General features: G+C 33.2%; 40 protein-coding genes, 1 tRNA gene and 1 pseudogene (1 of these 42 cut by a window edge). 10 read left to right on the forward strand and 32 right to left on the reverse strand.

What is annotated here, in order from left to right:
* The 4 genes from kdpA to FEM21_RS06155 form a co-directional block, all read right to left on the reverse strand.
* Nucleotides 1–150: the start of a potassium-transporting ATPase subunit KdpA gene (gene kdpA, locus FEM21_RS06145; RefSeq protein ID WP_035658906.1), read on the reverse strand. 1572 nt of this gene lie to the left of the window's left edge; 150 of the gene's 1722 nt are visible here — the first part of the coding sequence; the start codon lies at nucleotides 148–150; the stop codon falls past the left edge of the window.
* A 21-nt stretch (nucleotides 151–171) separates the two neighbouring features.
* Nucleotides 172–249 carry a K(+)-transporting ATPase subunit F gene (kdpF, locus tag FEM21_RS16385; RefSeq protein WP_081824654.1) on the reverse strand — a complete coding sequence of 26 codons (78 nt, stop codon included), beginning with the start codon at nucleotides 247–249 and terminating at the stop codon, nucleotides 172–174.
* A gap of 107 nt (nucleotides 250–356) precedes the next feature.
* Nucleotides 357–638 carry a DUF7674 family protein gene (locus FEM21_RS06150; RefSeq protein ID WP_035658907.1) on the reverse strand — a complete coding sequence of 94 codons (282 nt, stop codon included), beginning with the start codon at nucleotides 636–638 and terminating at the stop codon, nucleotides 357–359.
* A gap of 161 nt (nucleotides 639–799) precedes the next feature.
* Nucleotides 800–2143, reverse strand: a complete 1344-nt coding sequence (locus FEM21_RS06155; protein WP_201448276.1) for a sigma-54-dependent transcriptional regulator — start codon at nucleotides 2141–2143, stop codon at nucleotides 800–802.
* 237 nt (nucleotides 2144–2380) lie between these two features.
* Here FEM21_RS06155 and FEM21_RS16390 point away from each other — a divergent pair.
* Nucleotides 2381–2796 (forward strand): annotated as a pseudogene (locus FEM21_RS16390) (transposase); the annotation flags it as partial.
* Nucleotides 2797–2876: 80 nt separating this feature from the next.
* A complete protein-coding gene (locus FEM21_RS06160; RefSeq protein WP_051627504.1) occupies nucleotides 2877–3113 on the forward strand; it encodes a DUF6922 domain-containing protein in 237 nt (78 codons plus the stop codon).
* Nucleotides 3114–3425: 312 nt separating this feature from the next.
* On the opposite strand, the gene FEM21_RS06165 is transcribed toward FEM21_RS06160, so the two are convergent.
* The 3 genes from FEM21_RS06165 to FEM21_RS06175 all read right to left on the reverse strand — a co-directional run bounded on the left by FEM21_RS06165 (nucleotide 3426) and on the right by FEM21_RS06175 (nucleotide 5561).
* A tRNA-Ser gene (locus FEM21_RS06165) sits at nucleotides 3426–3510 on the reverse strand.
* 260 nt (nucleotides 3511–3770) lie between these two features.
* Complete coding sequence (locus tag FEM21_RS06170) at nucleotides 3771–4538, reverse strand: SDR family NAD(P)-dependent oxidoreductase (RefSeq protein ID WP_035658909.1); 768 nt, start codon at nucleotides 4536–4538, stop codon at nucleotides 3771–3773.
* Nucleotides 4539–4631: 93 nt separating this feature from the next.
* On the reverse strand, nucleotides 4632–5561 hold the full coding sequence (locus tag FEM21_RS06175) for a helix-turn-helix domain-containing protein (RefSeq protein WP_035658910.1): 930 nt from the start codon (nucleotides 5559–5561) through the stop codon (nucleotides 4632–4634).
* A gap of 262 nt (nucleotides 5562–5823) precedes the next feature.
* Between FEM21_RS06175 and FEM21_RS06180 the strand changes: the two genes are divergently transcribed.
* The 5 genes from FEM21_RS06180 to FEM21_RS06200 are packed head-to-tail and all read left to right on the forward strand — an operon-like array spanning nucleotide 5824 to nucleotide 12402.
* Nucleotides 5824–7038 carry a hybrid sensor histidine kinase/response regulator gene (locus FEM21_RS06180; protein ID WP_035658912.1) on the forward strand — a complete coding sequence of 405 codons (1215 nt, stop codon included), beginning with the start codon at nucleotides 5824–5826 and terminating at the stop codon, nucleotides 7036–7038.
* Between the two features lie 21 nt (nucleotides 7039–7059).
* Nucleotides 7060–10632 carry a response regulator gene (locus tag FEM21_RS06185; protein WP_035658914.1) on the forward strand — a complete coding sequence of 1191 codons (3573 nt, stop codon included), beginning with the start codon at nucleotides 7060–7062 and terminating at the stop codon, nucleotides 10630–10632.
* Between the two features lie 17 nt (nucleotides 10633–10649).
* Entirely contained in the window at nucleotides 10650–11015 is a 366-nt protein-coding gene (locus tag FEM21_RS06190) for a response regulator (RefSeq protein ID WP_035658915.1), read from the forward strand.
* Between the two features lie 8 nt (nucleotides 11016–11023).
* Nucleotides 11024–11833: a CheR family methyltransferase gene (locus FEM21_RS06195; RefSeq protein ID WP_035658917.1), complete on the forward strand. Its 810-nt coding sequence runs from the start codon at nucleotides 11024–11026 to the stop codon at nucleotides 11831–11833.
* A complete protein-coding gene (locus FEM21_RS06200) occupies nucleotides 11815–12402 on the forward strand; it encodes a chemotaxis protein CheB (protein WP_035658918.1) in 588 nt (195 codons plus the stop codon). Before FEM21_RS06195 ends, FEM21_RS06200 begins: the two co-directional genes overlap by 19 nt.
* Nucleotides 12403–13153: 751 nt before the next feature.
* On the opposite strand, the gene FEM21_RS06205 is transcribed toward FEM21_RS06200, so the two are convergent.
* From FEM21_RS06205 to FEM21_RS06215, 3 genes are all read right to left on the reverse strand, one after another.
* Nucleotides 13154–13723: a YciE/YciF ferroxidase family protein gene (locus FEM21_RS06205; RefSeq protein ID WP_035658920.1), complete on the reverse strand. Its 570-nt coding sequence runs from the start codon at nucleotides 13721–13723 to the stop codon at nucleotides 13154–13156.
* An 18-nt stretch (nucleotides 13724–13741) separates the two neighbouring features.
* Nucleotides 13742–15886 (reverse strand): catalase, encoded by a 2145-nt coding sequence (locus FEM21_RS06210; RefSeq protein ID WP_035658921.1) that lies wholly within the window; start codon nucleotides 15884–15886, stop codon nucleotides 13742–13744.
* A 317-nt stretch (nucleotides 15887–16203) separates the two neighbouring features.
* A complete protein-coding gene (locus tag FEM21_RS06215; RefSeq protein WP_236353544.1) occupies nucleotides 16204–17241 on the reverse strand; it encodes an alcohol dehydrogenase catalytic domain-containing protein in 1038 nt (345 codons plus the stop codon).
* A 217-nt stretch (nucleotides 17242–17458) separates the two neighbouring features.
* Between FEM21_RS06215 and FEM21_RS06220 the strand changes: the two genes are divergently transcribed.
* The 3 genes from FEM21_RS06220 to ku all read left to right on the forward strand — a co-directional run bounded on the left by FEM21_RS06220 (nucleotide 17459) and on the right by ku (nucleotide 20697).
* Complete coding sequence (locus FEM21_RS06220) at nucleotides 17459–19039, forward strand: FAD-dependent oxidoreductase (RefSeq protein ID WP_051627505.1); 1581 nt, start codon at nucleotides 17459–17461, stop codon at nucleotides 19037–19039.
* Nucleotides 19040–19045: 6 nt separating this feature from the next.
* Nucleotides 19046–19804, forward strand: coding sequence for an SDR family oxidoreductase (locus tag FEM21_RS16485; protein WP_035658922.1), 759 nt, complete (start codon nucleotides 19046–19048; stop codon nucleotides 19802–19804).
* A gap of 122 nt (nucleotides 19805–19926) precedes the next feature.
* Nucleotides 19927–20697: a non-homologous end joining protein Ku gene (ku, locus tag FEM21_RS06230; RefSeq protein WP_035658923.1), complete on the forward strand. Its 771-nt coding sequence runs from the start codon at nucleotides 19927–19929 to the stop codon at nucleotides 20695–20697.
* Here ku and ligD read toward each other — a convergent pair.
* From ligD to FEM21_RS06345, 22 genes are all read right to left on the reverse strand, one after another.
* Nucleotides 20694–23240, reverse strand: coding sequence for a DNA ligase D (gene ligD / locus FEM21_RS06235; RefSeq protein WP_035658924.1), 2547 nt, complete (start codon nucleotides 23238–23240; stop codon nucleotides 20694–20696). The two genes, ku and ligD, sit on opposite strands and share 4 nt — an antisense overlap.
* A gap of 17 nt (nucleotides 23241–23257) precedes the next feature.
* The gene (locus FEM21_RS06240) at nucleotides 23258–23701 is read right to left on the reverse strand and encodes a hypothetical protein (RefSeq protein ID WP_035658926.1); all 444 of its coding nucleotides are present in this window, start codon (nucleotides 23699–23701) and stop codon (nucleotides 23258–23260) included.
* Between the two features lie 112 nt (nucleotides 23702–23813).
* Nucleotides 23814–24623 (reverse strand): mechanosensitive ion channel family protein, encoded by an 810-nt coding sequence (locus FEM21_RS06245; RefSeq protein WP_035658928.1) that lies wholly within the window; start codon nucleotides 24621–24623, stop codon nucleotides 23814–23816.
* Between the two features lie 1021 nt (nucleotides 24624–25644).
* The gene (gene nagB / locus FEM21_RS06255) at nucleotides 25645–27585 is read right to left on the reverse strand and encodes a glucosamine-6-phosphate deaminase (RefSeq protein WP_262486549.1); all 1941 of its coding nucleotides are present in this window, start codon (nucleotides 27583–27585) and stop codon (nucleotides 25645–25647) included.
* Between the two features lie 26 nt (nucleotides 27586–27611).
* Nucleotides 27612–28994 (reverse strand): sugar MFS transporter, encoded by a 1383-nt coding sequence (locus FEM21_RS06260; protein ID WP_035658930.1) that lies wholly within the window; start codon nucleotides 28992–28994, stop codon nucleotides 27612–27614.
* Between the two features lie 43 nt (nucleotides 28995–29037).
* Nucleotides 29038–29826: a gluconate 5-dehydrogenase gene (locus tag FEM21_RS06265; RefSeq protein ID WP_035658932.1), complete on the reverse strand. Its 789-nt coding sequence runs from the start codon at nucleotides 29824–29826 to the stop codon at nucleotides 29038–29040.
* A gap of 444 nt (nucleotides 29827–30270) precedes the next feature.
* Entirely contained in the window at nucleotides 30271–31398 is a 1128-nt protein-coding gene (locus tag FEM21_RS06270) for a DUF4861 family protein (protein ID WP_035658933.1), read from the reverse strand.
* A gap of 167 nt (nucleotides 31399–31565) precedes the next feature.
* Nucleotides 31566–35636 carry a hybrid sensor histidine kinase/response regulator transcription factor gene (locus FEM21_RS06275; protein ID WP_035659001.1) on the reverse strand — a complete coding sequence of 1357 codons (4071 nt, stop codon included), beginning with the start codon at nucleotides 35634–35636 and terminating at the stop codon, nucleotides 31566–31568.
* A 360-nt stretch (nucleotides 35637–35996) separates the two neighbouring features.
* A complete protein-coding gene (locus FEM21_RS06280; RefSeq protein WP_035658934.1) occupies nucleotides 35997–38957 on the reverse strand; it encodes a polysaccharide lyase family 8 super-sandwich domain-containing protein in 2961 nt (986 codons plus the stop codon).
* 55 nt (nucleotides 38958–39012) lie between these two features.
* Nucleotides 39013–40338, reverse strand: coding sequence for a sulfatase-like hydrolase/transferase (locus FEM21_RS06285; protein WP_035658935.1), 1326 nt, complete (start codon nucleotides 40336–40338; stop codon nucleotides 39013–39015).
* A gap of 112 nt (nucleotides 40339–40450) precedes the next feature.
* On the reverse strand, nucleotides 40451–41671 hold the full coding sequence (locus FEM21_RS06290; protein ID WP_051627513.1) for a glycoside hydrolase family 88 protein: 1221 nt from the start codon (nucleotides 41669–41671) through the stop codon (nucleotides 40451–40453).
* A gap of 226 nt (nucleotides 41672–41897) precedes the next feature.
* The gene (locus FEM21_RS06295) at nucleotides 41898–45086 is read right to left on the reverse strand and encodes a chondroitinase family polysaccharide lyase (RefSeq protein ID WP_051627506.1); all 3189 of its coding nucleotides are present in this window, start codon (nucleotides 45084–45086) and stop codon (nucleotides 41898–41900) included.
* Nucleotides 45087–45155: 69 nt separating this feature from the next.
* Complete coding sequence (locus FEM21_RS06300; RefSeq protein ID WP_035658936.1) at nucleotides 45156–45518, reverse strand: L-rhamnose mutarotase; 363 nt, start codon at nucleotides 45516–45518, stop codon at nucleotides 45156–45158.
* Nucleotides 45519–45603: 85 nt separating this feature from the next.
* A complete protein-coding gene (locus FEM21_RS06305; protein ID WP_081824652.1) occupies nucleotides 45604–48366 on the reverse strand; it encodes a DUF4962 domain-containing protein in 2763 nt (920 codons plus the stop codon).
* Between the two features lie 56 nt (nucleotides 48367–48422).
* Nucleotides 48423–48929, reverse strand: coding sequence for a DUF6250 domain-containing protein (locus FEM21_RS06310; RefSeq protein ID WP_160171308.1), 507 nt, complete (start codon nucleotides 48927–48929; stop codon nucleotides 48423–48425).
* Nucleotides 48930–49124: 195 nt separating this feature from the next.
* Entirely contained in the window at nucleotides 49125–49979 is an 855-nt protein-coding gene (locus FEM21_RS16165; protein WP_051627508.1) for a DUF1961 family protein, read from the reverse strand.
* 15 nt (nucleotides 49980–49994) lie between these two features.
* Nucleotides 49995–51083 carry a polysaccharide lyase gene (locus tag FEM21_RS06320; protein WP_081824653.1) on the reverse strand — a complete coding sequence of 363 codons (1089 nt, stop codon included), beginning with the start codon at nucleotides 51081–51083 and terminating at the stop codon, nucleotides 49995–49997.
* A gap of 44 nt (nucleotides 51084–51127) precedes the next feature.
* Nucleotides 51128–52513 carry a sulfatase family protein gene (locus tag FEM21_RS06325; protein WP_035658939.1) on the reverse strand — a complete coding sequence of 462 codons (1386 nt, stop codon included), beginning with the start codon at nucleotides 52511–52513 and terminating at the stop codon, nucleotides 51128–51130.
* A 130-nt stretch (nucleotides 52514–52643) separates the two neighbouring features.
* A complete protein-coding gene (locus FEM21_RS06330) occupies nucleotides 52644–53585 on the reverse strand; it encodes an ROK family protein (protein WP_035658940.1) in 942 nt (313 codons plus the stop codon).
* 345 nt (nucleotides 53586–53930) lie between these two features.
* Nucleotides 53931–54269, reverse strand: coding sequence for a hypothetical protein (locus FEM21_RS06335; protein ID WP_035658941.1), 339 nt, complete (start codon nucleotides 54267–54269; stop codon nucleotides 53931–53933).
* Between the two features lie 34 nt (nucleotides 54270–54303).
* A complete protein-coding gene (locus tag FEM21_RS06340) occupies nucleotides 54304–55746 on the reverse strand; it encodes an alpha-L-fucosidase (protein WP_035658942.1) in 1443 nt (480 codons plus the stop codon).
* 21 nt (nucleotides 55747–55767) lie between these two features.
* Nucleotides 55768–57654 carry a RagB/SusD family nutrient uptake outer membrane protein gene (locus FEM21_RS06345; protein ID WP_035658944.1) on the reverse strand — a complete coding sequence of 629 codons (1887 nt, stop codon included), beginning with the start codon at nucleotides 57652–57654 and terminating at the stop codon, nucleotides 55768–55770.
* Between the last annotated feature and the right edge of the window lie 17 nt (nucleotides 57655–57671).

Raw genomic sequence — 57671 nt, forward strand, 5'->3', positions numbered from 1 at the left:
TTTAAAAATAAATTTTTCAATTGGATTGAAAATGGGATCAAAAAGTGTTTTATCTCCCAAATAAACTTTGGCAATATATTTTCCTATTGGAATAGCCAAAACTATCGAAATGATAAAAATACTGATGACACCAAATAATTCTGTGTTCATAGTTTAATTTTTGAGAGTTTATTAAAATTTTTCAGGCTTAATTAAAACATAAACCAGATACACGAAAACTGCAAGAGCGATAATAAATAGTGCTGTCATGATTTAGATTTTTTCAAAGAATTCGACCGATTTAAAACAAATGCCAAATAGCAAAACTGCTAATGCGAGTAAAAGAATAGTGACTATCATAATTATTAAGATTGAAGTTAAACTCCTGATGGGTTGATGTGTTTGATATATTCTTTGTGTAATGTTTGAGGAAAAAGATTAGAAATACTGCAATTGCGTATTGTAATAAAAGTGGATACAGAGAATAGATAAATGTTAGTTATTACATTTTTAGTTTCGGCATTTCCAGTAATGAGCAGTTGTTCTGCAATGCCAAGACATTTCTTTACGCGAATGATATTGCCTTTACGGATTAAGCTTTTGGTAATCTCTGCAAATTGTACTGCTTTTGCACAAGAAGATTTGACCTGATTTTTCATAAGAATGATTTTTTATGTTCTTCATCGCTTATGCCAAAACACATTCCAAGAAAAATAAAAAATCGTAAAGTATTGTTTCTTATAGCTTTATTATTTCCGTGCCAAAAAAGGGCATAAAAAAAGCCTATCATAATGATAGGCTTTTCTCAAAATAGTATGTTTTATTGAATATGGCATTCGTCTAATTTCCGATAAAGTGTTGCAATACCTATTTCAAGTAATCGTGCTGCTTCGGCTTTGTTTCCTTTGGTATAATTTAAAACTTTTTGAATATGAAGTTTCTCGATACTTTGCATAGAAAAAGCAGATAATGTCTTATTCATATTATTTTGCTGGTGCTGAATTTCATAAGGTAGAACATCTTCAGTCAAAATTTCAGCATTGGCTAAAATTACGGAACGTTCAATAACATTTTTTAATTCCCTGACATTTCCTGGCCAATGATAGGTTTCCAGTTTTTGAAGAAAATCAGCTGTAATTTGTAATTGTTTTTTATTAGTTTTATCCGAAAACTGTTTGACAAAATAAGTAGTCAACGGCGAAATATCCTTTGGCCTTTCTCGTAAAGACGGAATTTTTATCTCAAAAATATTCAGTCTGAAATACAAATCCGAACGAAAAGTATGATTGTCACTTTCTGTTTTTAAATCTCTATTGGTGGCAGCAATTAGTCTGAAATTTGACTTTTTTGGTGTTGTATCACCTACAGGAATGTATTCGTTGGTTTCTAATACCCGTAATAATTTTGCTTGCAAATTGATGGGCATTTCGCCGATTTCATCCAAAAATAAAGTACCGCCATTTGCTTCTTCTATAAATCCCTTTTTGTCTTTTAAAGCTCCAGTAAAAGCACCTTGTTTGTGTCCGAACAGTTCACTTTCCAGAATTTCTTTACTGAATGTACTGCAATTCAATGCTACGAATGATTTCCCGACACGGTTGCTGTTTTCGTGAATGGCTTGTGCAAAAACTTCTTTTCCAGTTCCTGTTTCTCCGGTTAATAAAACAGTAGAATCGGTTTTGGCTACTTTTTTAGCCAAATCAATAACTTGTTCCAATGCTTTGGATTTTCCGATTATGGAATCAAAAGAATATTTATCGGAAATACGTTTTTCTAATTTTTGCACTTTTTTCTGAAGTTCTGATTTTTCTAATGCTTTGTAAAGTAGGGGAATGATTTTATCATTATCATCGCCTTTGACGATATAATCGAAAGCACCGTTTTTCATTGCCTGAACACCATCAGATATTTTTCCGAAAGCAGTTAGCAAAATCACTTCGACCAATGGAAAATGACTTTTTATTTTTTCGAGAAAATCAACACCGTTTCCATCAGGTAATTTTACATCACATAAAACCACATCAATTTCATTCTGTTCTAATTTCTTGAAACCTGATTTTAAGTCCCCAGCTTCCAATACTTCAAAACCTTCCGATTTTACAATTCGTGCTAAAAGTCCACGAAGTTTTTCTTCGTCGTCAATGATAAGGATGTTTTTCAAAATTATTTTTTGTCAAATATTCAGATTACAAATTTAAATCTTTTTAATTCTGTAAAATAGCATTCTACGAAGTTAAATGTATTTAGACGCAATTTTTAATTGCCTGATCATAATGGAGTAAATGTTGGTTAATTTCCCAATTACTAGAATTAGATTTAAAAGATTTATAATCTCCAGTACTATCAAATGATGTATTTTAATTTTTGGAGTTAGACTTGTAAAATATGAAATATTAATTGTTTTATTGTAGATAGTATGCCGCTAGAAATATGCAAATTATCTCGTTCATCAAGAAGTAAAATCTGTAAAGAATCATCTTTGAATTACCCAGATAAAGGCTATTGTGCTACGCAGTCAAAACATTATTATGGTTATAAATTACACGCTGTGTGTTCATTTAGAGGAGTGATTAAAAGTCTTGATATCACACCTGCTTCAGTACATGATATACATTATTTGAAAGATATTAAACACCAAAATTAAGAACTGTACATTATTGGGAGATAGAGGCTATCTGTCATCAGAACTACAACTCAATCTCTTTGAGAGTTGTCAAATAAGTACTGTCAAAAATAACTGATGCAACTGTAATTCAATATATCAATAAATTTATCTTTGACAGGAATATCAAAAATATTAAAACTAGCATCATTTAAAATACACAACCGGTTAACTAAATAAAGAATATTGAGTAAACAAATCGGTTTATTTTTGTAAAATAAAATTTAATTTACAGATGGAAGAGAGTAAACTTGATAAAATTAAATCTAGGACATTCTTTATTGATTTACCTACATTGAGACCTGTATTGTTTTGGGATACTAAAAAAAGTACAATTGATTGGGAGAAACATAAAAAAGCCATTATTAAAAGAGTTTTTGAACGAGGAAACGAAATGAAGAAAAAAGAAATTATTCGTTTTTATGGATCTGAAATGGTTGATATGATATTAAAAAAATCTATTTCAAAATAGTAAATAATCGAATTTATAGAAATTATTCATTTAGAATACTTACCAATAATTGCTTGCGAGCTAAATTAAATAATACAAAATTAGGTAAAAAAACTAATAGATTTCCAGAGTATTAAATTTGAGAATTTTAAAAAATAGGGTCACTATGGATATACGTATGTTTTGAAAATTAGAAGAATAGAGTTAAGATATGTCTATAATTCTCAGTATTTAAAGGGAATTTGGGATTATTTTAATTTAGGTTCTAGAGTTTTAGGGACTGTCTAAAAAGGTTGAAACCCCCTAGTGTTTACTAGGGGGGGGCAAATTCAGCGGAGAAAGAGGGATTCGAACCCCCGGACCTGTTACAGTCAACAGTTTTCAAGACTGCCGCATTCGACCGCTCTGCCATTTCTCCAGTATGTTGCTATCGTTTTGTGATTGCGAGTGCAAATATAAGAGGTTTTTCGAGATAAAAAAATATTTTAATGATTTACAAAAGCTTTTATTATTTATAAATAACTTTAAAAGTTTGAATCCAATTTTAACTTGCTGGAAATTAAGTAATATTAGAATTGAGAATAAAGAGACTTTTCTTCAAAATATTTCTTATCAATTGTAGAAAATACCCAAGTGACAGAAAATATTTTCTGTCATTTGGGTATTTTTACTTAAAAATTAAATTTTGAATCCGCCAGAAACTTCAATTCTCTGGGCATTTATCCATTTTGAATTTTCAGTGCATAAAAATGCAACGACTGATCCAATATCATCTGCTAAACCAACTCTTCCTAAAGCAGTTTGAGAAGCTATTAACTGATTCATATCTGAATTGTCTCTTACAAAACCTCCTCCAAAATCAGTTTCAATGGCACCAGGAGCTACTGAGTTCACTCTTATTTTTCTAACTCCAAGTTCTAATGCCTGATATCTTGTTAGTGAGTCAATGGCAGCTTTCATTGCTCCGTAAGCCGAATATCCAGCAAATGAAAACCGGGCTAAGCCAGATGAAGTGTTTACAATACTGCTGCCATCATCCAAAAGAGGTAGTAATGTTTGAGTTAAAAAATAAGGACCTTTAAAATGGATATTGGTCATTGCATCTAATGCTTCTTCTGACGTCGTTTCGAAAGGAGAATTTATACCAACACCTGCATTATTTACCAGTGCATCTAATTTTTTTCCATCAAAATGAGAATCTAATATCGTTTTGATTTCTGTTTTAAAATTTTCAAAACCTGAAGTTGTTGCAATATCTAATTGTATCGAAAAAGCTTTTTTACCAATGTTGTTAATTTGGGATACTACATTCTCGGCATCTTCTTTTTTAGTTTGATAAGTAATAATGACATCAAAACCTTTTTTTGCTAATTGTAAAGCTGAATCTTTTCCAAGTCCACGGCTTCCACCTGTTACTAAAGCTATTTTGTTTGTTGTATTTGACATTTTTATATTGTTTTAAATTACAATACAAAGTTGCAACCAAATCAAATCATCTTATTTGCAATTTTCAAATCAATATTTGCAAATATCAAATAATTATTCTCTGAAGAGTAGAGGAGAATATCCAGTATGTTTTTTAAAGAAATTTGAAAAATGAGCTACTTCATCAAACCCTAATGAGTAGGCTATTTCAGAAACATTCCAGTTAGTTTGTTTTAAAAGTATTTTTGCTTCCTGATTAATTCTGCTCGAAATAATATCAGTTGTTGTTCTTCCTATAGTTTCTTTTAGCACTTTGTTTAAATGATTGACATGAATGTTTAATACATCCGAATAATCTTTTGGTGTTTTGAGTAATAATAATTGAGTAGTGTTTTCTACAGGAAATTGCCTTTCCAGTAATTCTATGAATAAAGAAGTGATTCTGGTTGATGCGGTTTTAATATTTTCGGTAGGAGTTATGGGGTTTAATTTTTGTCCAAAATGAATAAGTTCCATCAAATAATTTCTAAGCAAATCATATTTATATTCATATTCAGAATTGATTTCCAAGTGCATTTTTTCAAAAACACCTAGAATTTGTCCGTATTGTTCTTTTGAAATTTGGAAAACAAAATCACTTTGGTTAGAAAAAATAGCTAAAGTGTTAATATCAAAACCAGTTTTAGAAAATGGTAAAAAATCTTTTGTAAATACACAAAAATGGCCTTGCTGTTTGGTGCTGATAGGAGTATAGCGATAAGGAATTTTTGGAGTTGCAAATAAAACTCCAAATTCTTTTATCTGAATAGTTTTTCCGGCGTATTCGACTAGATTTTCTCCTGAAATTAAGCTGACTTTGTAGTATGTCCTTCTGTTGTATGGCATTTCAGGCTTTCCCTTACAGGCACTATACATATTTTCGATATTAAAAACATTAAAATGTCCAATGTCTTTATTTAAGTTTTCAGACAGAAAATTATCTAAATCAGGACATGTTTCTTTGAAAATGTCTTCATAGAATTCTTTAACGGTAATTGCGTTCATAAATTTGTAAAATTCAAATATAATTAAAATCGAAAAGTGAATTTGATGAAGTTTAATAGTTTTATAATATTCCCAGTTAAGTATTGGGAAGTATAATGGGAATTTTGTAAGTTTTTGATATTCAATTAAGGGGATTAATTAATATTTTTTAATAGCTTTGGAAAATAACAATCCCATTAACTTAAGAATAGTTTTTAACGAATAATTTTCGGAATGAATTTCATAATAAAACAATTAATTCGTCCGTATTACCCAACATCAAATGATATTAATTGTAGACGATATTAGAGCAAATATTATTGCGCTAAAAAAAACGCTTGAGTTCCATAATATTGATGTAGATACTGCAGAATCGGGAGAAGAGGCATTAAAAAAAATTTTAAAAACAGATTACTGTCTTATTATAATGGATGTCCAGATGCCAGGTCTCGATGGCTTTGAGGTTGTTAAAATTTTATCAGGAAATAAAAAAACCAAAGATATTCCCGTCATTTTTCTCTCGGCTATAAATATCGAAAAAAAATATATTTTTAAAGGATATGAAACCGGTGCAGTAGATTATATAACTAAACCTGTTGACACTGATTTACTGATTTTAAAAGTAAAAACCTTTTTAAAAATTTATGAGCAGCAAAATGAATTAAAAGTAATGAAAGAATTGCTCTCTAAAGAAATTAAGATTCGTAAAGAAGCGCAGGAAAATTTAGAAATTAAAATTGCTGAAAGAACTAAAGAATTAGTTTTAAAAAATGAAGCATTAGAGTTCAGTAATCATGAATTACAACAATTTTCGTGGGTTGTATCGCATGATTTGAATGAACCTCTCAGGAAAATTCAAGTTTTTATGGGAATAATAAAAGAGCTTTATTTAGTAGATGATGATAAAGCAACCTTTTATATCAATCGCACGATTAAAAGTGCAGGAAGAATGCAAACTTTAATTACTGATTTATTAGAGTATTCCAGATTATCATCTAAAGTAATTCCCGAAAAAACAGATTTAAACATTGTTATCCAGGAAGTAATTTCAGATTTTGACTATTTGATAGAGCAAAAAAATGCAATCGTTACAGTAGATGAATTGCCTGTAATGGATAGTATATCCAGTCAGTTAAGACAGGTTTTTCAAAATCTGATAGGAAATTCACTTAAATTTTCAGGAAAGGTCGAAACTCCTCAAATTCACATTAGTTCCCAATTTATAAAAACAAAAGATTTTGATGCAGAGACAGATCCCGATGGACAATTTTGTAGAATTACAGTTACCGACAACGGAATTGGTTTTGATGAAGTGTATCTGGATAGAATTTTTGTGATTTTCCAAAGTTTAAATGACCGTCAGGTTTATGAAGGAACAGGAATAGGTTTAGCCATTTCGAAAAAAATAATTGAGAATCACAACGGAATGATTACAGCAAAAAGTCAGTTAGGTAAAGGTGCAAGTTTTATTATGATTTTACCAATAAATATTCAATAATTAATTATCACAATATCGTTTATGCCAAACACTAATTTTAAAAGAAATTTATTAATCAGTTCAATAGTTTCACTATTGGTTTTAACCATTAGTTCTACTGCTTCTTACATTAGTATAAAAAAATTATTAGATAGCGTTTCCTGGGTTAATCATACTCAAAAAGTTATTAATAATTTGAACGAAGGAAGTGCATTAATTACCGATGCGCAAACTAACATGCGTGGTTATTTAATTACTGGAAAAGAAGATTTTATAAATAGACTTAATGAAGCGCAATTAGAATCTAATACTTATTTTGATGAAATAGAAAAATTAACTGTTGATAATCCGCTTCAGCAAAAAGCATTAAAAGATTTAAAAATTCTCAGAGCCGATTTTTTTAAATATTTGGCAACTCAAATAGATAATAAACGATTGGGTAAACAAGTGTTTGCTTTTGATCTTAACGGCGGTAAAATAAGAATGGATGAGTTGCGTAGAAATTTTAGACGCATAGAGAACAATGAACAAATTCTTTTAAAAGAGAGAAATGAAAAAGCAGAACTTTATGGAGATTACAGTTCTATTTTAATCATCACTGCTTTTATTGTGGCTTTTATTATTTCGATTATTTTTTTAATTAGAATTTTAAAAGATTTCAATGTTAGATCGCAACTGCAACAAAAACTCCAACTTAAAGATAAGGAGATTGCCGAAAGAATTGAAGCTATAAGTATTATTGCTACCAATATATCAAATGGTAATTATGATATAAGAGTAGAAGATACTAATTCGGATACATTAAGTGGTATAGGGGAATCTTTAAATAATATGAGTTCTTCTCTAAAAAAGTCATTCAATTTATTATCAGAAAAAGAATGGATACAAACTGGTATTGCTAAGCTTAATGATGTAATGTTAGGTGACAAATCAATGAGCGATTTGACTAAAGACGTTATCGAATATTTATGTACTTATACAAACAGTAGTGCAGGTGTTTTATATGTTTTAGAAAACAACGAATTACACTATTCGGCTGGATACAGTTACATTCCTAATGATGATAAAAAAATCATTAAAAAAGGAGAAGGTTTATTAGGACAAACTATAAAATCAAAAAAAACGCTTCAGTTAAAAGAAATTTCCTCAGATTACATTCAAATTAATTATGCTTTAGGAGAATTAAAACCAAGCCATATTGTGGCTTTCCCATTATTAGATAATAAAGTCGAAGGAGCGATAGAAGTGGCTAGTATTTATGGATTTACGGATCTTCAGCTGGAATTTTTTGAAATTGTTCGTAATAACATTGGTATTGCAATAAAATCAGCTCAAAACCGCAAGCATATTCTTGAATTATTAGAAGAAACTGAGGCGCAATCAGAAGAATTACGTATTCAGCATACGGAACTAGAAGGAATGAATGCCGAATTAGAAACACAAACCGAAAAACTTCAGGCTTCAGAAGAAGAATTAAGAGTACAACAAGAAGAATTAGTGCAAACAAATGAAGAACTTTCGGAACGTAGTGCTTTATTAGAAGAAAAAAATGTTGAAATTCAAAAAAAATCTGAAGCTTTAGAACTGACTACCCGTTACAAATCAGAGTTTTTGGCTAATATGTCTCATGAATTGAGAACACCTTTAAACTCTATTTTGCTTTTAAGCCGATTATTAGCCGAAAATAATAGTAAAAGTATGAACGATGAGGAAATTGAATTTGCTCAGGTAATTCAAAGTTCCGGAAATAGTTTGTTAGGTCTGATAGATGAAATTTTGGATTTATCTAAAATTGAAGCCGGAAAAATGGAATTGGAATATTTAGATGTTTCAACAAAGGAAATTACAGATGGTTTATCGAATTTGTTTTCTCAGGTTGCTAAAGAGAAAAAAGTAAAGTTTGAAATAATTGCTAACGAAGCTCCATTGGTTATTAGAGCCGATAAAATGAGATTAGAGCAAATTCTTAAAAATCTAATTTCTAATGCTATAAAATTTACAGATAATGGCGAAGTCACTTTAGAAATAAAAGTAAATACAGATGATGATAAAATAATTTGTTTTATTGTAAAAGATACAGGAATTGGAATACCATTAGATAAACAACCCTTAATTTTTGAAGCTTTTCAACAAGCCGATGGATCTACAAAACGTAAATATGGCGGAACAGGTTTAGGTTTATCTATCAGTAGGGAATTAGCAAAATTACTACATGGGGAAATTATATTAAATAGTGTAGAAGGAGTAGGAAGTACATTTACACTTTGCTTACCAAAATTTGGTTCACAAATCAAGAAGGAAAGTGTTGAAGAATCAGTTGTTCCAGAGATAGTTATTCCAGAGATTGAAGTGAAAAAAGCAATAAAAAAGAAATATATTTCTAGCTCAATTCCAGATGAAATTGAAGATGATAGAGACGCTATTTTACCAGGAGATAAAGTAATTTTGATTGTTGAAGATGATAGTATTTTTGCTAAATCATTGTTGGCATTCAGTCGAAAAAGCGGTTATAAAGCAGTAATTGCTGTTCGCGGAGATTATGCATTTAATTTAGCTGTTTTGTATCAACCAGTGGGTATACTTTTAGATATTGAACTTCCGGTAAAAAGTGGTTGGGAAGTTTTAGAAGAATTAAAAAACAATATTCAAACTAAGCACATTCCGGTTCATATTATGTCTTCGCATAAACTTAAACAGGAAAGTTTATTAAAAGGAGCTGTAGATTTTCTGGATAAGCCTTTAGATTTTGATAAAATTCCAGAAGTTTTTGTTAGAATCGAACAGATTATAAATAAAGATTCTCAAAAAGTTTTAATCATTGAGGATAATCCAAAACATGCCAAAGCATTAGCATTCTATTTGGAAAGCTATGATATTAATTCGGAAATTAAAAGTGAAGTTTCAGAAGGTTTAGTAGCATTAAATAAAGAAAGTGTAGATTGTGTAATTCTTGATATGGGAATTCCGGACAAACAAGCTTATGAAATTTTAGATGGTGTGAAAAAAAGTCCGGGATTAGAAAACATTCCTGTAATTGTATTTACCGGTAAAAGTTTGTCACTTCAGGAAGAGGTTAAAATTAAAAAATATGCCGATTCTATTATTGTAAAAACCGCTCATTCTTATCAAAGAGTATTAGACGAAGTTTCGCTTTTTTTACATTTGATGGAAGAAAAAAGAGCTACAAAAACTGAAAAAGAGAATTATAAAAAATTAAGCCTGCTTAATAATGTTTTACATAACAAAAAAGTATTAATTGTTGATGATGATGTACGTAACATTTATTCGTTAACAAAATCATTGGAAGCTTTTAAAATGAATGTGATTACAGCATTTGATGGCAATGAAGCTATTAAAATGTTAGCTGAAAATCCAGATACTGATATTGTTCTTTTAGATATGATGATGCCTAATATGGATGGCTATGAAACTGCCGAGAAAATAAGAACTAATCCTAAATTTATAACATTACCTTTAATAGCAGTTACTGCAAAGGCAATGATGGGAGACAGGGAGAAATGTATAAAAGCAGGAGCTTCAGATTATATTACTAAACCTGTAGATATAGATCAATTATTGTCTTTATTGCGAGTTTGGTTATATGATAAAGTTTAAAAAATAGCATTTGAATTATGAATAAGAAGAAAATTCTAATTATTGATGATGATCCTAGAAATATTTTTGCATTAGTACATACTTTGCGTTTCAAATCTTATGATTGTCTTTCTTGTTTAAGTGCTGAAGAAGCATTGAAAATATTGGAAACAAATGAAATTATAGATGCAATATTAATTGATATGATGATGCCTGAAATGGATGGTTATGAGGCTATTCCTTTGATTAAAAGTATTCCATCACGTAAGTCAACTTTAATAATAGCGGTTACTGCGCAAGCTATGACAGGAGATAGAGAAAAATGTTTAAGTGCTGGCGCCGATGATTACATATCGAAACCTATAGATGTAGATAAATTGCTTATTGCATTATCTAAAATTTGAATTGAATTATGATTGAAGATATTGAATTAGAGGTTTTTATTAATGATGTTTACGAATATTATGGTTTTGATTTTGGAAATTATTCCAGAGCTTCATTAAAAAGACGCGTTAATAGAATATATCAGCTGGATGGTTTGGTTAATTTTTATGAGTTTCTATCAAAAGTAAAATACAATCCTGAATATTTTAAAAAAGTAATTGATGAAATTACTGTAAATGTGACCGAAATGTTTCGTGATCCTTCTTTTTATAAAGTGGTACGAAATGAAATTTTACCCTTATTAGCAACCAAGCCTTTCATTCGTTTATGGCATGCAGGCTGTTCTACAGGAGAAGAAGTATATTCTATGGCCATTTTGTTGAAAGAAGCAGGTTTATTACATAAATCATTATTGTATGCTACAGATATTAATTCTCAGGTATTAGAAACGGCCAAAAAAGGAATTTTTCCGTTGCGAATGATGAAAGAATATTCTATAAACTACAGAGATTCCGGTGGAGAAGAAGATTTTTCTAATTATTATATTGCTAATTATGGAAATGCAAAATTCAGCGAAGAATTAATTAGCAGAATGGTTTTTTCACAGCATAATTTAGTTTCTGATACTTCATTCAATGAATTTGATATGATTCTATGTCGAAATGTTCTAATATATTTTGACAATGATTTACAAAAAAAAGCCATCCAATTGTTTGATGAAAGTTTATCTTTTTTTGGTTTTTTAGCCTTAGGTACAAAAGAAACAATAAAATATTCCATACCCCAAAATAGATACAAACAAGTACAGAAAGAAAAAATATGGCGAAAAGTACAATGATTTCTAATTGTAAAATAATAATCATAGGTGGTTCAGCCGGTAGTTTACAGGTTTTAATGGATATATTACCTTTAATTCCTAAGACAGATTCTTTTGCCATTGTTATTGTACTTCATCGCAGGGCTTCGGATGATTTAACATTAGAAGAGTTAATAAAAGTTAAGGCAAACATTCCGGTTAAAATAATAGAAGATAAAATATCCTTCAAACCTGGATATTTATATGTTGCGCCGGCTAATTATCATTTGTTATTTGAAAAAAATGGTACAATAGCTCTGGATACTTCAGGAAAAGTTAATTTTAGCCGGCCAAGTATTGATGTTTCATTTGAATCGGTATCTGAAATTTATGGAAATACTGTCATTGGAATTTTATTATCAGGCTCTAATACTGATGGAACAGAAGGTTTAAAAGCAATTCAAAAAGCTGGTGGTTTGGTTATTGTCCAAGATCCTATATCGGCCGAAATGCCTTTTATGCCTAAAAATGCAATCCAAAATATAACCCCGGATTATGTTCTCAATCCACAGGAAATATTAGATTTTATACTTTTGATAAATAAGATTTAATATTATGCTTTTTATAGTTTTACTTGTAACTGCGTAAAGTATTAAAAAGTATTAGTTGGTAATTATTGATATAGAAATTAATTAAATATTTATGAGATATAAACGAAGCATGAATTTGAATAAAACAACAAAAATTAATTCATTTTATTTAAACTTTTAAATTGAATTGGTGCCATATTAAATAGTTTTGTAAAATGCTGTTGGTATTTAAAACCAAGTTCTGAGACTTTTGTGATAGTTCTGCTGTGGATGGTAGTTATACAGTACAGTAAGATATAGTAATATTGAGATTCCTTTAGAAAAGCCAATTTTATTTGTAAAATTGGTTTTTCTGTTTATATCGAATTTTGTTTTTTAAACTGCAAACTATCTTAATTTACTTCGATTTATTGAGTCAGACAAATATTAGGTTTTTATTCCGGAACATTCATGAATAGCCTCGTTTCTAAAAGCAAATATATTTCGATACCACAAGTTATAATTCATCAACTGAAAATATGAAATGATGAATTACTATTTATTGATTAGTCTAATATTATATTTTTAATTATCATCAGTAAATTTAAAAAATTGTCCGATGCAGTGTTTATTGTAGTGAAATTGATCTTGCAGTAAGCAAGACGTTGGTTTATTGTATATACGAACGGGTGGAAAGTATATACTCCCTTACAACTCCATCTACAACCTGATTTACCCGTGTTCTCCGTTGAAACCTGCATCGGGACAATAAATACAAAATATTTTTCTGTTATTATTCAGCGGCTGTAGTATTCACGAGGTTTAATGCCACATCGTTCAGTAAGCAATCAGCTTCTTTTTCTTCAGCCAGCGTTTGTGTTAGTAATTTTGCAGCATCATTTTCGCCTAATGCTTTCGCAAAAGCGGCTAATGTACCATAAGTTGCTATTTCATAATGCTCTATTTTTTGTGAAGCAGCAATAATTCCGGCATCTCTTACCGGTCCGGGTTCTGTACTTTCGAGAATGCTGTCACCTTCTTTTAGCAAACCGGCCATAGCTTCACATTTTTTTCCTTCCGGTTTTTCGCCCAAAAGCTCAAAAACTTTTTCTAATCGAGCTATCTGATTTTCAGTTTGAGAAAGATGTTCTAAAATGGTACTGCTAAGATTGGTCGAAGTAGCATTGGCAGCCATTTTAGGTAATGTGTTTACCAATGTATTTTCTGCCCAGTAAATATCTTTAAGGTTATCAATAAAAAGTTCTTTTAAGTTAGCTGCAGCATCTGCTGATGGAGGTACAATATTGTTTTTGGTTTCTTTTGTCGCAACTTTATTTACAGTTGGTTTTTCTGAATTTTTCATGTCTTTATTTTTTGAAAGTTATTTGTATAAGTTTGCTTCGCGTTCCCAAAAACGATGTTCTCCCATGGCTGTGGTGAAGTTTTTTGCAAAAGTTTCAGACGCCGCTTCTTTGCTTAACAAAATACCTTTATCGTCATTACTAATTTTAAAAGCAAATGGCATCAGGTTTATTAATTCGATAGCATCGCCATCAGCAGCAATAAGTTTACAATGTTTGTAAGCATCGTTAATAAATTCTATTGCATCATCATTTTTGGCTAATGCATCTACATCATGTCCGTGCGGAATATAAACAGCATCAAAAAGAACCGATGAAGCAGTAAGAAAACTAAAATTGACTGCAATTGATTTGTCGTTATCAGTAGCAATTGCTCCTAAATGAGGCGCAACGACAACACCTTTTGCATCTTTCTGAAGAAGAGCATTTTTTATATTCATAACGGCAGCTTCAGAAACACCTTCGGCACAAATAATAGCTACTTTTCTGGAAGCAATTGTTGGCGAATTAGTTGGATTTTTGACCATCGAAAGCGCATCAGAATTAGTAACAGAAGAATCAACCGTTTGAGGTTCATGTTTTCCTGAAATTTCATTTTCTGGTGAAACGCCTCTATTAATTGGTTTTTCAAGAATAGGAGGGACGATTGCTCCCAAACCCAGAGCTACTTTTTCGGCTAATTGTGCGTCTACCTGAGCCAAAAGTCCTAACATTCTAACTCTGATTGCTGTTGTTTCTACTTTTCCTAATTCAAAACGAAGTGCTTTAACAATATGACTTTTTTCGATATCGGTCTGGCTGTTGAAAAACAGTCTTGCCTGACCGAAATGATCTCTAAAACTTTCGCTTCTTTCTCTTACTTTGTGTGCATCGACACGTTCGTTAAAACTGGAAAAACCACCCTGACTCATTTGAGCCTGATACGGACAGCCGCCGCCAAGCGAATTCGGGTGATAACTTACACGTCCTTTATTAATTTCCTGACGCATGTGTCCGTCACGCTGATGATTATGAACAGGGGCAATACTTCGGTTAATAGGAATTTCGTGAAAATTAGGACTGCCTAATCGGGAAAGCTGTGTATCTGTATAAGAGAATAATCTTCCTTGAAGCAAAGGATCATTACTAAAATCAATTCCCGGAACAATATGTCCCGGATGAAAAGCAATTTGTTCTGTTTCGGCAAAGAAATTATCCGGATTTTTATTCAAAACCATGCGTCCAATAATGGTTACCGGAACTAATTCTTCGGGAACAATTTTTGTTGGATCGAGTAAATCAAATTCGTATTTATGTTCGTCTTTTTCAGGAATAATCTGAATGCCTAATTCCCATTCCGGGAAATTTCCCATTTCGATAGCTTCCCATAAATCTTCACGATGAAAATCCGGATTTTTTCCTGATATTTTTTGGGCTTCGTCCCAAACTACAGCATGAGTTCCTAATTTTGGTTTCCAATGGAATTTTACAAAAGTAGATTCGCCAGCTTCATTAATCAGTCTAAAAGTATGTACTCCAAAACCTTCCATCATTCGATAACTTCTTGGAATAGCGCGATCTGACATTACCCACATAATCATGTGCATGGATTCAGGCATTAGCGAAATAAAATCCCAAAAGGTATCATGAGCCGATGCTGCCTGAGGTATTTCGTTATGAGGTTCCGGTTTTACAGCATGAACAAGATCTGGAAATTTAGCTGCATCCTGAATAAAAAATACAGGAATATTATTAGCCACTAAATCATAAATTCCTTCCTGAGTATAAAATTTAACAGCAAAACCGCGGGCATCTCTGGCTAAATCAGTCGATCCACGAGAACCAGCTACAGTTGAAAATCGGGCAAAAACCGGTGTTTTTAATCCGGCTTCCTTTAAAAATCCGGCTTTGGTCAATTCAGGAATTGGGTTAGTAACTTCAAAAAAACCATGAGCGCCAGAACCACGTGCGTGTACAATTCTTTCCGGAATACGTTCGTGATCAAAATGGGTAATTTTTTCTCTTAAAATAAAATCTTCCAATAGGGAAGGACCTCTTTCTCCCGCTTTGAGCGAATTGTTATCATCGTTAATACGAACACCCTGATCAGTTGTCAGGAATTTGTTAGTTCCATCTGATTTGTTGATTGACAAATCACGTTGTTTTTCGTCCTGTAAATTTTTCATTTAATAAAATTTTATTAGTTAAAGATGTTTTGAAGCCGGCAAAATTTATGGATGTATTTGTCACATTTTTAAATGATTAAAAAATCATTTTTTGATTCGAACAAAACCAAATATAAATGATAAGTAAATTGGTTTTTTACAGAATTTTTTAGGATGATTATACAATTACCATTGTAGTTTTTTAAGGAAAGTAATTTCTGATTCGTTATACGAATAAAGTATTTGGAAATTAAAATCGGAAAAATGAAATCCTAAATAGATTATTTCATTTAGGATTTCACTTTATAAAAACTATTGCCAGGGATCAAGTACTACTTTTACACAGCCAACAGCTTATCAATATGCTTATGGGCCGGAGCCTGACCTCCTTTAAGAGTAATTCCTTTATCGAAAAACTGTCCCACAGGAAAATTATCATAATTGACAGGATAAACTCCCAGCACAGAAACGATTCCGCTTCGTCTTACGGCGCTCATACAGGCTTCGAGCACTTTAGTAGAGCCTTTTTCGAAATTTATAGTCGCTTTTACACGATCAGTAAAACTTCTGTCTGGTTCAAAACCCACGGCATCAATACATACATCTGCACCACGACCCTGAGTAAGAGACCGAATGTGCTCTACTACATCTTTAGCTCCATCTTCCCATAATATTGTAGTGCATCCCGTAGTAGCTTTGGCTTTATCCAGCCTGTATTGTAAAGTATCTACAACAATTACCTGACTCGCCCCACGAAGCCAGGCACTCTTAGCTGCCATTAACCCCACAGGTCCTGAACCAAATATAGCCACCGTTTCACCACCTTTAACTTCACCCCAGTCAACACCGGTATAACCTGTTGGGAAAATATCCGTTAAAAATAATACTTGCTCATCTGTAAGATTATCAGGAACAACTCTTGGACCGTGGTTAGCATACGGTACTCGTACATATTGTGACTGACCTCCATCATAGCCGCCATATAAATCGGTGTAGCCAAAAAGTGCACCACCTTTTTCAGTTAGTATTCCACCTTCGGGACCATAATTTTCAGGATTACTATGTTCGCAATTTCCCGGAACGTCATGATTGCAGAAAAAACAATTTCCGCAGGCAATAGGAAAAGGTACAACCACACGGTCACCTCTTTTAAGATGGGTAACTGCCGATCCGGTTTCTTCAACAATTCCCATAAATTCATGTCCCAGAACCATTGGTCTGGCCTGTGGTATTCCGCCCGAATAAATATGGAGATCAGATCCGCAAATAGCGGTAGAAGTTACTTTAAGAATAATATCATCTTTCTCTTTTAATTTTGGGTCATCAACAGTATCATATTGTATCGATCCAGGTCCGTGTATCACAGCTGCTTTCATAATAATAATTTTAAGATTAATAAAATCTAATTAACTGCTATTAAGTAGCTTGTATTTATATGATTTTATCAAATTATTATAAAACTTAGCTGGTAATTATATAATATAATCAGCTTACTGCTGTAAAAATAAAAAGATTACTAGTCTTAGTTTTGAGATAGAACTATAAATAGAAGCTATATAAATAGAAGCTATTTTACTTTAAAAAAATTAGTTTATGGATAATTTGAATAAAAAGTTGAATGATGGGAGTATTACATCAGGTACCAATGTTTCTTTCTGGATTGATTCGGCAGAGACTATTTCCGGACTTACACCAAGCAAAGATGTGAATACAGAAGTACTCATTATAGGTGGTGGAATTGCCGGATTGACAACTGCTTATAAGTTATTAAAAGCAGGTAAAAAAATAGTTTTGGTAGAAGACGGTTATATAGGCAGTGGAGAAACTGGAAGAACAACAGCTCATTTAACCTGTGCTCTTGATGACCGTTATTATTTTCTTGAAAAAACTTTTGGAGCTGAGGAAGCAGCTCTTGCAGCCCAAAGTCATACAGCTGCAATTGATGAAATCGAAAATATCGTGAACAGTTTAAATATTGATTGCTCTTTTAAAAGAGTAGATGGTTATTTATTATTGCACGAAACAGACAACGAAGAAAATTTAGATAAAGAATATCAGGCGACTCAAAGAGCGGGATTAACCACAAGTTTGGTGGATGAAACTCCCGGAATTCAAGGGGGAACATCCATTCAAAGTTTGAGATTCCAGCATCAGGCTCAGTTTCATATTTTAAAGTATTTAAAAGGACTCGCAGAAGCTGTAATTGCACTTGGAGGAATTATTTATACTCAGGCACATGCAGAAGCCATTAGTAAAAAAGGAGCGAAAGTAAAGGGCTATACCTTTTCGGCAAATCATATTGTGGTGGCAACTAATTCGCCAATAAATGATAGGATTACAATGCATACCAAACAACATTCATATCGAAGTTATGTTATTGCAGGCAAAATTCCCAGAGGACAATTACCTTATTGTTTGTGGTGGGATACCGGAGATCAAAAATCAAAATGGGTGGCTCAGCCGTATCATTATGTTCGTTTAGAACATTTTGATGATCAATATGATTTGTTGATTGCAGGAGGTGAAGACCATAAAACAGGTCAGGAAGATGAAGAAGGAATTTCTTCTTTCGAAAGATATGAAAGATTAGAAATTTGGACACGAAATTATTTTCCAATGTTGGATGATATCTCATACAGATGGTCAGGACAGGTAATCGAGCCGGTAGATTCTTTAGGGTTTATGGGAAAAAATCCCGGAGATGACAATATTTATATTATCACTGGCGATTCCGGAAACGGAATGACGCATACTACTATAGGTGCGATGATTATTTGTGACAATATAATGGGTAAAAAAAATAAATGGGAAGACTTATACAGTCCTTCGAGAATAACGCTAAAAACCACTGGCGATTTTATTAAAGAAGCCAGCAATATGGCTTCACAATATTTAGACTGGTTGTCAAAATCTGATTTGAAAAATATTGCCGATTTACCGGTAGGAGAAGGCGATATTCTTTCTTTTGGATTAAAAAAAGTGGCAGTATTTCGTGATTACGATAATAAACTTCAGGCTTTTTCAGCAGTTTGTCCGCATTTGGGATGTATTGTACAATGGAATACAGATGAAAAATCTTTTGATTGTCCCTGCCACGGTTCAAGATTTGCTACAGATGGAACAGTCATCAACGGTCCGGCCCAAACAAATTTAAATTCAATTAACATAAAATAAGTAGCTATGAAAAACCTAAATGATTATTTCGGACAAAATATTAAAGGAAAGCGAATTGTTATTACTGGCGGTACAACAGGGATTGGAAAAGCAATTGCCGATTTGCTTGTTTCACTGGAAGCCCGTGTAGTTATTTTTGGAAGAGATAAAAAAGATTTCAAAAAAGCTTTTGATGATATAAAGAAAAACTTTCCCAATTGTGAATTGTATGGTGCTCCAACAGATGTAACCAATAGTGAAGATATCGAAAGAATATGGGAAATTATAGATGAGAGTCTGGGCGGAATTGATATTTTGATCAATAATGCAGCATTAGGTGCTGATGGTGTGACTGATGGTAATTTTAAAGACTGGCAGTACATTCTTGATACTAATGTGATGGGCTATCTTACTTTTTCTTATGAAGCTGTTACCAGAATGAAAGCTCAAAAGTCTGGTCATATTATAAACATTGGTTCTATGAGTGCCGAAACAAGAACTGCAAAAAGTACTATTTATGTTGCTACCAAAGCAGCGATAAGAGGGTTTAGCACTTCGTTACGAAAAGAAATTAATCCACTTGGAATCAAAGTATCGCATATCGAACCAGGTTCAGTAACCAGCGATATGCAACAAGATCCAAAAACGGAACAGCGAAAAAAGATTAAAAAAATGGAAATGCTTGAAGCCGAAGATATTGCCATGAGTGTTTTATTTTGTTTATCTCAGCCACAGCGTTGTGATATTGTAAGTATGCAAATAAGACCTCATTTACAGTTAATCTAATTTAATCTTACAATATAAATCTGTGAAATCATTTTAGTAAAACTTAATTAATAATAGTGGTTGTCTTGCTAACAAGAATTAAAAACGGGTTAAAAAGTATAGATATTTAAAATTGAAATTATATGAGAGCAATATGGACAGGTTCGATAAGTTTTGGATTGATAAATATTCCAATTAAAATATTCTCTGCTATTCAGGAAAGTACATTGGATATGGATATGTTAGATGAAAAAGATCATGCAAATATCAAATTCAAGCGTGTTAATGAAAATACGGGTAAAGAAGTTTCTTTTGCCAATATTGTAAAAGGTTACAAACTTGAAGAGAAATACATCATTTTAGAAGATGCAGATTTTGAAGCTGCCGATGCTGTCAAAACCAAAACAATAGATATTCAGAGTTTTGCTTTTGAAAAAGAAATTAATAGTATTTACTATGAACAGCCGTATTATCTGGAACCAGATAAAGGTGCAATGAATGCTTATGCACTGCTTCGGGATGCATTAGAAAAATCTGGTAAGGTTGGTGTAACAAGTTTTGTTTTGCGAAATAAAGAAAGTTTAGCAATATTAAAACCTTATAAAAATGTTATTCTATTAAATAAAATCCGGTTTGAACAAGAAATTAGAGATACAGCCGATTTGAAATTACCAGCCGTTTCTAAAGCCAAAACCAAAGAAATGGATATGGCAACAAAACTAATTGATCAACTTACAGAGAAGTTTGATATTAGTAATTTCAAAGATGAGTATACAGCCAAACTTTTAAAAATAATTAAAAATAAGGCAAAAGGTAAAAAGAATACCACTCCAAAACTAAAAGTAGTCCACAAACAAAGTGATGATTTAATGAGTATGCTTAAAGCGAGTTTAGAAAAGAAAAAAACATCTTAATCCTTTCTATTTTCGATTTTTTTCAAAATAGTATTAATATTAATTCCTTTTCCTAGTACGGGTTGCCAAAGATCTCCTTTCTTCTCAAATCGTTTCAGAACATTTTTAATGGTAAATTGTGATGGATGCAATTTTTGATTCACTTCGTTCCATTCGAGTGGTGTTGAAATTGTAGCACCCGATACTGGACGAACTGAATAGGGAGCGGCTAAGGTTTGTCCTCTTCTATTTTGTAAATAGTCAATATAAATTTTGTGGTTTCTTTTCTTGATACTTCTTTCTAAAGAAGTAGTTTTAGGCAGTTGTTGATGAATTTCGATTGCTAATAATTCGGCTAAAATCTTAACCTGATCATAATTGTATTTAGCACCTAAAGGAATGTACACATGTAAACCTGATGCACCGGATGTTTTACAATAGCATTCTGATTCCAGCTCATCCATGACGTTTTTTACCGTTAACGCTGTTTTTACAACTTCTTTAAAATCATGCTTATCCGGATCAATATCAATTACTAACCAGTCTGGATTTTCAATCTTTTTTATAGTAGAATTCCAGGGATTAATTTCAATACAGCCTAAATTAGCCATATACAATAATGTTTGTTTATTGTTACATATAAGGTAATACAGATGTTTATCGTTTGATTCAGAATAAATTTTTTCTGTTTTCAGCCAGGAAGGAATTTTTTCTACATCAACATCTTTTTGATAAAATCCAGATTCGCTGATACCGTTTGGAAAACGATTCATAGATTGGGGGCGGTTTTTTAGGTAAGGTAAAATTAAATCAGCTACTTCATTATAGTACTGCACAATTTCGCCTTTGGTGATTTCATCATCGGGAAAATAGATTTTGTTTTGGTTGGTTAGATGCAGGATTGTTTTGCCAATTTTCAGATCATAATCCTTTTCACTTTTCGTTTCTTTTGTCTTTTCCGGTTTATCCATAACTTTTGTATTAGTGGGAGCTGGCTTTTTATTTTTTGCTAATAGTGACACTTCTGAAGCGTTTTTGTCCATTCGCAATCCCAGATATACAGGGTGTCTTAAGTGTAAATCGTCTGTCCATTCGGTGAATTTTACCTGACAGACTAATTTAGGCTCAATCCATTGAATTTTATCCCGCAAAGCTAATTTCTCTGTGACCGTCGCTTCATCGGTAAAGTAAGGCGTAAGAGTTTCATATAATTCTTTGAGAATTTCATCAGTAAAACCAGTGCCGCATTTGCCAATAAACTGTATTCTTTTACCATTGTATTGTCCTAGAAGCAAAGCACCAAAATTCTTTCTGGAATTTTTAGGTTCTGTAATACCAATAATAATGGCTTCTTCCTGTTGTACAATTTTAATCTTGAGCCAGTCATTACTTCTTTTATTCACCAGATAATTACTAGCTGCTTTTTTAGCAATGATCCCCTCACTTTGATTTTTAATTGCGTTATTAAATTGCTTAATTCCATCGCCAATAGTGTGCTCTGAATAAAAAATATTAGATAATTTTTGTTTTTCAATTAGCATTTTTAGGAGTTCTTTCCGTTCTAATAAACTTAATTTTAGAGTACTGTTGCCATCCAGATTCAAAATATCAAAAACATAATATTTCAAATTCCCTTTTCCTGTTTTAATATAATTTTGAAGTAATTGAAAACTCGCTTTTCCGGAGTAATCCTCTACAACAACTTCACCATCCAACACAACAGTATGTTTTATTTTTTTTAATTCAGAAATAAGGGATTCAAAACTTGTATTAAAAGAAAGATGATTTCTGCTCCATAATTCGACTTCATTATCGTTTATAACAGCAACGGTTCTATAACCATCGTATTTATTTTCGAATAGCCAATCCGGATTATCAAAAGGTTCTTCTGTACTATTAGCCAGCATGGGTTTTAAAAAAGCAACACTTTTCGGCTTATTATCAGCTGGATTAGGTGTCTTTTTTTCCTTTTTGTTGGTAGCGGTATTATTTTCTACTTTCTTTTCTAAATCTTCTAAGGTTAATTTTGATATAACTGATTTATCTTTTAGTAAAATATCATCTTCAGTAGCATACTTATCGCTCTTTTTTATCAGCAGCCAGGCATTCTCCTGTTTGCCTTTGAGTTTTACTAAAGAGAATTCTCCTTTGAGTTTTTTGCCTTTTAAAATAAAATTTAATTTTCCTTTTTTTAAATCTTCTTTAATTGTTTTTTCTGATGATGAAGCAGAATCAGTGTGTGTGTAAGTACCGTTATCCCAAACAATCACATTACCTGCTCCATAGTTTCCTTTGGGAATATTTCCTTCGAAATTCTTGTAGCTGTAAGGATGATCTTCGACCATCATCGCTAAACGCTTTATTTCCGGATTCATTGAAGGACCTTTTGGTACAGCCCAACTCAATAATACACCATTTAATTCTAATCGGAAATCATAATGCAAATGAGATGCGGCATGTTTTTGAACCACAAATATTAATTCATTTTCTGATTTGCCTATTTTGCCTTTGGGTTCCTGAGTTTGCTCAAAATCGCGTTTTTGGTTGTATTTAGACAATGACATAATACCACTTTTTAAAGTTAGAAAAGATTATAAACAGGCAGAGCCGCTAATGCAAATAATACATGAGCAATGAATAATTGCAAATAATATCCTTTAAAATCGATATTAGGTTCATACTTACTAATTTTGAAAATAGATAACCAGCTCGCAATACCAATAATTCCACTTATTATTCCCAGAATTAATGCTGACAGCCAGCTTTTCTCAATAATTCTATATTCCCAAATAAGATGATATCCCAGAACAAACATAAATCCGATACCGTAATGGATTAGCCAGCTAAGTATTCTTTTTACTTTATCGGATAATGAAATGTTGAATGAACTAATACAGTAACTTAGTAAGACTGGTTCTTTATATAATTCCCTAAAACTTGCAGAAACTAGATAACTAAAAATTGTCATAACAGAAGTTGCAACAATAGATGAAATCCCGATTTGAATAAGAGTGTAAAAATCCATAAATCAATTATTTTAGCAGATTAATTACTCAAATTTAAAAGAGAGAAAGACAGTCATTTTATAGAATTAAAATATTTAATTGTATAATTACTAGTTGTTTAAATTTAATATATTACTTAATGTTAAATCCATTTTGTTTAAGAGCTTCTGTGACTTTAATAATCATTTCTGATAAATGTTTTCCATCACTTATAGATAAATCAGTTTTTATCCAGTAGCGAATATTGATTTGAATTGTATTTCCTGTAACACCCGAAACTACTGCAGAATTAGAATATTCTTTATCTACTATTTCGGTATCTTTTATTAATATTTCGGTAATTAGATTCAATGCTTTTTTATAATCAGAACCATATTCAAGACCAATAGTAAAATCCTGTAGTAAATAACCATCACTATTAAAGTTAATTAGTGTGTTTTTAATTAAAAGAGCATTTGGTATGTAAATATTTTTACTGGCACTTTTTATCTGAGTATCGCGTAAATTAAGCGTTACAACTTTACCCTTAACGCCATTGCTTTCAATTATATCTCCAACAGAAAATGGTCTTTTAAAAGCCAGTAAAATACCAGCTAAAAAATTTTCACCAATATCTCTTAAGGCAAAACCAATAATAAATGCTGAAATTCCTGCACCGGCAAGAATACTTTGTGCTACACCCGTAAGTCCGATAATTCGAAACATAAAAAGAAAGCCGATTATAATAAAAACAGCCTTAAGAAGATTTGCAATAAAAGTTGCTAATAAAGGATCATGCATTCTGATTTTTAATCTTCTGTCTGTAAATCCTTTGACCCGAGCTGCAATAAACCAGGAGATTAGAATTATAGCAATAGCTAATAATAATTTTGGTGTAAGATCTACTATGTTTTGGTAATAGCCTTGAAGATGCTTTATGATATCGCTTGTAAATTCTTCCATAATTTCAAAGTTTAAAAATCAGGTTGAAAATTAGTTAAGATGATTCATAGTGACTTACAGCTTGAAGCATTTTTTTTATATAATTTTCTTCTTTGACAAGAGATACATTAATAAAAAAAGAGGCCGTAAAACCTCATTTTTCCATTATAACAATTTAAAAAAGATCTAAAATTCCCATCTTACAAAAGCTTCCATAGCAGCATAATGTGCCAATCCTAGTTGATTGTATAATTGTGCTGTTTCACTATTCCTGTCTTCAGCTCGTTACCAGAATTCTCTGTAATAAGTTCCCTGAAAAACAACTGCGTCTTTTTTGTTTATTTTCAATGTTTTTGAAAAAGCGAAGTTAATCCTGAAGTAGAAAATACTATTTCAAATTTTATCATAAAACTTTTGAAATTGGTTAACTATAAGTAAAAGAGATTGATTTTATTGGGTTTAGTTTAGTTGTGTAGCTTAATTTTGATTTTTTGTAGAGAAAGGGAATTCTGCTTTATATTGGATCAAAGATTAATTTAAATAAAAAATTATGAAAAAAAAGCTTCTAAACTAATTAGTTTAATTTAATTAGCAATCAGGTATATCTGAACTTTAAGTATATTGGAAACTAAAAAAATTGGGTCACTTTAAAATTAGATAAATAAAGTTAAATTATTTTCCAATTACAAGTTTTATAGGAGATTTGGAATTATTTTAATTTAGGTTCCGGAGTTTTTTTGGCTGTCTAAAAACACTGAAACCCTTAGAAAATACTAAGGGTTTCAGTTTAAGCGGAGAAAGAGGCTCCGGAACCTTTATGATAATCCCAGTAATTGTGGAGTTTTGCATATAAAATTTAAGAACAGGGTCACCAATAGGGTCACTAGACTTTAATAGTTTTATTTTAACAGTGTAAAGGTAAGAAAAAGTATTTATTGAATTAGAGAAAAGAGTTCGAGAGTTGAAATCTTTTACAGAGATATATTCATAATAAAAAATGAAGCCATAAAGCCTCATTTTTCATTACAACAATTACAACAATTTAAAATTCCCATCTTACAAAAGCTTCCATAGCTGCATAATGCGCTAATCCAAGCTGATTGTATAATTGAGCAGTTTCGGAATTTCTGTCTTCGGCTCTTTGCCAGAATTCTCTCGAATCAGTACCCTGAAAAACAACTCCGTCTTTTTGAGACTGGTGTTTAAAAATTCCGTGTCTTTTGGTCAAAACCTGATCTGGGCTCATTGGTACAGCCATTTCAATTTCATCAATTCCCCATTCTTGCCAGGCACCTCTGTACAACCAAACCCAGCAATCTTTCATAAAATCTTTCGGTTTCAGGTTTTTCACTGCTTCAAAAATAGCATCCAGACATACTTTGTGCGTTCCGTGTGGATCAGCTAAATCTCCTGCCGCATAGATTTGGTGCGGTTTAATTTTTTCGATTAAATCCATCGTAATTTGGATATCTTCTTTTCCTAAAGGCTTTTTCTCAATAGTTCCGGTTTCATAGAATGGCAATTCCATAAAATGAATCTGAGCATCAGGCAATCCAACAAAATGACTAGTAGCACGTGCTTCTCCTTTTCGAATCAATCCTTTAATGTAACGAACTTCGGGAATATCAATTTCGCTTGCTTTTTTGTTTTTCAAAAAGGCGACTGCTTTTTTATAAATGTCTTCGGCTTCGATGCTTTTTATTCCAAATTTTTCATTGTAATCAATCACAAAATTAGCAAATCGCAAGGCTTCATCATCAGCTACAGCAATGTTTCCTGAAGTTTGGTAAGCTACATGCACTTCATGACCTTGTTCCTGCAAACGCATAAAAGTTCCTCCCATACTGATAATGTCATCATCCGGATGTGGACTAAAAAGTAAGACTCTTTTTCTTGCCGGTTCTGCTCTTTCTGGACGATTTGTGTCATCCGCATTTGGTTTTCCACCTGGCCATCCTGTGATGGTATTTTGTAATTTATTGAAAATTTTAATGTTGATGTCGTAAGCAGGACCAGAATCGGCTAATAAATCGCTCATTCCGTTTTCAATATAATCCGCATCGGTAAGCATTAGAATTGGTTTTTTCAAATCCAATGCCAATCCTAAAACTGCTTTTCTAATTAAGTTATCCGTCCATTCAATTTTTTCAACTAACCAAGGTCGGTTAATTCGAGTCAACTTTGAAGAAGCTTCTTTATCCAAAATAAAAACAGCATTGTTATGCTCTTGCAAAAAGGAAGCAGGAATTAAATTAGTCACTTCGCCTTCAACCGATTTTTGAATAATATTTGATTTTCCTTCACCCCAAGCCATCAAGATTACTTGTTTGGCTTCCATTATTTTTTTTACTCCTAAGGTGATAGCCGTTCTTGGCGTATTGCTCAATCCTGAGAAATCTCCACTTGCGGCAACTCTGGTAATATGATCTAAAGCGACTAATCTTGTTTTTGAATTCTGCAAAGAACCAGATTCGTTAAATCCAATATGACCGTTTCCACCAATTCCAAGAATTTGCAAATCGATTCCGCCTAAGGCTTCAATTTTAGCTTCGTAATCGGCACAATAATTAGCAATTTCTTCTTTAGATAAAGTTCCGTCAGGGATATGGTAGTTTTGGGGCAAAATATCTACTTGGTCCAAAAGCAATTCTTTCATAAATCGCACATAGCTATTGATCGAATCGGGTTGCATTGGGTAGTATTCATCTAAATTAAAGGTAATGACATTTTTAAAACTCAATCCTTCTTCTTTGTGAAGACGAACCAATTCAGCATACAATCCTTTTGGCGAAGAACCTGTTGCCAATCCTAAAATGCAAGATTCGTTTTTTTCTTGTTTTGATTTGATAACTGCTGCAATTTCCTGAGCTACAGCTTTAGAGGCTTCAGTTGAATTTTGGAAAACTACTGTATTGATGTTTTCAAATCGTTTTTCAAATCCCGTTGCTTTGTCTATTGTACTTTTCATCGTTTGTTGATTTATTTTATAATCTTTAATCTTAATAGCTATTATTTTCTTGACCAACTTCTGTATTTATGTCCTTTAAATGCATAAAAAATGATCATTAAGTAAGTAGGTAACAATATCAAATAAGCTATTTGATTGCCACTTTTGGATGTTGTTGTCACATTATTGATTTCGTTTGCTGTGTTGATTGTTTCTACCAAAGCGCCATAAGCCAATGGAAAAATCGCTCCACCAATAATTCCCATAATTAATATTGCACTCCCTATTTTAGTATATCCGCCCAAATCCTGAAGAGCCATTGGCCAAATAGCAGGCCAACAAAGCGCATTAGAAAGTCCCATAAGTGCTACTAAAATAATGACTAACGGTAAGGCAGGAATTCCTGGCAATTGAACAACTATAGTGGGAGAAATGGTTACAATTAATAATACCAGAATCAAACCAAAAATTCCAGAAGCTTTTAACGCCTGAACTTGAGAAACGTATTTTGGAATAAGGGTAATTCCTAGAATATATCCTATTACCATAGCGGTCATAGTAAATGAAGTTAGTTTTAAATAGAAATTACCATCTTCACCATAAACACCCAATTGCTTTCCTAATCCTCCAATAGAATCTCCTGCTAAAACCTCGGCAGAGAGATACAGCATTAAGGTAATTACTCCTAAAACCAATTGAGGAAATTTAAAAGCATTTTGTATTTGCTTAAAAATGCTCATGTGAGCTACATTTCCATCCTCGTCCAAATCAATTTCTGGCAAAGGAGAAAATCTTACTAATAGTGCTAGAATAAGAATTACAGCTCCCATATAAATATAAGGAGTTTGTAATTTTAGAGCCAGTGTATCTAATGCTGCCGATTTAGCCATGCTATCAAGAGCTGCTATTTTTTCGGAAGTGTAATCCTGCATGTCCGATAATACTAACGCTGTTAGTACCAACGGAGCTATAAAACCGGCCAATTTATTAGCAATTCCTAAAACACTAATTCTGGCTGCGGCACTTTCTCTAGGACCAATAACTACCACATACGGATTTGCAGCCGTTTGTAAAATGGCTAAACCAGTTCCCATGATAAATAATGCAATTAGGAATAATAGAAAAGTGCGACTTTCGGCTGCGGGATAAAACATAAAGGCACCAGTGGCAATGGTAATTAAACCAAATGAAATTCCGTTTTTATAACCAATCATTTCAATTATCTTAGAAGAAGGAATGGCCATTACAAAATAGGCAATATAAAAAGCAAAAGTCACAAAATAAGCCTGTGACGATGATAATTCGCAGGCTAATTCAAAGAAAGGAATTAAAGGTCCATTCAACCAGGTTACGAATCCCAAAATAAAAAATAAGCTGGTTAAAATAACCATTGGGATTAAAGCACTTTGTTGATTCAAACGTATTGAGGATTCGATTTTTGACATAGTTTTTTAAATAAATGGTTTAATAGGAGAGTAGTACTATTAATTACTCGTTAGAGGGTTTTCCAATGGTTGCTAATATTCCTCCGTCAACATAAACAATATGTCCGTTAACAAAATCACTTGCTTTTGAGCTTAAAAATATTGCTGCTCCCTGTAAATCATCCGGATTTCCCCAACGGTTAGCAGGTGTTCTGCTAATGATAAACTCGTTAAACGGATGTCCGTCAACTCTAATAGGAGCAGTTTGGCTTGTAGCAAAATATCCAGGACCAATTCCGTTAGTTTGAATATTGAATTTAGCCCATTCGGTAGCCATGTTTTTGGTTAGCATTTTCAATCCGCCTTTTGCAGCAGCATACGCACTTACTGAATCTCTTCCTAATTCGCTCATCATTGAACAAATATTGATGATTTTTCCTCCTCCACGCTCAATCATTCCTTTGGCAACATTTTTAGAAACAATAAAAGGGCTAATTAAATCCACATTAATGACTGCTGTAAAATCTTTAACTTCCATTTCAATAATTGGAGTTCTTTTGATAATTCCGGCATTATTGATTAAGATATCGATGGGAGCTACTTCAGTTTCGATTTTATTTATTGCTGTAATTACAGCTTCTTCGTCAGTTACATCAAATACATATCCGTAGGCTTCAATTCCTTCCGATTTGTATTCTGCGATAGCATTATCTAGTGCATATTGTGAAAGATCGTTTACTACAATTTTTGCTCCTGCATTTCCTAATCCTTTGGCCATAGCCATTCCTAAACCATGAACTCCTCCGGTGATTAATGCTGTTTTACCTGTTAAATCAAATAAGTTAATTGACATCTTTGTTTGTTTTTAGTTACTATTTATATTAATTTTTTTTAGAAAATTCTATAGTTTAAAGCTCTTTATTTATAGTTTAATCTTTTCTGTTTCTAAATCTTTTTATTTTAATACTTTGATATGGCGAAGTTAAATTTGTATTCAAAAATGCTATTTCAATATTTGCTATTAAACTTTCAAATTTGTGTAAATACCTTGTTTTAGAACTATAAATAAATAGTTAATATGTTTTAAATCAATAGTTAATTGTAATTGTTTGTGAATTGTTTTTTTAAAATTCTAGTATGTAAAAGAGCATTATTTAGAATACTATATTTGATTTTACAAATAATAGAATAACAGAAAGAAGTCATAGACCGAAAAATAAAAGGCGATTAAAACCAAAATAGATTTAATCGCCTTTCTGATGCTATAGAAAATGAGCAATTTCTGTTTTTAGTTGAATTATTTTACAGAAATTAATAATGGATTTTTAATCTGTTGATTAAAATTATCCAAGTATTCAAACCATTGTTTGGCATTGGTTATTTTTCCTGCTTTATCCCAGGCAGCACCTGTATAATAAACGATAGGTTCATTGCTGCGAACAGTAGTTTTGGCTAATATTTGAGCGGTATCAGCCCAGATGTTGGTAACAGGAGTTGTTAATATCGAACCTACAGCAGTAGTTCCGTCTTTGCCAAAGGTAGGTTCCCAGTAGCCCATGATTCCCTGTTGTTCGTTTAACGAAATAATTCCGGCTTCAGGTCTTTTGATTATGCCTACTACAACAGCCAAAGGTTTATTGTCTTCAAAAGTATAGACGTTTTCTATGCGATTGAGTTGGGAACCCGCATCAATAGAAATGGTTTTTGTAGCATGGACTTTTGTTCCTCCTGCGTCCCAACTATCATAAGTTAGCTGAAAAGTAGATCTTAAAGGTCCGTTATCCAATATTCTCCATTGGTGATAATTTCCAGAATAACGAATAGTATCATTTACAAAAGGAGCCATATTGCCGGCACCTAATGAAAATCCAACATGGTAGTAATCCAATCCGTCGCCGTGATCTGTGTGGTAATCTGCCAGTTTATAACGTTGGTTGAGAATCATTTTATCAGTTCGCTTTACCCATACGTCATATCCATAAGCGTCTCCTTCTTTTTTTTCCAATGCTTTACCGTATGTGCGAAAAGCAATTTTATCATTTTCCCAAGCAAAATCATCTTTGCGTTCAGGAACATAGCGGGCATAAGTTTTTGTTTCTATGGGATTAGGTTTTCCTTTTTGAATTAAAAGTATAAGAGCCGAATTGGCTTTAATGTCTGTTTGTACCAATAAATTCTGAATAGCAGCCTTACCTTGATGTTCCAGCTGAAAAGGAATTTGTTTTTTTGTATTTTGATTAATTACAACAAAATTAGAAGTGTCTATTTGCGGGTAGCTGGCTAAAATAGTATTCCATTTAATGCTGCTTATCACTTCTTTTCTATCTAAATTTGAATGGTTTTGAATGGTGATTGTTGCTTTGTTTTGTCCTAAAATCATTAAAGGGAACAACAGCATAAGACAGTTGGAAAAGCTTAGTTTCATAGTTTTTTAATTTATTTTTATTCGTATAGTTAAGACATAATTTAGGTTGCTCGTTACCCAATATTAAGATTTGGTCGAGGTTAAAGCTTGGCTAATATAAAAGGTTTAATTGATTTTTTTTTTATATAAAAACCGGTTTTTAGTAGCTGTCAGAGAGTTTAAAATTGTCATTCATTTTCATCTTCTTTTGGCTCCTCTAATTTTGCTAAATATTCGCTAGGCATACAACCATAATGCTGTTTGAATGCCGTAGAAAAATAAGAAGGGGAATTAAAACCACACATATAGGTAATTTGTGCAATGGTATAACGCTTGCTTTCCATTAATTCGACCGCTTTTTTAAATCGGATTCTTTTTATAAAATCTATAGCCGATTCTCCTGTGATTGCTTTGAATTTTAAGTAAAGATTAGAACGACTCATTCCTATTTTCTTGCTAAATACATCTACAGTGAATTCAGAATCAGCCAAATGATCTTCGACAATCGTGATGGCTTGTTTTAAAAATTCTTCGTCAAGCGGATTAAAAGCAATATTTTCAGGAACTAATTCGGTGCTAACAGAATAGTATTCTTTCAATCTTTTACGTGAACGCAACAGATTAGTGATTTTGGCCGCCAATAGTGGTGTTGAAAAAGGTTTGGTAATATAATCATCGGCACCCATTTCGATTCCTTTTATTTGTTGGCTAGTTTCAGTTCGGGCCGTTAATAAAATTAATGGAATATGAGAAGTATTGATGTTTTGTTTTACCCGTTTGCAAAAATGCAGTCCATCGAGCTCAGGCATCATTACATCGCTTAGGATAATATCAAAAGGATGTACTTCCAGTAAATCCAACGCCATTTGACCGTCATAAGCTACCGTTACTTCGTACATTTTAGAAAAATAATCCTGTAGATAGGCCAAAATTTCTTTGTTATCGTCAACAATAAGCAGTTTGATAGCTTGAACTCCTTCGGTAATTTCATCTATAATATTTTCATTTTCTTCAGGTAGGAATGTTTCTTCTGTTTGAACTTCTGTTTCTGCCTCAATAGGAACTTCCTGAATGACATTTTTAATATGCAAATCATTTTTATAAGCCTCATCAGAAACAGGAAGGCTTACTGTAAATACACTACCTTCTTCTTTAGTACTTTCGGCAGTAATAGTACCATGGTGCAATTCGACCAAACGTTTAGTAAAGGCAAGACCCACACCTGAGCCCAGATTCATTTCTTTATTATTTACCTGATAAAAACGGTCAAAAACTTTAGCTAAATCTTCTTCGCTAATTCCTATTCCGGTATCGGCAACCTGGATTACTATTTGATCGTCTTTTTTAAGTAATTCAATACTTACATTATGTCCCGCTTCGGTGTATTTAAAAGCATTGGAAAGCAGATTAAATAAAATTTTTTCCATTGCATCTTTATCAAAATAGAAAGACAGGGTTGACTCAGAAGAATGGTTGGTAAAATGAATTTGTTTTTTCTCCGAAAGCGGCTTGAATGATTCATAGACTTCCTGAACAAAACGTACAATATCATTTTTACTCACTTTGAGCTGATGCGTTCCCATTTCGGTTTTTCTAAATTCGAATAATTGATCGACCAAATTATAGAGTCTTTTAGCATTGAGAAACATCAGTTCGTGTTTCTTTTTGGTCGCTTTATCTGTAAATGGCAGTTTTAATAACTCTTCTAAAGGAGCTAATATCAATGTCAAAGGAGTTCGGAGTTCGTGAGATACATTGGTGAAAAAATCCATTTTTACCTGATTGATATAGCTTATTCTTTCTTTATCAATTCGTTCCTGTTTTAATTGTTGAATGGCTTTAATTCTTTCTTTAATAATTTCGATGCTTATATAAATAATTCCACTAGTTACTATTAATAATAGAAAAGAAAACCACAAAGTTTTGTACCATGGCGGTAGGATTTTAATTTCTAAATTTCTAACAGGACTCATTTCGCCATTAGGCCCCATTGCTTTAATTTGCAAATTGTAATTGCCTATTGGTAAATTGCTGTAACTAATTTTTAATTCGTCTGTGCTTTGCCAGTCTTTGTCAATTCCATCCAGTTTGTAATAATAATGCGTGCGATTAGACGAGATGTAATTGAAGGTATTAAAAAAGATACTGAATTGTTTGTACTCAGGTCCAATTTCTATAGTTTCGGCCTGATCAATATGCTCATCAAGAATATCCGTTTCATCACCTACAGCCACGTTTTTGTTTAGGGCTTCCAGAGCTGTAAAACTCAGTTTTAACGGTAATGGTTGTTGTTTTATCAATGAAGGATAGAAATAAGAGAGTCCTTTAATACCTCCAAAAAGGAACATTCCATCTTTGGCTTTATAAAAGGAATATTCGTTAAATTGATTGTTTTGCAGTCCGTCACTTTCGTCAAAAGTTTGTACAGAACCTTTGTCGGGATTGAATTTAATCAAGCCTCTATTACTAGAAATCCAAAGATTTCCATTTTCATCAGGTATGATGCCATAAATATTTTCTTTGACAAAATCAATGTTTCCTTTGAAGCTAATAAAGGTTTCTTGGGATTCATCATACAGTCGTAATCCTTCTCTGGTTCCAATCCAAATGCGATACTTTTTATCTTCGGTAATACAATTGATAATATCATCGCTTCGTTTTCCCTGTCCAATATTTCCAAATAAAAGATTATCAGGATAAAATAGTGTAACTCCGTTAGTAGTGCCTATCCAGATGCGGTGTTTGCTGTCCTCAAAAAGATAGGTTATATCGTCCGACGATGGTCGTTTTCCGGCCTTATCTAAATGAAGATGTGTAAAGGATTTAGTTTCGGGATGAAACTGATCTAAACCGGATCGGGTACCCACCCAAATACGACCTTTATAATCTTTTAAAATACTATAAACCAAATCACCTGTAATAGAACTTGGATTGTTGTCATCATGAAGAAAACGTTGTACATTACCATTGCTGGGATTGAGTACATTGAGTCCTCCTTTATGAGTACCAATTAATACATTTCCATTATCATCAAAATTAATGGCTTTGATATTGTTCGAACTGATACTGTTGGGATTGTTTTCGTTATTTACATAATAGCTAATAGTATTAACGTTTTTATTCCAATAATTAATTCCTTTGTCGTTGCTTCCAATCCAAAAATTACCTTTAGCATCTTGTTTTATTACTCCAATAACTTCATCATTTAAGGATGGTTTTCCAGAGTTTTGACTGAGTAAATTAAACTTTATATCGTTTTTATGATAATAATTCAGTCCGCCGTAATAGGTTCCTAACCAAATTCCGTTTTGTTTGTCTTTAAAAAAGCAGCGTACAGAGTTTTGACTAATCGTATATGGTTGTGCTATTTGATGGTAATAATTAGTAAAAGAATTAGTTGTTGGATTAAAAATAGAAAGCCCTCTAAAGGTTCCAAACCAAAAATTTCCTTCGGTGTCTTTGCCTATACATCTAATGTTGTTATCTGAAATACTATTACTACGAGCCTGATGCAATAAAGTGTTAACTTTTCCATTTTCGGCATTGTAACGAATTAGTCCATCGCCTTCGGTTGCAATCCATAATTTTTTCCCGTCTAAATAAACATCAGTGACATAGGTTTTTTTAATACCTAAATTAATTTTTATCAATTTATGGGTGTTAGGATTTAATTTAAAAAGCCCAACATCAGTACCTAAAATAATTTGTTGTTGCCAAAATCCTATATAAGAGATTTTCTTGATTTCATGTAAGGAGGCATTAAATTTAACCGGGCTAAAATTTTTATTTTTTGGATTAAGAACAAAAACTTCACCAGTAAGAGAAGTAGCCCAGATTTGCTGTTTATTATCTTCCATTATCGAAGAAACGTACCATTCGCCAAGGCTGCGAGGAAGAGGATAATTGGTAAAACTGTCCGTATCGTAATTATAAATACTAATTCCTTTATTACCGCCAATCCACAATTGTCCTTTGCTATCGGTAAGTAAGCTTCTAATGTAGTAGGATTGTAAACTGTTTTTGTTATTCTTTACTGGTCGATATACTTTAAATCCTTTACTATCGTAACGATTAAGACCATCCTGAGTTCCCACCCAGATGAAACCCAATTTATCTTGCCGTATGGCAAAAACAGAGCTTTGAGACAAACCTTTATCTACCGAAATATTTCGAAAATAGCGCTCCTGCATTTGAGCCTGACTCTCATTGATAAAAAGAGCGATGCAAAACAATGCTATAAAAGCAATCTTTTTTTTCATGACAGTGTGAATTAAACTTAATTTTTGTACACTCATTTTCTTTTACGGTAACATTGAATTTTATTAAAAATATAACAAGTTAGTTAATTTTTGATAAAAGTCAACGATGTAATTTTAAGATAGATTTTTCCAGTCTTAATAATTTATGTCATATTTAAAACTCCCTGAAATTAGTCTGTTTTCTTTCTGTTTGTTTAATTTGTTTACGCCTATTTCAATTTTAAATAGAATAGACTCAGTATAACAAATTTACTGAGGAGTAATTGTCAGGAGTTTTAAATTTGTCTAAAATGATATTAAATTTAATTAAAGAGTTTGTTTGATTACTATTATTGGATTTAATTATGGTTTTCATCAAAATTATTTATCTATTTCTATAGAAACAGGGGCAGCATTGTATAATTCAGCCTGATAATTATAAAAAGCTTCATCTCTTTTATCAGCAAGTTCAACAACAATTTTACTTCCTTTTTCTTCAGATGTAATGGTTACAAATTCGCCTTTTCTCGGATATATTCCACCTAAAGAATATTCGTATTTTCCTGCTTTAAGTGGTTTTGATACATGAAATACCAGTTGCTGTTTATCGATTACTGGTGAAGGATTACTCATCGTTACTTTCCATTTATTGCCGTTATCTTTTAAAATCATTAGGGCAGGGGATTCAGCTTTAACAGTTAGATCTGCAACTGTTATACTGGAAGGTTTGAAAAAAGCAAGTTCCCATGTTTTATCTGTAAAAACACCATGTGCATCGGCTTCTTTTTTGTATACAATTTCCTTTTGATATTTTGTTAAAACTGCATCCATGTCTTTTGAGCTAACATTTGGAACTAAACTGTAAAAGTAACCAGCGTCTTTATTTGGGTTTAGACCATGATCAATTGAAATAATAAAATTTGGTGTATTATTAGCAATATCAGGATCAGTTGTATTTACTTCTTTACCTGTTTTTATTACAATATTTTGTTTGCCTTCAGGGTAAATGATATAGCCTTTTTCACCCGTATGCAACCATATTGGTGTAGTGATTTCAAAAGCTAAATTTACTGATTTTGATGGTTCAATCACTTCAGTTTTACCATTGTAAAAAATAGTTAACGGATTAATGAAAGAGGATTGATCTACTGTTGTTACAATGTTTTTTTGTTGGCCGGGACGTAATCTTTTGATATTATTTCCCAGTGCAATAATTTTATCGTTTATAAAATAATAGCTTTTAAGTGCTGTGGCAGAACTGTATTTTTCTCTTGGAAAATGATGGTAAATTCCCATACCGTTTGCTCCATCGGCAGTTACCCCGCCAACCTCATTATCGCCTGGTAGTGAAGCTTGTGAACTGGCAAATGGAATCGAATCTGTACGCCATTCTTCGGTTAATCCCGGTAAGGCATGCCAATCGAAATTGGCCAATACGTTATGCGCATATTCATTTCCCCTAATTTTTAATGGAAGAATACCGTAACCGGCATACCAGGTTTTGCGTATTTTATCAAAGTCTTCGGCACCTACAGTGCGTTTCGATTTTAATTTTAGCGAAACATAAAACGGTTTTTCGTTCTCGCCACGGCGATGTACCAAAAATTCGTTTACCCAAAAGGCATCGGTACCTGAAGATTCAAATTTGTTATTTTTAATTTTATCGTAAACATTTTGTAATGCTTCTTGATTAGTTAATCGGGTTTCTTTACTTTTTGCCTTTTCTAATTTTTCAAAAGATTCCAGGTAATTTCGGGTGACAAATTTTTTCAAATCTTCTGCATACGACCGTCCAGTTACCAAAAAATCGAGCTGGTTTTTATAAATCATTTTAGGATAGATTTTTTCTAACCTATCTGCCGGAAATTGGTAAACATCATCTGCCAATTTAAAATCGGTGTTTTTGAACTGTTTAAAACCAACAAAGCAATCGGTTAGCCACTCGAAGCCGTAAGCAAACATTGCCATATCGGTTCCTGCAGCCACGTGGTGTGATATCGTCCCGTCAGGCTGAAAACCAGATTGAGCATATTCGTGTGTAGGTACTTTATTTTTCGTCATCCAGCGTGCTACATCTCCAGCCACACCGTTCGGACTCCAGCCTGGAGAAAAGCTCATCCCCTTAAATGGTTTATCGTTATAAAAATCGGAATACCAATATTGTACATAGGTTAATGGGCGGTTGTAATCGGCCCATATAATCGGCATAGCTAATAACCAGCGTGAACGATGCCCAAGGTTGGCATCTGCCCAAGCACCCGATGAACGAAGCGTATCTTGAATTACGTCCCAACGGTCTTCTTCTTTATCGTCAGAACCAGTTATATCTCTTCTTGGGGGAGTTTCGGCCATTTGCGTTTGGTAAAATCGTACAAAATTATAATAAACGCGTTCTGCCTGCTTGTTACCTTTAGCAATGTCGGTCATCATATCAGGCATTAAATGAACCGATGGAGCGATAAGCGGATCAGAAACCACCCATTGGTGTCCTGCTATCTGTTTTTCGACCAGATTGTGCATTCGTAGGTTAATAAAACCATCGCCAGTATAGGGACCTATAGGTTTGCCGTTAATCACTACGTCTGAACCTTCAACAGGTACACTTTCGGTATAGGCATTAATTGCAGAGTATAATGCGTTCTTTAATTGTTCACGATCTGCTGGTTGACCATTTGGTCCATATTTTTTTGATTTAGCATAGGCATAACCCAAACCACCAATATTTGTGGCTACTTGTGTCCATTCGTATTCTATTTTTTTACCTGTGGGGCTTTTGTATGTTGCCGGGTTTTTTCCATAAAAACCAAAAGAGGCAAATTTTCCGTTATTACGCCCCAGTTCCCCTATAAGTTCGGCAATTTTTTCATCTTTAAAAACTTTTCTGCCATACATCCGGCTACCTTCGGTTGATACCGTATAATCTTTATACCGGTTATAAAGCGTTTTCAGCAGGGTTTCTTTAACAACTTTAACGGTAATCGTGAAAGAATTGAGTTGTTTATTATCATCTTTCAGTACAACGGTTAATTTTTGGTTACCCAAAAAATTAGCGTTCAGCTTTTGTTTGGCTGATAGGATGCCCATAATTCTCCCTGCGGGATCAAATAGGGTTTTTATATCAAATAAATTATCTTTTTGACTGACAATCGCAAATTGATAACTTTTAGGAATGGGATTAGTCAGTACATCTTTATTTCGTTCCAAATGAATTCGTCCTATTACTTCGGTATTTTTAGGACTGTTTACTTCGATGTCAAAATAATTAGCAAAGATTTTTTCTTGGGCAAATACAGTAGTAAATGATACTGATACCCAAATAAGTAAGATTGTTGTTTTTTTCATTTCTAAAACTTTTGGTTGGTATAGATTGTTTCTTTTAGAATTAAAAGAACTGGTATTATCCAGGATATTGTTTAAACAATAACAGTAAATGCTCTTGCTTTTCTTTATAAATAGGATTATCAAAAAGGTTTACTCTTTCTGCAGGATCTTCAGATAGATTATATAGTTCATTTAATTTTTTTCCCTCTTTTTCTGTGATTCTCAATTTCCATTCGCCCTCTTTAACTCCTTCAAGAACACGGTTTACATAATAAATAGGGCTATGTGATTTATTATAGTTTTTGTTACTTAATACGTCTTTTACTGATTCGCCATCTATGGTGTAGTCAGGTAATTTTGTCTTTGTCCATTCGGCAATTGTGGGTAATATATCGATGTTAGATAAAGGAGTTCTTATAACCTGATTTGCAAGAGTATGTCCTTTATAGTAAACAATAAATGGTACGCGGTGTCCGGCTTCATAAGAAATTCCTTTTGACCCTTTAAAAATACCGGCAGTACCAATATGATAAGGTTGGGTAATTCCATCTTCAAACATCCTTTGTGGGGCATTTAACCAAGGTCCGTTATCACTGGTAAAAATAAAAATGGTGTTTTCAGCCTGCCCGTTCTTTTCTAATGTTTTCCAAAGTTTAGCAAGTGCGTCATCCATATCTTCGATTACATTTCCTAAAGCTCCACCAGCCGAATGTAAGCCATTTTTTTTCGCAGCCAGACCAACAGGTAAATGAGGCATATTGTAAGCAAGATATAAGAAAAAAGGTTTTTTAGCTTTTGCTGATTCATTGACGAATTTAATACTCTCTTGGGTATAAATTGAAGTCAATATGGTATCTGCCGGTTTCAAAATCTCGGGCTTGGTATTTCTGAAAATTTTAATAATACTGTCCGTTTGTACATAAGGTGCTTTGTAATCGTGGCTGTACATCATTCCATAAAATAAATCAAAACCCTGTTTATTAGGTAAGGCTGTACCATAATCTCCCAGATGCCATTTGCCTATACATGCCGTTTTATATCCTTCAGGTTTAAGCATTTCGGCAATAGTTACTTCAGTGTCTTTTAAAGAAGGTTTTTCTCCGGGACCAACAGGCCAAACTAAATCCGTTCTGGTGCAATATCTTCCCGTAAGTGTGGAAGCTCTTGAAGGCGAACAAGTAGGGGAGGTGGTAACAAAATTAGTAGCCAAAACTCCTTTTTCAGCCATACTATCAATAAAAGGAGTATTTATCAAAGGATTGCCATAGCAGGAAAGATCACTATATCCCATATCATCTGTAAGTACAATTACAACATTTGGTTTTTTTTGTGCAAATATTTGTAACTGTATTGAAGAAATAAGGAATAATGTAGATAAGCTCTTATTCAGTTTACTAAACATAATAATTGTATTTTTTGTTGATCAATTAGACAATAACATTAAAGTTATCTTATAAAAAAACTGCCGTAGTTTTGAAAAAAAATCAGAACGTACAACGGTTATAAAAATTAGCTTATACGAACTTTGCTTTCAATTGCTGGTAAGCAAGTAAGGCTTCCAAAAAATAATAATCGGCATAAATTAATCCTCCATCAATTTCAGATTCTCTTAAATAATTACCAGTAGCGTGTTTTAATAAAAAATAGCCTTTACCACTAGTGTTTAAATATTGATCAGAAGATAAACTTGTCAAAATTTGTTCTGCAGCCTTAAAATATTTTTGGCCGTTTTTAGCAGACAAAGGTGCCAAACGTAATAGCCCTGATGCCAATAAAGCTGCAGCCGAAGCATCTTTGATAGTAGGGAATTTTGGCGCATTGTAATCCCAATAAGGAACCATATCAGCAGGCATATTAGGGTTGTTTAAAATATAGGATGCAATATTTTCAGCTTGATCCAAATATTCTTTTTTTTGCGTGTATTGATACATAAAACTAAAACCATATAATCCCCAACTTTGTCCACGGCTCCAGGCAGCAGTAGTAGGGTCGCTGTTACCGTTATTCCAGTCACGTTTGCGCATTTTTCCACTAATAGGGTCATAATCTACCACATGCGAACAGCTAAAATCAGCACGATATTGATTCTTCATAGTGGTATTAGCATGATTTAAGGCAATGTTATAAAAAGTACTATCTCCACTAAATTCAGTTCCCTTTATTAATAATTCCAGATTAATCATATTGTCAATAATTACCGGGAATTTCCAATCTCTTTCCTGTTGAGGATTCCATGACATGATTGATTTTACTGTTGGATTATATCTTGTAATTGCCGTTTTTGCGGCTTCAATAATTACCTCTTTGTATTTTGGATTCTTAGTTAAACGATAACCATTTCCATAGCTGCAATAAATCAAGAAACCAATATCGTGGTCAGAGGTAAAGTATTTATTATCTTCCAGTAAGGCTGTGGTGTATTCGGCTTTTTTGAGAATATTTTTATCCTTTGTAAATTCGTAAGCAAACCATAAATTTCCTGAATAAAAGCCACTTGTCCAGTCGCTTATTGGCTGAAAACCTTTTGAGCTTGAACGAGGCATTTTGCCTGTTGTCTTAACTACTTTGAACGTATTATTTAAATATTTTGTTTCTAAGGCAAATATTGATGCTATTTTTTTATCACTAATAGATGTAGTGTTTTGAGCATTTGTATTATTTATTGTTAGTCCAAAAAATAATATCGATAAGGCATTTATAACCAATTGATTTTTTATAGTTTTTTGTTTTGTCATAGGTATAATCATTTTGGAATTATAGGTCTTTTTTGTTTAGATCAAATTTATTAGTTGTGTTATGAAACCTATTTTTAATATGATTAAAACACTTTTGAATTTGATTAAAAGAGCTTGTAAACTCCATAGAATTAACAGTAAATAGTTTTTTGTTCAGTAGAATTCTATAATTACTGTTAATTCCAGAAGTTTTTAATCAAGCATCATTTTTTATATTTTCCAATGATTATTTTTTGTGGTCATCTTGTTGCAAAGGAATATCGATGCTTTTTCCATCTTTGCAGAAGATTTTTAAAGTTGTATTTCCATTTTGATGAAATAGTTCTAACAACTTATCAGTTTTAGCGGCTAAGAACCATTCTCCTTTTAAAGTAAGCGTAACGATACTTGCTTTATTGGGAGCATTTTTAATAGCTTCGGGCATTAGGGACATATTATGATTCCATTTTTCCTGATGAAAATCAGGATCGGCAATGGTTAAAATTGAAGCACCTTCTTGAACCTTAAACATAGCCATGATAGGAGTATCAGTACTTGATAATGGACCTTTTAAAGATTTTTTTGCATCAAAAACGGCATAGGCGGTAATTCCGGTATTCTTGTGTTCGATGATGTGTGCCGATGCATCTTTTTGCAAAACGATGTAGTTTGGTTTTAAGTAGGTTTGTACTTTATCCGTTGGAGTATTTACTAAAATTTCATATTCGTAGCCTTCATCTTTTGGGGAGCTTCCGTGATCTATCCAGCTTTTTAAATAAGTTTCGTTAGATTTTTCAAACTTTGCTTTTTCGTTTTTATAAGATGCCTGCGGAGCTTGTTGAAAGACTATTTTTTGCCCATCGGGAACAATATAATGTAAGCCATTTTGGTCGGTAAAGTAGCCTCCATTTGCCTTCTGATGAATATTTATATTGTTACCAATTGTTTTACCATTAAATAAATTAGCTCGGTTAACATCAAACTTATATTGAAAAAGTGTAGTAACAGTTGAGTAACGGCTATCATCATTATTGATGTTAGAACCCAAACATATAATTTCGTTACCAATAAAGAAATATGATTTTTTTGCCCGGAATGTGCTGTCGAACAGGGTTTTTTCTTTATCAGGAAAAACATCATCTCTTAAATCTAAAGCAAAAATTCCATTGCCATTTTGAGATAACCCACTGGCAATAACACTTTCTGAAAAATTACGATGTTTACCTTCAATATATTTTGGATCGCCTTGGACAATAAAAGTCATTTTATCAACCGGTAATGCCTTTGTAGTAGCACCAGGTAAGAAAGCCCAATCAAATCCATTGTTCATTTCTAATCCTGTTGTGTTAAAACCATTTTTATCATCTCCTTGCGCCAAAAGAAGTGTGCCGAAGCTAATGTAACGTCCTAACATGTTTTCCCCTTTACCACCTTCAAAATCCCATACGTATTTGTTGTATCCTTTTACCGTTGCAAAAGCTTTATCTTTCCTGAAAGTGAGCAATCCGGAGTAGGGCATAACGGTTACACCATCGGCTGGACGGTTGAAATTTTTGCCTGCAAGGCGGTGTAATCGAACCATTAAATTCAATGTGCCAAATGTCCCCGAATAAGTAATGTTGGGCATTAACATGGTATTGATATTTTTAGGTTCGCAAATAGTATAAAGATAGTTGAACAAATTAGCCATTTCAGGATCAGCTACATCATTGTCTTTCATACTCATAAAAGCAAATGCAGGTAGTGTAAATTTATCAATAGAACTGGTCATATCTGGAAAACGACCACCTACGCCCGGATGAATATTAACCCCAAAAGCGATTTCTGCCTGACGACGAAGTGCCTTTTTCAGGACTTCGGTAGAATTAGCAGAAAGAGCATAAGGCGTATCAGTCAACAGCCAATGAATCAATGCCATTGTATTAAGAGCATTGGTTCCATAGGTATTAAGGTAAGTACCTGCATGGTGGTATATTGAAAAATCGGGTTTAAAGGTATCGCTATATCCTGGTGAAATAGCGATAGCATGATCCATATAGTTTTTAAATTCATCCATCATTTTTTGCTTGCGACCATCGTTTTCCATAAGTAAAATAGTCATTAATTTAGCTAATGCACCGCCTCTGATTCTATCGGAATTTTCACCTTTGGTATAATCTATATTCAGTAGTTTACCTAGTTGTGTATGCCAAATAAGCATTTCGGTTTGTTCCTGTAATTTGTTCTGTGTTTTTAATTCTTCTCTCAACAAAAAAACAGTACTGGCAATAGGACTTACTTTAATTACATGGTCAACCGTACCGGAAGAAGTACCTGAAGCCCAACCCTGATCTAATAAATAATCAAGGGTTAAAAGCGATTTTTCTTTTGCAGAAGTATTGTTGTTAAGTCTGTAATCCATTGCCTGCTGATAGATTGAGTTCAGGAAAACCACATCATAGATTTGTCCATTTTCAGGCATATGTTCATCTCGGATAGAAAACAAAGGAATACCGTTAACAAAACCATTCTTCTTAGTAAGTTGAAGTTTTTGATAGTTAGCTTCAGCGTCTTCAATTTTTTTTGCCACGACATTTTCAATTCCGGTCTTACGTTCTTTATAATCAGTTGTTTGATCTCCAAGAATTAAAAACTCTAATTTATCGGCAATGTGTTTGCTCTCTTTTGCTAATTGACCAGCATCTATTTGTTGTTGAAATTTATAGTCGAGATATTGCTGATACGGAGGTAAAATTTCATAACCGTCATCGTCTCTGAAATGCGTTAATTTATGGTTTGTAAACACCATGTCGCTATGACGTTTGTTAGACACAAAATTGAGTAATAAGAAATGATCTATAAATAATTTTCCTTCTGTTTTTATTTTCTTGTCTGGATAAATGTAGATGTTATTCATCTCATCTGAACCTTTGTAGTTTTCTACTTTTGCATCTTCTTCAAATGCAACCCAAACGGCGCGCCAACCTTTAAAATTCAGATTAACATTAAAACGATATTTTGGTGTTTTTTGTGCTGTTTCGGCATTACTACCTACCTGAAAAATCATTTTTCCAGTTGATGGTTTCTCTTGGTATAACCACATTTTTATACCACCAAAACGCTGTTTGGGATAGTAAGATGGCTCGTAAAATTCAGGTTGACCACCAGGGTATAAATCTCCGGCTTCTTTTAATCCTTTTAGATTATTGATGGAGATTGAAGCCCCTTTTTGCCAATTCCATTCTAAAGATTTTTCTCCACTTTTAAAATGAGCATCAGATAAAGAGAGTTTACTATTTTTTGTATCCCAGTTTTGTATATCAGCCTTAGACTCAAAACTAAGCTCATTAGTGATAAGTTTGTTGGCATAATCTTGCATTGTTTGTGCCTGCAGCGCAATATTACTGATACAAGTTACCAATAAGAGTAGGCTTGTGTGTTTTTTTATTTTTAACATTTGTTTGAATTTTAATATTATTCAAGAGTATAGTCTATTCCTATCAACTATTTTAATTTTCTGATTGTATTAGTCCATTGTATAAATACACTCCATCAATCTCCACTTTTGATCTGCTGTAGCCTTTTCATCAGTATCCTGAAATTGTGCCATGTGAGATTCCCATTCTTGTTGTCTCGGTTTTTTTGATAATTCTAACATGGCTTTGTCGTGATCAAAATCGACTACGGTATCCATAATCATAAACAGCGTTGTATCGATTAAGTAAATTTCCATATTCAGAATTCCTACTTCTTTCATACCCATGGTAATTTCTGGCCATGTAGCACCCTTAGCATGTGATTTTTTATAATTTTCAATTAGTGCTTTATCATTTCGCAATTCCATGGTTTTGCAAAAACGTTTAAACGGGATTTTTATATCTTTTTTCATTATTTAAATTATTAGTTGGAGTTATTAAAATGGCTAATGCTATAATGGACAAACGAAAGCAATTTTAGTTGGGTATTATTTATAATTATTCGGGTACCATCATTGGGTAACGGTCTATAGATTCTTGAAAACCTTTAGTCTTATTGATTAATACGGTACTAAGCGAAAATTTTCTGGCTTTGGTTTTTGATGAGTCATTAGAAGGTCCATACAGCAAATATTCGCCGTTGGCCTTATTTTCTATTTCTAATCTTGCCGTTTGATCCAAGTTTAATTGTCCGTTTATAATATAATCTCCTACAACGATATTTCCTTTACTGTCAGGCTGTATGTTTATAAACGATAAACTATTGCTTTCATCAATTTGGATAACCGCTAAAAAGCGCATTTCCTTTGATTTTTCAGTATTTTCTGCTTTAAAATGAAATTGTTGTTTATCAAATTTTTTGGCAGGCCTGCCTCTTTGTGGATTGAGCCAATCGAAGGGTTTTACATAAGAACTGTCCACCAGAGTTTTGTTAGTTGGGATACTACTAAAAACATGAACAGATGCATCGGCATTATCACTGTTTGCTATCAATGATTGATCTTTTGGATTTAAAGTCATGTTGGCTCTTTGTAATCCGTTAAGTTGGAAAGTCCAGTTTACCGGTTTTTTTGCTTCCAGTTCATCGTAAACCACAACAATATTAGGGCGTAAAAGAACTAAGTGTCTGCGGAATTTACTCACTTTTGGATCATCTTCTTCGTTGACAATGAAACCGTTTTTAGCATCATACACATTAGCGTTTTTCAATACAGTAATCCAGTTAATTCCGAGAGAATCTATTTTTTTGTAAGCATTAGAAGCATCTCCCATTATGTAGGTCATGCTTTCACCATCTAAATAACGAGGAATCCAGCCGTAAGCACTTTGAGTATATCCTTGTGTTTTGCCATCAACCGTAATGGTGTTTCTGGCACGGCTGTGTTTTTGTGCTACCAAGTAGTGTTTATCCTGAGTGGTTATACGATAACCGGTTGGGTAAAACAAGGGTTTTCCTTTATAAACAATATTGAAACTATTATGTTCAGCCATAGCATGTGAACCAACACCGAAAGGAGAGCTGTAAAATGACAGAAATAAGTTCTTGTTAGCATCTAAAACATTGGTATTTATCATAGCCATACCGCTTTCAGGAAAAACTGCTGATTGCGGGATTTTGTTCCAATTCAAAGGAGCTATTTTTTTAGGCTGATGCTGTAAGCGATACTCTAAAAAACCACCATTCTTAAATTGATAGACACTATCTAGTGATTGGTCAGATAATTTATAGGCATAGTTAATGGCAAAAGGATTATTTAATTCCTGTCCGAGGATATAAGCAAATCCGGTACGAAGTTTATTTAACTGATCCCATTCTTCACTACCATCGGCAAATCCATCTCCGGCTGATTTGATAGGAAGAGTATAGGCTAAAGCATTGGCACAGTTTGAAAACCAAGGATGAGAGAAAGTATTAACACCGAATAAATCTCTAAACAAAAGAAAATTGTTAACCATTGATTCCATACTTACATGCAGATAACCCATATTACCATTAGCCCAAACACCGTCAGAAGCAAAACCACCGGCTGGAGAACGCGACAGCCAAATATCGTATAGCATGCCCACCCAAATTTTAGCATCGGCTAAATGGTCTTTCATTACTAAAGAAGCTACAAAGGCATCGTGAAATGTATGCTGAAAAAAATGCTCAGCCAGTAAACCATCAGCAGAACCTATGTTTTCGTGAACAGCTTCGCTTAATATTAAATTAGCTACGATAGAAATAAATTTTTCAAACTTTTTTTTGTCTTCTGCCGAAATTTTATTGTAGGCAATATCATAAGCCATTGCTAAAGTAGACATGGATTTAGAAGCTGAAAAATCCGATTTCTCATACATCTCAGCACCGTTTAATGAAGCGATATAGTTAGCCATTGTTAAGGCTTTTTTCAAATATTTTTCGTCGTGATTAATTTCATAAGCCATTAAGAGGTTTTCTATATTAGCATCAATTGCTTCCACTTCGTAGCGTAAACGAAATTTCATAATCTGATCGCGTTCCTGTTTTGTAGCTGTTGAAGGTATAGGTTCTCCCTTTACCTTGTAGTCTTCTATTTGTTTCTTTAGCGCAGCATCTGCTTTGCTTTTGTATTGCGCTATAAGCGTTTTTTGATCTTCAGTTGGGTTTTTAATATTTAAAGGCTTAAAAATACGCGGATGTTGTGCAGGGATTTTTGCCAAAGCTTCATTCTCTTTTGGGGATTCAAATTTTGGAACGATTGATAAAATTTCAATTTCATAAGTTTCTGACCATTTTCCACCTGCCGTGCGGTAACGCCAGTACCAGGTTCCAGGTGCCAAGGCTTTGTGATTATTGTAAAAAGGCATTCGTAAGCCTGTTACTGAAAGTGTTGTTTTACTGGAAAGATCTTTAGTTTGCCCCAATTGAAAATCATAACGTTTGTATTCATTCAGTTTTTTTTCACTAGGCTCTTCCGGAAAAGTTTTTGGGTATTCAAAATCAGCCATTGGCCAGGTAAATATTGGCGGATTAGCTATTAATTGATGCCCTTTTGTAGGGTAAGGAAATTCTCTGTTACCTTGTTGTCTAACAGCATTTATGCTTAAGGTTTTATTACCATCACCATTACTGGTTTCATTACTTTTTACTTTGTAAACCTCAGAAAATTGATTAAACCCTTTAAAAATTTGTCCTAAGGTAGTTTGTGCAAAAGTTGTTTGAACCGACAAAGATATTGTCAGTAGTAAAATGATTTTAATTGTTCTGTTTTGCGTCAAATGTTGGGATAAATTAAGCATTATCGTATAATTTTTTGGGTTGGATTGGTGGTTGTTTTTTTGCTAATTAATTATAACTAATCAAGAGCATATATTTTTAAGTTCCTGATTTCCTGTCGGGATTGTAAACTTCTAAATCCAAAATATCCCGATGTTAACGGGGAAGGGTCTGTATATTGAAAAAATAATTCTTCGTTTATCCAAAAACTGGATGTTCCATCTTTTACAATTGTTTTAATATGATATACTTTTTCGGCTTCAAGTAAATGTTCTTTATCAGTGTATTCCTTTATTACAGGTTTTGATTCAGGCGTCAGGTATTTTCTAAAACGTGTGGTTTTATTATTCCATCCGCCAATACCTGCATAATATAAAGAGAGGTCATCATATTCCTGAAATTTACCACGACGGGTAAATAAAGTGTCTTTTTTAGGGTCTGTAGCCATCCAAAATTGGTTCATATCACTAACACGGTCATTGCATTTTTGATCCATACGTACAACTCTATCGTATTCAATTCGTATATTGCCACTAAGCTTTTTATTCAACCAAACCGTAACACCTCCCCAAGTATCTAATATCAAAGCATTTTTGTGGGTATAAACGGTAGAGGTATGACCAGGTAAATTATCTATCTCTGCTACCCAGATATGACAATCAAGCGGTTTCGAAAAATCCGCTTGAAATAGTAGTTTATCTTTTTTTTGAGCAAAGACAACATTTGTTAATAGACAAAGACTAATTAGTATTTTCGTTTTGATTAAACTCATGTTTGTTTACTATTTGTAATTGTACACTTTAATATTATCGTATTCACCCAATGCGCAAGGCATTAACCTAAAGCCCCAGTAACCGCCTTCTAATGGTTTGTCATCTTTATAAGTGAAAATTGTTTTTCCATCAATAATGTAGCTTATTTGGTCTTTAATTTTTTTGATTTCACAGTGGTAGGTTTTATTTAGATCTTTAGAAACGATGTCTTCGCCTTCGTATAGCATTTTTCTTCCCGGAGCTTTGCGCAAATTGGCGGTTTTACGTTGAGGTTCTAAATAAGAAATACGGTAATTATTCAATTCACCTGCCATTAGTTCAGAGGAAATTCCATTGCGAACCGGAAGTGTTTTATCGAAAATTCCTTTTCCGTTGGTACCCAAAGCAGAGAATAATACCATGTGCAGCGGAGTAGGGTAGAGCGCTTTAAAATCAAATTCAATAGAATAACTATCTTCTGTCTGGAATTTTTTGTTCCAGAAATTAAAACTCCCACCTAAAAACTGAGCCTCTTTTTTATTTGCATCCGTTTCAGTTGTAACCTTAGCAAAATATCCAGATATGTTTTTGCCATATTTTTTAGTCATTGCCTCGATAATATAAGGCTGATATTCATCTGAATTATTTTTTTTAGAAATTTTGCCCTCATCCATTAACTTTTTTAATAGCTGAAAATAGGTGGGTTCTAAAATTAATTTTCCATTACGAATGAACGATTTTCCTTCGCCTTCAATCTTCCAGTCTTTAAGTTCACGGTTTTTATTAAATTCATAACTGCAAACCAATACTTTATTTTGATTGGTTTGAGAATAGCCTACAAGGCTGGAATAGAGAAGAGCGATAACTAAAAAAGTGTTGTTCATTTGATAATTTTTACATTATTGTTTTTGAATGGTTTCTGTGAAACCACTATGTTCTACTGTAAAGCCATCTTTAAAAGGTTTGTAAATACCATATTTAAAATAAGGACCTAATTCATCATTTTTACCTATGTCAACATTTTTAATATCACACAGTACTTTGTCATCCATCCACATTTTAATGTATCCTTTTTCTAAAACTTCATCTGAGGTATGACTGTATTTGCTGTATTTTATTTCCATTTTAAAATGAATCCATTTGTTGATGGGCACATTGCTGGTAGGTTCAGAAAAAGCTAAAAATCCGGTTTTACCATCTGTACCAATTACTTTACCCACCGGTACTTTATTAGGGTAAGGTCTGGTTCTGGTTTCACTGTCTGAAACTCTTTCGGCGCTGCTACGTACTAACATATACAAATAGGGTGGACGGTAGCTCATTTCGGCAATTGGCCCACCAGCAGCAGCATCTACACGCCATCCATTTGGCTTTTTAGTTTTGATGTTTTTACCTATGTGTTTGTCAAAATACATTGTATCTAAGATTGCAGTCATCTCTTTTATTGATACTTTGAGCATCTCTCCTTTGGGATTGATAAGTAATGTGCGATCTGGTCTACCGTGTATTTGTGCAATAATTCCTCCTTTGGTTGGTGATTCGGCCTCAGGAAATCTGGTGTACCAGTCATAGGTTACTATATCTCCATAATTACCGTGGAACGAATTGATATAACCTTCAAAAATTTTAGATAAGTCATTGATTTCTTCATCAGAATATCCTTTTAGGTTTTCTTTGGTTCCAAATGTAGAGGAAAGCTCGATACGATTAGCTTCTCCGGTACAAATGAATTTATAGACCGGATTTCCTTTATACAGATTTTTTGTGTCTTCGATGATGATACCATTAGGTTCCTTATCTCCTATGGGAATAAATTGATTGTCCAGAATTTGTTCCGGCGTGGCAATGTTTTTTTGTTCGCTTAGTCTCCAGGTTATTTTTCGGATGTCTTTTTTTTGCTCTGCTACCGATTTGTTACTTTGAGAATAACCGGAGCTCATGTAGAGTGTTCCAGCAATTGCTAAACAAAGGTTTACTGTTGATTTCATGATTTTAGTTTTTATAATTTTATACTATAACAGTTCGTTGGTTATTATAATCCGGAGTTAAATTTATCCCCATTGGATTTGCACCATTTTTTTAAATAGTTACGCATGGTGATGAGTTGCTTTTTGTACGACTTATTTAACGCTAGATTAGTTATTTCTCCTGGATCTTTCGATAAATCAAATAACTGTTCTTTTATTTCCCCTTTATTATAAACAATGTATTTAAAATCCTTGGTAATAACGGCTCGGCCATTAATACCGGATAACTCTTCATTATGCGCAAAATCAGTTTGAATAACTAAAGTATCTCGTAGATTTTGAATAGTATTATCGGTTATTTTTTTGCTAAGATCAATTCCTTTTAAATAGGGAGGTTTTGGCACGCTTGTAAAACCACACATAGTTGGGATAATATCAATACCATTACATACTAACATCTCATCGGTACGAGGTTTCCATTCGCCTATTTTTGAAATGATAAACGGAATTTTTGCAGCTTCTTCATATAAAATTTGTTTTTGATTCCAACTGTGACCTGCATAGCCATCACCGTGATCGGCTGTAAAAATGATAATAGTATTTTTTTCGATATTATATTTTTTTAATGATTCAAGAACCATTTCGATATAATTATCTACTTTTTCTACTAAACGATTGTAAGCCCAACGGTATTGACGCCATTGGTCTCCTGTCCAATTTATTGTTGGGTAGGTACGGAATCCAACTGTTTTTTGTTGATCGCGAACAATTTTTGGTTCATGATCAGGTATTTGCCAGTTGTCAGGCAAAGGCGGACATTGATCTGCCGGAGGTGCTTTTTCTAAAACATCCATTTTTAACTCTTCGCCACGAGCCCACTCGCAAATATCATGTGGATTCAAAAATGAAGCTACCAATAAAAAAGGCTCGTTTTTATTTTCTTTAATAAAACGAGCGCAATAGGAGGGAGTTGCGGCATCATTATAATCCAGAAAATCGGTGTTTTTAATGAATTCAAAACCGTGTTGACTAATTTTAGTAGTAGGAACAGGTAAATGCCATTTTCCAACATAGCCCGTTTTATAGCCACCGTTTTGGAAAATTTTACCCATCATTAATAAATCATCAGGCCATTGTCCATCTTTTTCAGATCTGTTGCCTACAAAACCTGTTTCATACGGCATTTTACCACTGATTATTGATGTACGTGATGGTGTACACAAAGGTTGGGCACAATAAGCCTTGGTAAAACGTACTCCGTTTTGCGCCAATTTATCCATAGCAGGAGTTTGTAAATATTTGTTCCCGGCAATACTCATGGCATCAGCGGTTTGCTGATCGGTCATGATGAGAAGAATATTGGGACGCTCAGTTGTTTGTGCTCTACTCACTAATGGAGTATTGATAAGGCTTAGAAGGCAAAGAAGCACTATGTTCTTTTTGAGTATCATAATTTAGTTGGTATTTAATAGACGTTTTATTTTTTGATTTACAAAGCTTTTAAACTATAACGAATTTAAGCATCAATGTTTAAAACAAGTTTTGATTTTGTTCAAAAGGATATTAAATTTAATTAAGTTCTTATTTAATCACTATATCTGATGTTTTTAGTTTCTGAAAAACATTTGCACAACAGCCTAATAAACCTGCTTTATTACCCAAATTAGCAGCTACGATTTCAGTATGGGCAAAAGCTACAGGAATTGTTAGTGATTTGACTCTACGCCTTATTTCATCAATATAAAATTGTCCTGCTTCACTGATGCCGCCCCCAATAACTATTTTTTGAGGACTAAAGACATTAATAAAACTGCTAATTCCTGCTGCCAGATAATCAAAATGGCGTTCCATTGCTTTAATAGCTTCTTTTTCACCCAAAAGATATTTTTCAATGATGTATTTACCATCAACTTCTTCTGATAAAATTGGATTCAGAGACTGATAATAATTGACAAGAGCAGTAACGGAAGCATAAGCTTCTAAACAACCAATTCCTCCACAAGCACAGGCCAAACCATTTTGCTGTATTACTATATGTCCTAATTCGGCTCCGCGATTGTTATATCCGCCATGAAGTTTATTATTAATCAAGACAGCTCCTCCAATTCCAGTTCCTACTGTTAGAAAAATAACGTCACTACTGTCTTTTGCTGCACCGTAGATTAATTCGCCAAGTCCCATTAAGTTTGCATCGTTATCAATTATGATATTATAAGTTGTTAACTTTTTTAGGGTTTCTCCTAAATTTGATTGTTCAAATTCAGGTAAATTATCTCCTCCGCCAATGATTACATTATTTTCGATAACTCCAGGAAAGCCAATCCCAACACCTACAACAGTTCCGTTTAATTGATCAGCACATTGTAAAATAACGTTACTGATTAGAATGATAATTTCTTTTTCTGTTTTTGCAGTTTTTAGTGGAACCAAAAAGGAAAATAACATTTCTCCTGATTCGTTAACAACACCACATTTTAAAGAGGTTCCACCTATATCTATTCCGATAGCGTAAGATTGTGACATTTGTGTGTTATTTAGGTTAATTATAATTACTGTTTTATGTTTTGATTTTATCTTTCTAAATGATAGTTTTTTATTAATTCTTTTGTCTTTTCACAGCTGGTATAAGGTTTTTAAATGTCTATAAAGTGTGAAGCAATAGTAATGCTAAAGTAAGGATATGGATAGGTCTAGTAGATTAGGTTTTAATTTAAAAACTATCAATTTTGATTAAAATAGAAGAATTTACGGGTGTATTTAGAGAATCTATGCCTAAAAAAATAATGCAGAGCTTGAGGCTCTGCATTATGGATTGCGTTGATTTATTTACGGTTTAACTTTTGTAAATTTTATCATTTGAGATAAGCTTTATTCTTTTGGCTTATTTTTTAAATTTTTAGCAAAATCTCTCCAAACTTGAAATTCTTCAGGAGTCAGAATTGATTTTTCTTTGATAGTAACCTCTTTTTTCCAAGTTTGAAGTTTTTCTTTTCGTTGCTCCTCTGTAAGTGTTGCATCATTTTTAATTGCTTTTTGAGTCTTACTGTTTTCGGCAATTAGATTGTGCATTTTCAGTTTATTTTCATCACTCAATTTCATTACTGTAAAAATAGAGTCTCTTTGCACTTTCATGCTTTTATGCTTGTTTTGGGCGTAATTTGCTGTTGTAGCTAGCATTAAGCCTAATAGTATTACTAACTTTTTCATAGTTTATATTTTTTTAAGTTTTTGATTCAAATAATTAAAACTGAAAGGCTAAGGCTAGAGAAGTTTTTCCAACTAACTCTTTGGGTACATTTATTACTACAACATCACCTTCTTGTTTCCAATCTACGTTTTTACCAGTTGTTAAAAGTTTGATTTTTGTGCCTTTAGCAGGAATATTTCCTTTCCATTGAATAGTGGCTGGTGTCACATCTCCTTCTTTAGTACAAGCAATGGCATATTTAGTTTTACCATCTTTTGATTGTGTAAACCAAGTTGTCCCATCATTGTATTTTTTAGTAATTGTAGTACCATAAATAGCAGCTCCATTTACTTTTAACCATTGTCCTACTTCTGCTAACGGTTTTTCAATTGCTTTAGGAAATTCTCCTTCAGGTGTAGGTCCCCAGCTTAAGAGCATATTTCCGCCTTTGGCAACAATTTCTGCTAATGTTGCAATCACCCATGCTGAAGATTTTATTTTTTCTTCTTCAGGTTTGCGATAGCTCCAGGCTTTAGTAAGAGTAATACATGTTTCCCAGGGTGTATTCATTTGTTCTTTTGGTATCTGTTGTTCAGGTGTACGGTAGTTTTCGTATGGACCATGTACAGTTCTGTCAACGATTAAAATACCGGGTTGTTTTTCTCTAGCCATTTTAGCTATACGTGGCATATCTACTTCTTGATTAAAGTTAGGATAGTTAGATCTTCCCCTTTTATCAAGTCCCCATTCTGTGCGTTCCAGTTCACTTTTTAATGCCGGACGTATCCAACCTCCATCTAGCCATAAAATATCAACATTACCATAGTTTCCTAAAATTTCGCCAATTTGATTATAGGTGAAATCTTTGAATTTTTGCCATTTTTGTGGATATTTAGCTATATCATAGTTAATATTTCGACTTGGAGTAGGAAAACGATCCCACCAAAAATCTTGCGAATGCCAATCTGGTTTAGAAAAATAAGCTCCAATCATCATTCCCTGTTTGCGGTAGGCATCAAAAATATATTTGGTAACATCTGCCTTGGGATTGTTTTTAAAAGGACCATTGGTAATCTTATAATCACTCTGTTTGGTATCGAACATATTAAAACCATCATGATGCTTAGTGGTAAAAACCACATATTTCATTCCGCTTTTTTTCGATATTTCAGCCCACTTTTCCGGGTTGAATTTAGTAGGATTGAATTCCTTTGCCAATCCCCAATACCATTTTTTATAGTCTTCATAATTTAAGGTAGTATCACGTTTAGGCCAAGGTTCTCCACATATAACCCATGATTCCGGTATAGCTGCCTGAGTATATACGCCCCAATGAAGAAGTACACCAAATTTTAAATCCTGCCATTTTTCCAACTTCGCTTTTACAAGCGGATCTGTAGGATATTCGTATTCTTTAGAAGGATCATAGATGTCCTCTTGAGCGAATCCTATTAGAGGAATAGCCAGTAAAAGCGATAAAAAGAAATTTTTAAACATAATGAGTTAAGTTGAGAAAAATTAATATTGAGGGTTTTGACGCGTAATTCCTTTGTTTACATCGGTTTCATTTATCGGATAAGGGTATAATTCATGTTTTCCGCTTACAAAATTGGTAAATGAAGGATAGAAATAGTTCGAACGAATTGCTTTTACTGCTGTATTGGTTTCTGCAATTTTATCTGCTAAAATTCCCCAACGAATTAAATCGGCTCGACGCATTCCTTCACCTAAAAGTTCCCAGGCTCTTTCTTGTTGAATCGCTTTAAGAAAATTAGCCTTATTTAAACCTGAAAGGTTGATTTGTGTTGCTGTTGGTTTAGTTACAACTGTAGCTGTTGCAGTAGCTCCTGAACCTTTTCCATCAGTACTTGTAATAGTTACTGTAGGAGCAGAAGTATAACCGTCACCTGAACGAAGCAGCGAAATTGCTGTAATACGTCCGTTGTTTACTGTTGCTGCGGCTGCAGCTGCATCACTACCACCGCCACCTGTAATATTAATAACAACGGTAGCTGTTGATGTATATCCTGTACCTTGAGCTCCTAATGCTATGTTGATTCTGCTTCCTGGTACATCAGCTCCAAAAGCTCTTCGTCTTACCTGATTGATAGCATCATAAGCAATGGAATTTGGTCCTTCGTTTAATTCATTTTCTACTTCAGCACGCATTAACAACAAATCAGAATAACGCATAATTACCCAGTTGATATGAGTATAACTTCTTTCAAGGGTAGCATTAGTTTGATACTCTCTGCTCCATTTGGCTACAGTCCAAGATTCATCCTGTCTGCCCGTTAAAAGAGGAACTTTATTACCTAAGGCATTAATACTATAAGTTGCTATAGAAAAATCTCTGCGTTGATCGGCAACATTGAAGCTAGCATGAAATGGTTTAGGAACTAAAGATCTACCAATGCTAGCAGGATAAACACCATTTGTGGTAAGGGGACCATTGAAATAACCTAGCCAAGAACCATTGTCTTGATTTCCTGCAGGATTATAAAAAGCAACCTGAAAAATATTTTCGGTAGGCTCTAAATCCGTGTGTTGGCATTGATTTTTGAATACTTGTGAGTACGATTTGTTTAAAGAATATGGATTTTGAGCCATAATATCATTAATTTGTTGCTGTGCTAACAGGTAATAGTCTTTGAAATTATCTGGTCGTTTTATAGTTCCGTCAGCTCTTAAGGAATAACCACCGGCAAATAATGCTACTCTTGCCAGCATGGCTTTAGCCCCCCATTTATTGATACGTTCATTTACAGGCTTTGCTTCAGGCAACACAGCAGCTGCATCTTGCATGTCTTTTATAATTTGAGTGTATATTTCATAACGATCTACAAGTACTGATTTAAAATTATCCCCTGTTTGTGAACTTTTAGTTTTAAAAGGAACATCTCCCCATAAACGCACCAGTTCAGAATAGTAGAATCCACGTAAAAATTTAGCTTCACCTAACATTCGATTCAATTGATCTTTTTGATCTTGAGTTCCGTTAGTATATACATTCATTTGAGGTATTTTTTCAATAACAACATTCGCCCGGTCAATTCCAATGTAAAATTGACTCCAAACAGTGTAAAAAGTATTTGTTTGAGGGATACCTTCATAATGGGCAATAGTTCTCCAGTCAACGGGACTAATTCCAGTGTTTTGAAGAATATCGGTATCCGCATCAAAAATCATTGGAACATTCCATCCATAGGTGTCTAGCGACGACATTATTGAGTAAACGCCTAATGTGGCCATGTAAGCTTCATCGACATTAGAGAAGAAATTAGCAGAAGTAAAATAAGAATATGGGGTTGTGTCTAATTGATTGTCGCAAGAGCTAAGAGGTAGCAAAAGTGAAGCTACACCAGCAGCTACAATTGCTTTTAGGGAAAATATCTTGTTTTTCATTTTCTTTAAATTTTTAA

Source organism: Flavobacterium seoulense (genome assembly GCF_000695795.1).
Taxonomy (GTDB): Bacteria; Bacteroidota; Bacteroidia; order Flavobacteriales; family Flavobacteriaceae; genus Flavobacterium; species Flavobacterium seoulense.

Excerpts from the sequence above, each read along its gene's own strand:
- kdpF (WP_081824654.1), bottom strand. The coding sequence starts at position 249 with ATGACAGCACTATTTATTATCGCTCTTGCAGTTTTCGTGTATCTGGTT.
- FEM21_RS06150 (WP_035658907.1), bottom strand. The coding sequence starts at position 638 with ATGAAAAATCAGGTCAAATCTTCTTGTGCAAAAGCAGTACAATTTGCA.
- FEM21_RS06160 (WP_051627504.1), top strand. The coding sequence starts at position 2,877 with ATGGAAGAGAGTAAACTTGATAAAATTAAATCTAGGACATTCTTTATT.
- FEM21_RS06170 (WP_035658909.1), bottom strand. The coding sequence starts at position 4,538 with ATGTCAAATACAACAAACAAAATAGCTTTAGTAACAGGTGGAAGCCGT.
- FEM21_RS06175 (WP_035658910.1), bottom strand. The coding sequence starts at position 5,561 with ATGAACGCAATTACCGTTAAAGAATTCTATGAAGACATTTTCAAAGAA.
- FEM21_RS06180 (WP_035658912.1), top strand. The coding sequence starts at position 5,824 with ATGATATTAATTGTAGACGATATTAGAGCAAATATTATTGCGCTAAAA.
- FEM21_RS06185 (WP_035658914.1), top strand. The coding sequence starts at position 7,060 with ATGCCAAACACTAATTTTAAAAGAAATTTATTAATCAGTTCAATAGTT.
- FEM21_RS06190 (WP_035658915.1), top strand. The coding sequence starts at position 10,650 with ATGAATAAGAAGAAAATTCTAATTATTGATGATGATCCTAGAAATATT.
- FEM21_RS06195 (WP_035658917.1), top strand. The coding sequence starts at position 11,024 with ATGATTGAAGATATTGAATTAGAGGTTTTTATTAATGATGTTTACGAA.
- FEM21_RS06200 (WP_035658918.1), top strand. The coding sequence starts at position 11,815 with ATGGCGAAAAGTACAATGATTTCTAATTGTAAAATAATAATCATAGGT.
- FEM21_RS06205 (WP_035658920.1), bottom strand. The coding sequence starts at position 13,723 with ATGAAAAATTCAGAAAAACCAACTGTAAATAAAGTTGCGACAAAAGAA.
- FEM21_RS06210 (WP_035658921.1), bottom strand. The coding sequence starts at position 15,886 with ATGAAAAATTTACAGGACGAAAAACAACGTGATTTGTCAATCAACAAA.
- FEM21_RS06215 (WP_236353544.1), bottom strand. The coding sequence starts at position 17,241 with ATGAAAGCAGCTGTGATACACGGACCTGGATCGATACAATATGATACT.
- FEM21_RS06220 (WP_051627505.1), top strand. The coding sequence starts at position 17,459 with ATGGATAATTTGAATAAAAAGTTGAATGATGGGAGTATTACATCAGGT.
- FEM21_RS16485 (WP_035658922.1), top strand. The coding sequence starts at position 19,046 with ATGAAAAACCTAAATGATTATTTCGGACAAAATATTAAAGGAAAGCGA.
- ku (WP_035658923.1), top strand. The coding sequence starts at position 19,927 with ATGAGAGCAATATGGACAGGTTCGATAAGTTTTGGATTGATAAATATT.
- ligD (WP_035658924.1), bottom strand. The coding sequence starts at position 23,240 with ATGTCATTGTCTAAATACAACCAAAAACGCGATTTTGAGCAAACTCAG.
- FEM21_RS06240 (WP_035658926.1), bottom strand. The coding sequence starts at position 23,701 with ATGGATTTTTACACTCTTATTCAAATCGGGATTTCATCTATTGTTGCA.
- FEM21_RS06245 (WP_035658928.1), bottom strand. The coding sequence starts at position 24,623 with ATGGAAGAATTTACAAGCGATATCATAAAGCATCTTCAAGGCTATTAC.
- FEM21_RS06260 (WP_035658930.1), bottom strand. The coding sequence starts at position 28,994 with ATGTCAAAAATCGAATCCTCAATACGTTTGAATCAACAAAGTGCTTTA.
- FEM21_RS06265 (WP_035658932.1), bottom strand. The coding sequence starts at position 29,826 with ATGTCAATTAACTTATTTGATTTAACAGGTAAAACAGCATTAATCACC.
- FEM21_RS06270 (WP_035658933.1), bottom strand. The coding sequence starts at position 31,398 with ATGAAACTAAGCTTTTCCAACTGTCTTATGCTGTTGTTCCCTTTAATG.
- FEM21_RS06275 (WP_035659001.1), bottom strand. The coding sequence starts at position 35,636 with ATGAAAAAAAAGATTGCTTTTATAGCATTGTTTTGCATCGCTCTTTTT.
- FEM21_RS06280 (WP_035658934.1), bottom strand. The coding sequence starts at position 38,957 with ATGAAAAAAACAACAATCTTACTTATTTGGGTATCAGTATCATTTACT.
- FEM21_RS06285 (WP_035658935.1), bottom strand. The coding sequence starts at position 40,338 with ATGTTTAGTAAACTGAATAAGAGCTTATCTACATTATTCCTTATTTCT.
- FEM21_RS06290 (WP_051627513.1), bottom strand. The coding sequence starts at position 41,671 with ATGACAAAACAAAAAACTATAAAAAATCAATTGGTTATAAATGCCTTA.
- FEM21_RS06295 (WP_051627506.1), bottom strand. The coding sequence starts at position 45,086 with ATGTTAAAAATAAAAAAACACACAAGCCTACTCTTATTGGTAACTTGT.
- FEM21_RS06300 (WP_035658936.1), bottom strand. The coding sequence starts at position 45,518 with ATGAAAAAAGATATAAAAATCCCGTTTAAACGTTTTTGCAAAACCATG.
- FEM21_RS06305 (WP_081824652.1), bottom strand. The coding sequence starts at position 48,366 with ATGCTTAATTTATCCCAACATTTGACGCAAAACAGAACAATTAAAATC.
- FEM21_RS16165 (WP_051627508.1), bottom strand. The coding sequence starts at position 49,979 with ATGAACAACACTTTTTTAGTTATCGCTCTTCTCTATTCCAGCCTTGTA.
- FEM21_RS06320 (WP_081824653.1), bottom strand. The coding sequence starts at position 51,083 with ATGAAATCAACAGTAAACCTTTGTTTAGCAATTGCTGGAACACTCTAC.
- FEM21_RS06325 (WP_035658939.1), bottom strand. The coding sequence starts at position 52,513 with ATGATACTCAAAAAGAACATAGTGCTTCTTTGCCTTCTAAGCCTTATC.
- FEM21_RS06330 (WP_035658940.1), bottom strand. The coding sequence starts at position 53,585 with ATGTCACAATCTTACGCTATCGGAATAGATATAGGTGGAACCTCTTTA.
- FEM21_RS06335 (WP_035658941.1), bottom strand. The coding sequence starts at position 54,269 with ATGAAAAAGTTAGTAATACTATTAGGCTTAATGCTAGCTACAACAGCA.
- FEM21_RS06340 (WP_035658942.1), bottom strand. The coding sequence starts at position 55,746 with ATGTTTAAAAATTTCTTTTTATCGCTTTTACTGGCTATTCCTCTAATA.
- FEM21_RS06345 (WP_035658944.1), bottom strand. The coding sequence starts at position 57,654 with ATGAAAAACAAGATATTTTCCCTAAAAGCAATTGTAGCTGCTGGTGTA.